Raw genomic sequence first — 57,671 nt, 5'->3', positions numbered from 1 at the left:
ATGATAGAAAACGCATTGGTCAGTGGTTTAACCGCAGTGGGATATGACGTGATTCAAATTGGTCCTATGCCCACACCTGCGATTGCTTACTTAACAGAGAGCATGCGATGTGATGCAGGAATCATGCTTTCAGCTTCTCATAATCCCTTTGATGACAATGGAATTAAATTTTTTAACAAAAACGGAGATAAGTTGGGTACAGGATGTGAAGCAGAGATAGAGAAAATCTTTTATAACGATGAACTTATTAAAAGCTCACAAGTAACTGGAAAACAAATTGGCGCTTCAAAAAGAATTGATGATGTTATAGGACGATACATCGTCTCAATTAAGAGCTCTTTTCCTAAAGATTTATCGCTTAATGGCATGAGAATTGTCCTTGATTGTGCCAATGGAGCAGCTTATAAAGTAGGACCAACGATTCTTGAAGAGCTTGGGGCTGAAGTGATTACCATTAACAATAAACCCAATGGATACAACATCAACGAAGATTGTGGTGCGCTGCATCCTAAAAATGTGGGGAAAATCGTACAAGAAGTACGTGCAGATATTGGAATTGCTTTAGATGGAGATGCCGATAGACTGGTGATTGTTGATGAAAATGGTGAAGTCGTACACGGGGATAAACTTATTGGTGCGTTGTGTGTCTATTTGCATCAAGAAAAATTGCTCAAAGGACAAACTTGCGTGGCAACGGTCATGAGTAATAAAGCATTGGAAGATTATCTGCAAAGGTATGAGCTTAAACTCAACCGTACGGATGTGGGTGATAAATATATTTTGATGGATATGAAAGATAATGACTTGAACTTTGGTGGTGAGCAAAGTGGGCACATCATTTTTGGTGATGTGGCAAAAACTGGAGATGGTCTGGCTTCAGCGCTTCAAGTATTGGCCATGCTGATTAAAAGCGGTAAAAAAGCGAGTGAAGTACTCAATGCATTTGAACTCTATCCACAACTTTTGGTGAACTTGAATGTGAGTCAAAAACTGCCACTTGATCAAATTGAAGGTTTAGAAGAAGAGCTTGAAAGCATTCGATCTCAAGGTATTCGAGACCTTATTCGATACTCAGGAACAGAGAATAAAATGCGATTGCTTTTAGAAGGTAAAGATGAAAAAGAAGTGAAAAAAGCTATGGACAAACTCGTAGCGTTTATTCAAAGTAAAATATGAAACAACGATACCTTGTTGCAATACTTCTGTTTGTAGCAATTTTAATCATTGACCAATACGTCAAGATGTTGTTTGTCAATGGTTTAGAGTATGAAGGAGAGTGTCTCTCTTTTGTTTTGGCATACAATTATGGTGTGGCATTTTCAATGTTCGCATTTTTAGCAGAGTATTTAAAATACATACAAATTGCACTTTTATTAGGTGGGGCGATTTATCTGCTGCTTAATAAATCGGTTTTAAACTACTACTTGTTACCTGTAGCACTTCTGTACGCTGGTGGTATCGGGAATATTATTGATCGATTTGTACATGGAGCGGTGGTGGATTATGTCTATTGGCATTGTGGATTTGAATTTGCTATTTTCAACTTAGCTGATGTGATTATCGACTTGGCAGTGGTATTAATCATATGGTTTCAGTTTAAATCTTCTAAAAAAGAAAAAGCAGAAAAAAACAACACGCATTTGGGCTCTTAAAAAAATTTTAGATATAATCGCTCAAAATTAATTAAAAATGAAAAATATAGGTAAACACATGGGACAAACTATTACAGAAAAAATATTCAGTGAACACGTTGGAAGAGAGGTCTACGCAGGTGAGATTGTTCGAAGTCCAATTGATATGGTTATTGGAAATGACATTACAACGCCAATCTCTATTAAAGCCTTCGAAGAGGGTGGTTTTGAAAAACTGGCCAACCCTGAAGGATTTGCTATTGTACTGGATCACTTTATTCCTGCAAAAGATATTGCATCTGCAAACCAAGCAAAAATCTCGAGAGATTTTGCAATGAAGCACGACTTAAAATACTTTTTTGATGAAAAAGATATGGGTATTGAACATGCACTTTTACCAGAGAAAGGGTTGGTATTACCAGGAGATGTCATCATTGGTGCAGATTCACACACCTGTACACATGGTGCGCTAGGAGCATTTTCTACAGGAATGGGAAGTACCGATATCTCATTTGGAATGATCACAGGTGGAAACTGGTTTAAAGTACCTGAGTCAATTAAAGTAATCTTTAAAGGAAAACCATCTGAGTTTGTTACAGGGAAAGATTTGATCTTAGAGATTATACGAATTTTAGGTGTAGATGGTGCCTTGTATAAAGCATTGGAGTTTACAGGAGATGCCATCCAATACTTAAGCATGGATGACCGATTCAGTTTATGTAATATGGCCATTGAAGCAGGAGCTAAAAACGGTATTGTGGCATACGATGAAATCACAAAAGAGTTTTTAGATTCAAGAGACTCTTTACGAGCTGAACCAAAAATTCATTACTCTGATGACGATGCAAACTACTGTCAAGTCATTGAAATTGATGTAGAAAAATTAGAGCCAGTGATTGCATACCCATTTTTACCATCTAATGGCCACTCTGTTTCTCAAGCAGTTGCGGATGAAATCAGAGTAGACCAAGTATTTATTGGAAGCTGTACCAACGGACGATTGAGTGACTTTAAAATCGCTGCAGAGATTCTAAAAGATAAAAAAGTGGCTCGACATGTACGATTGATTTTAACACCAGGGACTCAAAAAATCTTAAGAGATGCGACAAAACTGGGATACATTGATACATTAGTAGATGCAGGTGCAGTGGTTTCTAATCCTACCTGTGGAGCATGTTTAGGTGGATACATGGGGATTTTGGGAGATGATGAAGTGTGTATCTCTACTACAAACAGAAATTTTGTGGGACGAATGGGTTCACGAAGCTCTAAAATCTACTTAGCCAACTCTGCTGTGGCAGCTGCTTCAGCAATCTCAGGTTACATCACTGACCCAAGAAGCTTATAAAAGCAGTGTAAGCGATGAATAACGTCACTTCAACGCTTACGAATAACAAGAACACTCCCATCGTTATTTTGTGCGGTGGGAAGAGTTCACGAATGCAACGGGATAAATCTCTTCTGCCATTTAATGACTATACTTCGCTCATCCAATATCAATATGAACGACTCAAATCTGAGTTTACTGATGTATATATCTCTACTAAAAAGCATAAATTTGATTTCTTAGATTCAAAGCATGAGGATATTATTTATGACAAAGATGAAGAGTACTCGCCTATCGTTGCTTTACAAACTATCTTTGAAACACTCAAAAGTGAAAAAGTCTGTATTATTACGGTTGATACACCATTGATAACAACAGTAACGATTAATAAACTCATCAATGCATCTTTGGCTTCTGATATTACGATTGCAACAACATCAAATAGAGAGCATAATCTTTGTGGTGTCTTTTCTAAGAATGTTTTATCTTTTATTAAAAACATGCTTAGAAAAAATATACACAAAGTTGGTTACTTATTGAAACACTCACGTACAAACTACTTAAAGTGCGAAAATGAAGAAGAGTTTCTCAATATGAACACCCCCGATGACTACAAAGCCGCGCTGGCACGTATAAGTCTGACTAATAAGTAAATTTAAAATCTCTTTATATAAGTAATACTTATAATTAAAATAAGAATATTAAGTAATTTTTAAGTTTCATATTATTTCTTTTTTGTTACCCTACAAACAACCGAAAAATGTAAAAGGAATTCAAATGTTAAAGAAGGATCTTCAAGAGTCTTTAGAGATTATTGACAATGAATTGAAAAAACAAGGATTGTCAAGAAGGGATGCACTGAAAGTTGCTGGTATTGGTTCAGCTGCATTTTTATTAAATGGAAGCGAAGCGGAAGCTGCAACTTCTGCGCAAGCAAGTGATGCAAAAGCTAAAATTGTTATTGTTGGTGGGGGATTATCGGGTATTGCTACTGCAGCGAGATTAACCAACACGTTATCTAACCCAGATATTACGATTATTGAGCCAAACCCAAAATCAGTCTCTTACCAACCAGGTAATACATTGATTGCTTCAGGTGTGTATACAAAAGATGATATCATGTACGATACAAAAGATTTCGTACCAAGTGGTGTAACAATGATTCAAGATAAAGCCGTAGAGTTTGATCCTGAAAACAATAAGTTAACAACTGAAAAAGGTCAAGTGGTTAATTATGACTTTTTAATTGTTGCAGCAGGATTAAAACTCAACTTTGGACAAATTGCTGGATTAGAGTCAATTGGAGAAGCGTATACTTTAGGTGATGCTTCTAAAATTTTAAAGACATTTGCTAACTCAGGTGTCTCTTCAATTTATTCAACAGATGGTGCTGTGGCTACTTGGGAAAACATGCAAAAATTTGTGAACGATGCCAAAGCAGGAAAACAAGTAAAAGGTGTATTTACACACCCTAATACTTCAATTAAATGTGGTGGAGCTCCAAAGAAAATCATGTACCTAACAAATTCTAGATTGGTTGAAGCAGGTGCAAGAAAAAATGCAGAATTAACATTCTATCCAAATGGTGGAACCATGTTTGGTGTACCAGAATATCATGAAGCCATTGTTAATCAATTTAAAGCAAGAGATATGAAATGGAACTATAACCACAACTTAACAGGTGTGGATTTAGAGAAGAAGATTGCTACATTTGACCACCACTGGAAAGAAAAAGGTGAATATGATGTAGATTTAGAAGAGTACTCAATGGTTACAAAACATGAAAATGTTGAAGTGCCATTTGACTTCTTACACATCACACCTCCAATGAAAGCTCCAGATGAGATTGGTAACTCTCCTATTGGTTCAGCTAAAGGTTGGGTACCAGTAAATAAAGAGACACTGCAACACGTTAAATATGATAACATTTTCTCAATTGGAGATATTGCAGCTGTTCCTATGGGGAAAACGGGTGGAAGTGTTAGAAAACAATATAAAGTATTGGTGGATAACTTAGTTGCAGCAATGGAAGGTAAACCATTAACTTCGAAATATGAAGGGTATACTGTTTGTCCATTGATTACGGATATTGGAAAAGTTATGCTTGCAGAGTTTAACTGGACAAAAAAACCAACACCTTCATTCCCATTAGATCCAACTCAAGAGAGATATATCTGGTGGATATTAAAAGTGTATATGTTAAAACCAATGACAATGTACGGTATGCTTTCTGGAAAAGCATAATTCAAATTTTGAATAACAAAAAGCCTCAAACAGAAAAGTTTGGGGCTTTTTTATTGAGGGAAAATGAAAAGAGAGCTGATAATATTTGTAGGAATATTCCTTATTTTAACGTTGGGTATGCATCATAAGGAGTGGTTTTCACACCCCATAGAGCATCTGCAACATCTTCCAAATGCGGGAGCATATGGTATAGGAGCCATACATCCATTGGTGTTTACATTGGTTGTGTATGTGATGGGTTGGGTACCAAGAGGTATCTATAGGTTAATTAAAAGAAGCTCTAAAAATAAATAGGAATAATTTCTGGGTTTTTGTTACGAGCAATAAAAAAGGGTCATAGTCTCCTATAACCCTTTTTTTATAAGTTGCAAATTTAAAATTATTTGTTTAATGCAGCTTTTGCAGCTTCTACAACAGTAGTAAATGCAGCAGCATCATTCATTGCCATGTCTGCTAAGATTTTTCTATCTAAATCAATTCCCGCTAATTTAATACCGTTCATGAATCTTGAATAGTTGATATCATTTAATCTACAAGCCGCATTGATTCTTACAATCCAAAGCTTTCTGATATCTCTTTTTTTCTGTCTTCTGTCTCTGTAAGCGTATACTAAAGAGTGCTCTAATTGCTCTTTCGCTTTTCTAAAGTGTTTTCTTCTACCGCTAAAAAATCCTCTAGCAGCTTTTAATACTTTTTTGTGTCTTCTTCTTCGAACTACACCCGTTTTTACTCTAGGCATCTATCTTCCTTTACCGTATATTTTTCCAATAATAGGTGTCGATGTTTCCATCGAACTTGTCCACATTTTGTGGAGGGACATGCAACTATACGAAAGTATAATTACGCTTGGTTTAACATTCTTTTAACTCTTGTTGAATCAACATCAGCAATAGTTTGTGGGTTTCTAAGATTTCTTTTTCTTTTAGGTGACTTTTTAGTTAAAATGTGACTTCTAAACGCTGATCCACATTTAATAGAACCATTTTTTTTCACTTTAAATCTTTTTAAAGCTCCACTGTTAGATTTCATCTTTGGCATCTTGGATTCCTCCTTTTAAATTTGCAATTTCTTTATTTAGGGCACCTCTAAAAATTTTTCTTTCTATGAATATTATTAATTCTTAGAGGTACCCTTTATAGAAAAAGTTTGTGATTTTACTTAAAATAAGCTTTATATTTGGTTAAGTTATTTGAACATAGGAAAGATGCCTGATAAAAAATCAGACATCTGTGAGGTGGGAGTTAGTTTTTCTTCTCTTCTTTTTTAGGTAATGCCATCATATTAACGTATCGACCTTCAAGTTTTGGAGCTTTGTCCATAACTGCAATGTCTTCAACCATTGGCCATACTTTTTCAAGAACTTCCACACCAGATTCAGGGTGAGCCATCTCTCGACCTTTTAAGAAAACTCTGAATTTTACATGGTTCCCTGCTTCTAAGAACTCTCGGGCATGTTTGACTTTATAGTTGATGTCGTTGTCTGCAATTTTAACAGAGAGTTTAATCTCTTTAACCACAATCACTTTTTGCTTTTTCTTTGCCTCTTTTTTCTTTTTCTCTTGTTGGTATTTAAATTTACCATAATCCATGATTTTAGCTACTGGAGGTTGTGCATCTGGTGCAATAAGAACAAGATCTAATCCATCGTCTTCTGCCATTTTTAATGCATCTCTTGTTGGGATGATACCATAGTTGGTACCATCATCATTCATACACCTTACTTCTTTTGCAGTAATGTCCTCATTCATTATTGCATCGTCTTTTTTTGTTTGTCTACTCAAACTTCACTCCCATTTTTGATTTCTTTTAATAGTGAGATAAACTCATCTTTACTTAATTCAGATTGCTCTCGTTTTCTTCTGTCTCGCAAGGCAATTCGTTGATTTTCAACTTCTGCATCGCCAATAACAACAATCATCGGAACTCTCTGTTTCTCTGCGGTTCGAATACGTTTATTCAAACTCTCGTTTTTATTAAAGATTTTACTGTCAATCTCTAATTGTAATAACTCATTTTGAAGTTGTTGTGCATACGCATTGTGTTGCTCTGCAATTGGTATGAAAATGACTTGTGTTGGTGCAATAACAAATGGGAACTCCCCGGCATAATGCTCTGTTAAAATACCAATGAATCGTTCAAATGAACCAAGGATGGCTCGGTGAATCATCACTGGTCGCTCTTTTTCACCATTTTCATTCACATATTCAACATCAAATCGCTCTGGTAAGTTCATATCTACTTGAACCGTACCACATTGCCATTTTCGTCCAATGGCATCAAGGATTTTGATGTCAATTTTTGGACCATAAAAGGCTCCTCCACCTTCATCAATGCCATAGCTGTAACCATTTTCATCTAAAGCATCCATGATACCTTTAGTGGTTGTTTCCCAAAATGTATCATCCCCAATAGCCTTTTTAGGTTTGGTGGATACTTCCATTTCATATTTGAACTCAAATAGGTTCATTAAACTGTCAACAAAACTAAGAACATCAAAAATAACCTCTTTGATTTGAGTTGGTGTACAAAAAATATGAGCATCATCTTGAGTAAACTCTCTTACTCTGAATAATCCGTGCATTACACCTGATTTTTCATGTCTGTGAACCACTCCATACTCAAAAAACTTCAACGGTAAATCTTTATATGAAACCAGTGAGTTTTTAAAGATTTGAATGTGTCCCACACAGTTCATAGGTTTAATACCATACTCTTGACCATCAATTTCAGTGAAATACATGTTCTCTTTATAGTTGGCATAGTGACCAGATTTTACCCATTGGTTGGCTTTTAAAATCTCAGGACCACGTACGGGTTCATAACCTCTGATACGGTGTGCTTTGTATAAAAGTTGTTCGATTTTACCTCGAAGTCGTGCTCCATTTGGAAGCCAAAGTGGTAATCCTGCACCAATATCGTCATTAAAGGTAAAGAGTTCTAACTCTGTTCCCAGTTTTCTATGGTCTCGTTTTTTTGCCTCTTCAAGTTGTGTTACATACTCTTTGAGTTTTGCTTTATCAAAAAAAGCAATTCCATAGATTCGCGTGATCATCTCATTTTCTTCATCCCCGCCTACATACGCTCCAGCAATTCTTGTGAGCTTAAAGGTTCTTACCATTCTGGTATTTGGAACATGAGGTCCTCGACATAAATCTTCAAAATCACCTTGTTTATAAATTGTCAGTGAATCTGAATCGATATTTTTTAGTACAGCTTGCTTAAGTTCATCGCCTGCAAATTTTTCTTCAATTTGTGCTCGTGTATACTCTTGCCGTTCAATAGGAAATTTTTCCCCAGCTAACTCTTTCATTTTCTTTTCAATTTTAGGAAGATCTTCTTCACTGATTTTTGAATCGACTTTAAAGTCATAGTAAAACCCTTCGTTTACTACTGGACCTACGAAAAATTTAGCTTCTGGATAGAGTTCTTTAATGGCTTGAGCCATGAGATGAGCACAAGAGTGTCTTAAGATTTCTAAAGCCTCTTTTGAGTCATCGGCTTTTATCTCTTCACCTTGGATATTCAAGGCATCCGCAGTCTGAAGGTCATAAATTTGACCATCTTTTAATACACCAATTGGTTCCAATAAGTTCCTTTCTTTTCTTTTTCTTTTATCATTATAGATGATTTTTTCATAAAATAACACTATTTTAGCTTAATAAGACTTAAAAAATTGTGCTGTAATTATATTTTGGTTACAATAGTCGTTATGATTCTCAATATATCAAAAATAAAAACAGAAGCTTTACTGCTTTTTTGTAAAGACATTATTTTAACTTATCAAGATGCCGATGAATTCTCTTTTGATGTAAATGAAGAGACACATCATTACATCAATTCTATGACCCATGATATTTTACAACAACTTGAAAACCTGACGAAATCACACGAATACTATTTAACTAATCGAGACAACTCTCGTATTAAAGCGATTTTGCTTTCATATGAGCATATCAACAAATCCTTAAGTAAAGAGTTAAAGGATGGAAAACCCTTTAACCCTTCGATGCTTTACTTCTCTATGTTGGCAACATGGTTTGCGGAACTGCAAAAAGAATCTCGCAGTAAAGAGTACATCTATTTTATTATTTACCCGTATGCCAATGTGTATGATAAATTGTTAATTAATATCAAAGATAAAGAGTTTAAAGCACTCAACGTCTCCATGATCAATATTGCAGAAAAAATTATTTGGGAATTAGAACAGTATAAGTTTGTATAAAAAAGAGAGTAGAACTCCCTTTTTTATTAGAACCGGTATCGAATATTTGCTGTAAAGTTTTCAGCTTCTTCAACTGCTGTTGCAGCTTGTGGATTTCCCATTGACATTGGGGTACCATAGTCTCCAAAGAATCCATTACTTCCTGTATAATCGTAATCAATTTTTGTATATCGAAGTGTAAAACTTAACGCATCCGTTAACTTTTGGTGTCTGTAAACTTCCCACGCTGTACCACGTGCGGCAATTTTACTTCCGACCATTGTGTCTTCACCATACGTGATTGAACGCCAATATTTACTCCCTTTGTTCCACTCAACACCAATTCGTGCATCATCGGTGATGGGACAAGGCATATTAAGTCCTAAAAGGTATGAGTGACCACGCTCTGTGTTGCTTGAACCTAACATCATCTCTCCTGAGTCAGGGTCTGTTTTACTCATGGCATAAGAAGCAAAGAAAGTCGTATCATCTAAAAAGTCAGAGATACCATTTCCAATACCAAATGCTTTGAACATCACAGTGGCTAACTCAATATCACCGAAGTTATAGAATTTACCGTTTTCATCTGCCATTCCATCACCATTTCGGTCTTTGTTACCAATTAAGTTCCATGCTTTTGCATAGTTCATGTGAACAGAGTATTGACCATCGTCATAAGGGACAAAAATGATTCCCGCCATGTCTACATTTTCAGCGGTGTCATTATCTTCTAAGTAGTCTGTTCCATCAGAAGAGAATCGAAGTTTCGCATTGGTCAACCCTCGACCGGCACAAAACTTCAACCACATCCCAGGTACCCCTGTGATTTTATCTAAGTTAAATCGAGCACTTAATCCATCAAACTCTACGTTAACCGTATGAGAAAGAGCAGATTTTCTCTCTTGATCCGCTCGATAATTGATTCCTAAACCGTCTGTTGAAGGTCGTCGACCCACAGATGCAGTCCATGAAATATCATCATTACCTAAAAATGAACTGTTAGAGTATAACCAGAAAGCTTCTTTTACCTTAACTTCATTGTCATTGGTTGCCGCTTCATTGGTGATCCAGTCAAAGCTTGCATTGTTTGCAGTTCCACCTGCATTTGTAATATCCGCTCGGTTATCACCATAAAGTTTGTTATACGATAATGTACCAAAGAACGATGAATTTTCATCTGCTTGGAATTTCATGTTTAACCACAATCGGTTTGACATGATTCCATCATTGGTTCGTTTTTCACCATTGGCCAATTTGTATGATACATTGTCCACTTGAGTTCTAAAGTCAACATCCCATTTGATGTTATCCCCGGCATCATGGATTTTTACATCAGTGATGTTCTCTTTATTCTTCTTAACTTTTTTTTCAACTTTGACCAATTTTTTATCTTGGTTTTTAAGTTGATCCTCCAGTTTTTTATTTTGATTGTTCAGTTTTGCTTCCAGTTGTGCAATTTGAGCTTTTAAAGCTTCAAGTTGCTTTAATACATCTGCATCCGTAGCTGCATATGATGTTGTGCTCAGTGCTGCTACCGCACTTAAAGCAAGCAGTTGTTTTTTTATCATATAGACTCCTTTTTCCCTATAAATGATTATACGCCTCTAAATTTTAAGCATATCTTAAAATTGTATTACTTTTTCTTATATTAATTATAACTAAAAAAAGGCGACAGAACACTGCCGCCTTTATTCGCTTTAAAATATGATTAACAAGATGGAACGTTTCCAGAATCGTTTGCATACTCATATGAGAAATCATAAATATCTTCTTGCCAAGACTCTTTGATATATCCCTCTTTTACAGCTGGACAAATTTTAATGATTTCAGCTTCAAAGTTACCTGCTTCTTTGATTGCTTCCCATTCATCTTGAGAGTGTTTTGCTGCAAATTTTGCTCCTGTCATACCGCATGGTTTTTTTAATTTTTTAGAAAAAAGTTTTTGACCTTTAACTGCATCCGCTGACGCTGTTGAGGCTGCTAAACCTAATACTAATGAACTTGCCATTACAATTTTCAATAATTTTGACATCGATTATTCTCCTAGAAATATTAATTTTGCTACAATTATATCAAAGGAATATAAAATAACTCTGAAAAAATAAGAGTAAAAATATTAAAAAAACTTATATTACTTAAAATGATACTTGTCATAAGTTATGACTATAAAACTCTTAAAGAAGTGGACAGATGAAATATTATGAATTAAAAGAGATTGTAAAATATTTAAAAGAAAATGCAAAAACAATTAAAAGAATGAAACGTTTGGATAACAATCTTTTAAGTGTGGAATTTAACGATAAAAATATACTCTATTTTGATATGACCAAAGGAAATGCACTCATTTATAAAAAAGAGGGACATGTTAATTCAAAAAGAGAGTTTAATGCTCCTTTTGATGTGGTGCTTCAAAAACGATTTATGAATGTAAAAGTAGAGGACATAGTGTTAGTCAATGAGGATAAAGTGTTACGGTTTGATGTGGTATCACAATCCTCGTATAAAGCACTCAAAGGCTCCATGCAGTTTGAGTTTACGGGGAAAAATACCAACGGTATTATTTTAGATGAAAATGAAATTGTATTAGAAGCACTGCGACACATTGATGAGTTTTCCTCTTCTCGTATTGTGAAAGTCGGACAAAAGTTAGAGGCGGTTCCAAAGCCAAATTTTGATTTTAAACATGAAAAAATAGATGATATTGAGGCTTTTTTGTATGCCAACTATGAACAAAAAGAGGCACAACTGTTACAGCAGCTAAAAAAGCAAAAGGTGCAACAACTTTTTAAACAACTCTCAAAAATCAAAAAACTCTTAACATCGCTCTCGTCTGAAGAGTCACTGTATGAACAAGCCAATACTTTGTACGAAAAAGCCAATTTGATTTTAAGTAATCTTCATAATATCAAAGCGTATGAAAGCAAAGTGGTGTTAACGGATTTTTCAGGCAATGAAATAGAAGTGGTGTTGGATACCAATTATCCCACGCCTTCAAGTTATGCCAACCATCTCTTTTCTAAAGCAAAAAAAGCAAAACAACGAGCGAAATATATTCACATTGAAAGAGACAATCTTGAACAAAAACAAGCCTTTTTAGAGCGTATGATTGAACAAATCAATGCATCTTCAAACAGCGATGAACTTGAGTTCTTAATGCCTAAAAAGCAGAAAAATCAGACCAAAACAAAAAAACAAGAGTTGTGTGAAAGTTTCTTTTATAAAGGGTATAAAATTCTTTTGGGTAAGAGTGAGCGAGAGAATGTCTATGTACTGCAAAACAGTAAAGCAAGTGATTTTTGGTTCCATTTAAAAGACCGAACTTCGTGTCATGTGATTGTGCAAAACACAAAAAAAGAGTTGCCACAAGAAGTCATTGAACAAGCAGCAAAACTGTGTGCACAATTTTCAGTGGATTATGCGGGGAAATATTTGGTCGATTTTACCCAAAGACGTAATGTAAAAATTCAAAGTGGAGCAAATGTATTGTACAACCCTTATCAAACACTTTCAGTAAGTTTACAATAGTGACGAATTTATAATTATAAAATAAACTCAAGTGTTATTTAAAGAAGTTGTAACTTCAGCATTGCTACAATCTTACACTTAAGCTACTTAAGGAGGGAAATGTGAAAAAAATCTTAAGCTTAACGGCATTAGTGACGTTAGTTGTACTTATTGCTACAGGTTGCGGTGGAGCATTGGTTCAAAATATTGACAACAGTGGTTATATCAGTGATAAAAAACTGAGTCTGTCAAAAGTGGAAGCAACCATCAAAAAAGGTGCAATGAGACGAGGGTGGATCAGTAAACGAATTAAACCAGGATTACTCGAAGTAAGAAACAACGTTCGTGGAAGATATTTGGTTGTATTGAATATCTCTTTTGATACAAGAGGATATAAAATCATGTATAAAGAGAGTCAAAACTTAAAATATGATCCACAAACCAATAAAATCCATCCAAACTACAACAAATGGGTTGCAAACTTAGAGAGAGACATCAACTACGAGTTATCTAAAATTGGTGTAATGGGAAATGAATCAGCCAGAAATGTAACAACAATTTCGTCAAGCAGTAGTACTACTGCTTCGACGTCACTGAATACCAGCAATTACTCTAAAAGCAGTGCAAGCATTAATACCAATGGAAAAACCATCTATATGAAAAGCATTATCCCGTACGCTAAAGGGAATCGAATTGCCCCAAATATCAAACAAGAGTGTCAAATTGATAAACAGTTAGCCGAGTTTATTCAACAATATGCAATGCAACAAGGGCTAACAGTGAAATTTAAAAACAATATTGGAAGTAATGATTTATATTTAAAAGTTCAAATTGATGATGCCATCAGTCAAGGTGGAGCATTCAGAGGACACAATAAATACACAGCTATTTCAGGTGTTTTAGTACAAGGAAAAAAGAGTTTTGGATCATTTAAAGCAGCAAGAATCTCTGGTGGAGGTTTTTGGGGTGCGTATAAAGGGTCGTGTTCAGTTTTAGTCCGAACAGTGGATACTTTAGGAAAAGATGTCGCAGGTTGGCTCTTTAGCCCAATGGACAATGCAATGCTTGGTGATGCAAGCCGAATCCGATATTAATAATACGTTTGGTATAATATAATATTTTTTAATAACATGAGAGAAAACATTGAATAAAAAAATATTAGTTATATCCTATTCTCAAACGGGTCAACTCGATGAATTGACTCATAATATTATTTTACCATTAGAGAAAACAGAAGGCATAGAGGTGACGGTTAAGAAAATTGAACCCGTGACCCCTTACCCTTTTCCTTGGGATTTTATGACCTTTATGGATGCTTTCCCAGAGTCTGTCTATTTAGACCCACCTGAAATAAAACCGATTGAAGAGGATGACAATGAGTATGACTTGGTCATCTTACCTTATCAAGTATGGTTTTTATCACCCTCTTTGCCCATTACGGCATTTTTAAAAAGTGAGTATGCGAAAAAGAAACTCAAAGGTAAACCTGTCATTACAGTGATTGGTTGCCGAAACATGTGGGTTATGGCGCAAGAGAAGGTGAAAATGCTTTTAGAGAAACTAGAAGCAACGCTCATTGACAATATTGTTCTCATTGACCAAGGAAACTCTTTGGCCACATTTGTAACAACGCCTCGATGGATGCTCACAGGTAAAAAAAACAGATTGTGGGGAGTCTTTCCAAAAGCGGGGATTGCCAAAGAGGATTTAAGAAAATCAGTGCGTTTTGGTGAAGCCATTAAACAAGCACTTCAAAACGATAAAGAAAAAAAGCTCGCTCCTTTATGTCAAGGTCTTCAAGCTGTGGATGTGGATGTGAAACTCATTAAAAGTGAACAAATTGCAACCAAAAGTTTTAAGATATGGGGAAAACTCATACGAAAAATGGGACCATTTGGAAGCAAAAAACGACGTCCTGTTGTGATGTTGTATGTTGTTTTTTTATTGTTGATTATTTTGACAATTGTGCCTTTAAATATGATTATACAAACCATTTTACGAAAAATTAATAAACAAAAAGTAATAAAACAAAAAGAATTTTATGAATTACCTTCGGGTAATGGCGATGAAAGAATGAAGGAATTTTTAACAAATGAATAGGGTATTTATTAATAATATACAGAAATTTATGCCAAATGAACCCGTAAGTAATGCGGAGATGGAGGAGTATCTGGGATATATTGGTGGCAAAAAATCAAAAGCCAAAAGTATTGTTTTAAGAAGCAATGGAATCAAACGACGATTCTATGTGATGGAAAAAGGGACACAAAACCCTCTTTTTTCAAATGCAGAAATTACAGCCAATGCAGTAAAACAGCTTGAGAATGAAGATTTTAAACTCTCACAGTTACAAACGCTTTCATGTGGTACAACAACACCCGACCAACTTATGCCCAACCACACTTTGATGGTTCAAGGGGAGTTGGGTATCTCTGAAATTGAGACCATCAGTGCTTCAGGGATTTGTTTAAGTGGAATCAATGCATTAAAATACATCTACTATGGAATTAAAGCAGGTGAGCTTGAAAATGGAATCTCAACAGGGTCTGAAGTCTCATCCATGGTGTTAAGTGCACGAAACTTTAAAGAGGAGTCTGACCATAAAGAGTTAGAGAAAAATCCTGGAATAGAGTTTGAAAAAGACTTTTTACGTTGGATGCTTTCAGATGGTGCAGGAGCAATGTTGCTTCAAAACAGACCAAACAGTTCAGGACTCTCACTGGAAGTGAAGTGGATTGATATTTACTCTTATGCAGGTGAAATGCCAATTTGCATGTACAGTGGATGTCATGTGGACGAAAATGACAAAGCAACTTCATGGAGAGCATACGAGCAAAAAGAGGTGATGCAAAAATCCTTGTTGGGTATCAAACAAAACGTCAAATTACTCAATGAAAATATCATTGAGTACACTGTGACCAAACCCATGAAAAAGATTATTGAAAAACGTGGTTTGAAAATCGATGATGTTGATTACTTCTTGCCTCACTACTCTTCAACTTTTTTCAGAGAAAAAGTCTATGAAGGGATGAAAAAGGCCGACTTTGAAATACCTTTTGAGCAATGGTTCACCAACTTAGTCGAGTTTGGGAATACTGGAAGTGCATCGATGTATATCATGCTTGAAGAGCTTTTCAACAGCAGGAAACTCAAAAAAGGGGAGAAACTGCTTTGTTATATCCCTGAAAGTGGACGTTTCTCTACAGCCTTTATGTATTTAGAAGTGGTGTAATGGAAAAAATAGAGATACCACAAGAAGAGAATAAAATTCTTGAAGGTCAACGTAAAGTGATGTATGTCACCGATGAGAGTGGTCACTTTGAACGTCAAAAATATGGAAGCAGTGCGGAAGAGTTTGCGACACAAGTTGCAGTAGAAGAGTTTGAACAACTCTGTAAAGAGAGTTTGGAAAGAATTAAAAACAATGAAAGCTCTCCGATTGAGTTTTTTATGTATAAAAATCGAATGGATTTACCCACGCTTTGCTCCGTAGTGGGTATGTTTGCCTTTCGAGTAAAACGACACTTGAAAATGAAGCATTTTAAAAAACTCAATGACAAAATCTTGCAACGCTATTGTGAAGCATTTGATATAAGACTTCAAGAGCTAAAGGAATTTAAAGCATGAGCAGAACATTTGAACACTCACAGTTTGCACATTGTGAAAGTGGAGTGATTTCAACCCTATTGACCAGTTATGGACTTAAAATCAGTGAGCCTATGGCATTTGGAATCACCAGTTCTCTCTCTTTTGTCTATTTGCCTGTGGTAAAAATCAGCAACATGCCTTTGATTGCTTACAGAAACTTGCCTAAAAATATCATTCGAAATATCTCAAAAGTTTTGGGTATAACCATGGTAAAAAAGCACTATAAAAATCCATTGGAAGCCAACGCTGATTTAACCAAATTTGTTGAAGAGAATCAACTCGTTGGTCTTCAAACATCGGTTTTTTATCTGCCATATTTCCCTAAAGATATGCGGTTTCACTTTAATGCACATAACCTTTTAGTTGTAGGTAAAGAGGGAAGTGATTACACCATTTCAGACCCCGTGTTTGAAGATTTGGTGACGTGTGATGAAAAAGAGCTTACCAAAGCTCGATTTGCACGAGGAATATTTGCTCCAAAAGGGTTCTTATACTATCCCCAACACATACCTGAAAACATCGATTTAGGTAAGGTGATTAAAAAAGCCATCATTAAAAATGCCAAGACTCTTTTAACGCCTTTTCCTTATGCGGGAGTAAAAGGGATGCGCACCTTAGCTAAAAAGATTGCCAAACTCAAACTTGATAACAATGAAAGATATGTAAAAAACTTTTTAACGCACATTGTTCGTATGCAAGAGGAGATAGGAACCGGTGGGGGAGGTTTTAGATTTTTGTACGCTGCATTTTTACAAGAGGCTAAGGGGTATGGATTAGATGAAAGCAAACTTCAAGAAGCATCAGAACTTTTTGTAAAATCTGGAAATGCGTTAAGAGAGTTTGCTCTTTTATGTGTAGAATCAAGTAAAAAAACGCAGAAGTTTAGCCCACAAGCCATCTCAGAAAAATTGATTGAAGCATCAATGTTTGAAGAGAAGGCGTGTAAGATTCTTAAAACACTCTGAGTGTAATAACTATGAGTTTACCGTGTTTATCTTGAGCAATATGGTAAACTTCTCCTTTATATTCAAGAAGTTCAAAAAAAGTAACTGCCCCATCACAACCAAAAAACGCTTTAGGTGTTAAAACTGTTTGTGCAGCCTTTTTTAACGCTTCATTGCATGCTGCAAATTGATTGCATGAAACAGTGGTGCCATTTAGATTAACCTCTTTTAAGAAGCATTCAACATTTTCATACTCTTTGATACAAACTATTTGTGCTACGGCATGCTCTTTTTTTAAGTTACCGTATAGCCAGAAACTGCCATCACAACTTGGTTGTTTAAGTACATCTGAAGTGTATTGTGCATAATGAGGGATTTGTTCTAAAGATTCATCGACTGCGCCAACAAGAACATCTTGTACATCCTTTGTTTCCAAATCAAAGAGCGCAAGCTGTAAAGCTTTTTCAAAGGAGACCTCTTCGCTGGTTAAAACCATGTTTTTACCAAAAGCGTCCAATGCTTTTGAGACATAAAAACTGACGTTGTTACTGTTGATGTTTAAAAAGTCAAAAGGCATGATAATAGAGTCATCCATATTCACCGTATTTAAAACATTATGCACATCCATAATGGGACCATACTCAGTAGCCACATAAACTCCAAATTGTTGTGAACTTTTCACCTCATTCATGCACAGCAAAGCACCGTAAACAGCCAGAATATTAAACTTGCTTGAACGTCTTAAGTTGATGTTTGTAAGAGGCTTTAATAAAGTTCGATACGCTTTGATGTCTAAAAGAGGATTTAAAACATGTGAAGTGGCATGTAAATACATCACTTACCTTCTTTATTCGTTAAAATAATGGCACTGTTGTTTCCACCAAAGGCAACATAGTTAAAAAGCAACGTAGCTTTGTGATCACACGAGGTGTGTTGTTGTAATGGTGTAAATACCACATCTTCTGCTGGGGTTTCAAAGCCGAAAGTAGCAGGCAGAAAGCCCGACTCTACACAATAGAGCATCAAGACAATTTCATTGGTACCACATGCACCCAAAGTGTGCCCTAGAAGAGGTTTGAGTGAAGTCACTGATGTTTGTTGTTGATGTTTCTCAAACAGTTGGTGTAATGCTCTGGCTTCTGAGAGATTATTGTTTTCACTGCCTGTTGCATGGGCTTTAATACAGGTGACATCTTGTAATGAGAGATTGGCTTTTTCTAAACAGCTTTGCATGGTTTTAAAGATTGGTACTCCTGAAGGGTCACTGGTGGTCTCAGAGTAGTTATCACACACATTCGTAAAACCACAATATCTAAAATCAGTATCTCTTTTTGGGTTTGCTTCAACCACAACAGCGGAACACCCTTCTCCTAAAATGATACCATCACTGTTTTTATCAAAAGGTCGGTAAATTTGACTTTGCGAAAGCAACATTAAAGAGGAAAAGCCACCCAAAGTGGATTGGTTAAAAAGCTCTAAGCCAATTACAATGGCACGTTTGATTTTTCCTGACTCAATCATCCTTGAAGCATATGACAAAGCATTGACACTGGAGGTACAAGCCGTTGTAAAAAGCAGAGCTTTATACTTTGAACCAATGAGTTGCTCCACATACTCTCCAATAGAACCATTTCCAATATCTTTAAAAAGAGGTTGGGTGGTATCATTTATACTGTGTGAACGTACCTCTTCATTGCTTCCCATCTCCATTGAAGTTGAACCAATAAAGATATGCAACTCCTTTTGCTCTTTTTGAGTAATCTTCGCATCTTTTAAGGCATCAAAGACCACTTTGTCTAAAATAGCGTGGTAACGCTCTACATTGGAGTGGTTATCAAATGATTTAATGGGATAAAAAAGACGCTCTTGAAACATCGATTGCAGATGAGATAAGTAGTTCTCTTGTTTGAGGTTTTGCACCGAAGAGATGATAGATTGTTTGTCATCTCCTAAAGTACAAACTAAAGATTTTCCAGTAATGTATGCGTTCATCTATTTGGGTTGGATGTAGTCTGCTAAAGTATTAATGGATTCCATAATTTTTCGTAATACTTTACTGTCGTTGGTATTGATACCATACTTTTTGTGTAAAGCCATTGAGATTTGTAATGCATCCATTGAGTCTAATTCAAGTTGGGAATCACTTCCAAACAAAACTTCATCATCGGTTATTTGTTGAGGTTCTATATCTTTATCGCACTCTTCTATAATTAATTGTTTTAACTCTAATTTTAATTGATCGTCTTGTGAACCTATCAACCTAACTCCTCTTTTGTAATAAAATATATGCCAATATTAAACAGATTATAGCAAAAAATACCATGTTATAAACATAATGGGAAATATCACTGAACGACCCACCACGAACAAACACTTCTAAGAAGCTCTCTAGTCCCCATGACATGGGTGAGAAATCTGTGGCATCTTGCATGAATTTTGGCATGACAAATTTGGGTACCATGATACCCCCAAGGGCTGCTAAAATAATATTGGATATACCGCCGTAAGTCGTCGCTTCTTCGGTGGTTTTAGCAATATTTGCAATTAAAAGTGCAAATGAAATTGAGCCCAAACTCACTACACTCGATACTAAAAATATCATACCATAGTTACCTGAAATCTCTAAAGTATCGCCTCCCAACAGTGGCACAATGTACATCCCCACAAGTATCATACATACCACTTGGATTTGATTGATGATAAAATAAGGAAAAATTTTACTGATTAAAATGGGTAAAAGTGATACATTAATGCTTCGTATTCGACTGATGGTTCCAAAATTTTTCTCATTGATAAAGGTATTGGAAATAGGAATAAGAATAAAAAACATTGAAAAAACCAACCACGCAGGTACACTTTGTTGTACGGAAGTGGGTGTGATGTTAAAGTTTTCATCTTTTGCAAGTGTGGTCACTGTGATATTAGAAGAGAGTGAATCAAGCTTATCATTGCTGATATTTTGCATGCTCAAAAGTTCATCTAAAATGGTTTTTGTACTGTATGAAGCAATCAAACTTTTAAGCACAGCACTCTTTTGTTGTTGCATATCTGGCGTGGTGAAAATCTCAATGTTAAAATCTTCTTTTTGCTCTTTGATTTCAGAGATAAAGGCTTCAGGCACATTCAGTACAAAATCGTAGTGGTCTCTGTAAAGCCTCTCTTTGGCTTCATTTTGTTGCACAAAACGAGCGTCAAAAAAGCTGTTTTGATTGATGCTTTCTATGAGTTTGGTGACGACTTGGGTTTGAGTGCTACTTTGTACCGCTACTTTGAGTTTTACATCAATGGTATTGGAGTAGCTGTTTTTAAGTGCCAGTGACATGATAAGTATAAAGAGTGTGGGCATAATAAAAAGCACTAAAAGTGCATGAATGTCTCTCAGTATTAGGGTAAACTCTTTTTTTAATAGGTAGCTAAACATCAGTCTCTTAAATCCTGTTTTGTCAATGATAAAAACATCGCTTCTAAATTTTTATGTCCAAACTCAATGTGCTTGATGTTTTGATTATGCAATTTCAGTTCACTGCAGTAATCCACAAGGGCATTAAACCCATTTTGAGTCTCTATGGATCTCTTTTCACCCGTTTCAAGCTCAATGTGTATTTGTGCACTTTGTTGTATCAGTTGCTCTTTTTTTTCATGCAATATAATCTCTCCATGGTCTAAAATAGCGATATCATCACACAAAAATTCCACCTCTTCCATGTAGTGCGAGGTATAAATAATCGTTGTGTTTTTCTCTTTGTTGATGTTTTTAATCACATTTAAAATATAGTTTCGAGATTGTGGGTCAATACCAACAGTGGGTTCGTCCAAATATAAAACTTTGGGGTCATTTAAAAGTCCAATGGCAATATTAAGACGACGTTTCAGTCCTCCTGAATACGTATGTGCTTGTTTGTTCACATAGTTTTGTAAAGAGGTGGCTTCGATGCACTCATCAATTTTATCTTTTAAGGCTTGGTTTTTTAAACCATACAAGGCACCAAAAAACTCAAGGTTTTCATACGTGGTAAGCTTGGGATAAAAGGCATAAGTTTGTGGTACATAACTGCAAATTTGTTTAATCTCTTTGGCATGATGGTCCAAATCGTAACCACAAACAGAAATCTGTCCACTGTTTTTAGGAATCAGAAAATTTAAAATAGAGACCAAGGTGGTTTTTCCTGCACCATTGGGACCTAAAAGACCAAATACAGAACCCTCTTCAATAGTGAGGCTCAGATTGTTTAAAATGGTTTGTTGGTCATAAGACTTCTTCAAGTTCTCTATTTTTATGGACATTTTCTCTCTTTAAATTTTTGAAAGTATATCAAAACTTAGGTTATTTTCAATTTTTTACCCACACTTGAAGTGGGGATATGCTCTACAAGTGTGAGTTTTATGGAAAACTTCAAATTCGATAGATTGTGTTGCAAAATTTGTTTAATCTGTTTGGTTGTATAAGGCGTTTTTGTCTCTAAGGTGATATCCAAAATTTCATCTTTTAAGGCATCATCCACATGCTCTACAAAAACCAAGGCTTTGGCAATATCCTCTTGCTCTTCTAAAATGTGCTCTATTTGTATGGTGGAGTAACGTTTACCTGCAATCTTTAAAATCTGAGAACTGCGACCAATGAGTTTGAACTGGTTATGCGCATTGAGTTCGACATAGTCAAAACTTTGAACCACACCATTGATGGTTTTAAAACCATTTTCATACAACTCATCTGATACAAATGCAGACGCAATTTGAAGTTCACTTTGCTCATTCGTGGATACCTTTACACTCTCTAAAGGCGTCCAAAGTGTTTCATCGTTTGTTTTATAGGCAATTCCACCTGTTTCCGTTGAACCAAATATTTGGATGACATCGGTGTTAAACTTTTGAGAAAAGGTCACTGCACTTTGTGCATCCAATGGCCCAGTGGAGCTCACAAATGTACTGTTTGAAAGATCTTTGTGCTCCCCAATTTTATTTAGTGCTTTGATGTATAAAGGTGTTGTTACCACAAGTGAGTGTTCATCAATTAAGTGAAGTAAATCATGCGGTAAAAAATGCTCTTTTAAAATAATATCCAAACCATTTAACAAAGGATACAAAAGACCAAACAACGTACCGTAAATATGAATAAATGGAACGGTGACCACCACACGTTTGATTTTTTTACTGCTAAAGAGTTGCGTTAAGACTTTGATCTCTTCTAAAAGATGCTGTTTGGTTTTGAGTGCGCCCACAGACTCTCCTGTACTTCCACTTGTAAAGTACATCATTGAAAAATCTTTCTCATCAAAAATAGTGGGTGTAGGAGTCTTTGAACCAAAAGGTTGTATACCCAGTGTTTGTAGTTTTTGTGAGATGACTTTATTGGTATGGTCAAACAAGATGGCTTTGCCATCATTGTAAAAACTTTCAAAAAATTGCAAGGCATTGTTCTCTTTTTTATCTGAACCGATATATCCTACTTTGTTTTGAATGGAAGGATTATGAAAGTGCTCTTTTTCTAAAGCGTGTTTGGTTACAGATAAGTCATCGTGATAAACGATCAGATTCATTGAGAAAACCTTTTTGAAAAAATTAAGAGTATAAAAAGTGAGAGTACCGCAATGGTTGCAATACTTCCAATAGATTGCAGGGCATTTATGTGACTGAAGACCAGTACCCCAAATCCTGCAAAGGTACTTAAAAGTGAGTATATTATAGCTTTTTTTGTTTGAGTATCCAGACTCTTTGCGGTATAAATCGCATAATCAATACATAATGCCATAATAATAAAAAGCATAAACAAGTGCAGTACATTAAACGGTGTCGTAAGACTAAAGAGCATGATCATACTTAATGGAAAGAGTAAAAAGTTTACTGCTTTAAAAAACGATTTACGAGTAATCAGGGCTAAAAGTATAAAAATAATCATCACAGTAATGGCCCCTAAGAATATGAGTTGCTGTTGAATTGCTTTTAATGCCTCTTCAAACATCAGTCGCAAACTCAATGGTTTTGCAAACTCTAGTGTGGATTTTTGTGCAAACTCTTTTTGTGAGACGGTGACCAATGTGGCAAGTTGGTCATTGACTTGTAATATATCAAAGCCCATACTTTGAAGTTTTTCAAGTGACCAGTGAGGCACTTTGGTTGTGCTTTGATAACTTGCTTTAAAAAATTCAGGATTAAATCCATAAGTTACGGCATTTTTTTGAATATCTTCTTTTAGTATTTGAAAGGCTTTGCTTTGAAGCAGTGCATTGGTTTGTTTAAATTGTTGGGCGGTCACAACCATAGCCAGTTTAGATTGCACCGTTGTATAGTGCTTTTGAAGTTGAGCAAAATTTTCAAGCAACGCTTCAACATTATTTGCTGTAAGAATTAAAGGAAGAGAGGGTTGTTGTTCAAAGAGATGTTTGAAAAACTGTTCTTGTGCTTTAAGTGTCTTATTATCATAATCCAGATTTTTTAAGTTGGTATCTAAACGTATAAAAAACGTACCTACCATAATCCCTACAACAGAAAAAAGAAGAATATATTTTGAAGGCAGTGAGTAGTTGACAAAGGCAAATGGCAGACACTTGGGTGCTTTAAACTTGATGATAGGAAAAAGAAATGCGAATTGAATATAAGAGATACAAAGCGCAACCAACGTAAAAAGTGAAATCTGTTTGATCAAATCAAAAGAGATAAAACTGACCACAAAAAAAGCAATAAAGGTGGTCATAAAACCATAAAAGACCTCTTGGTTAAAACCTTTATTTGAAGTGTAGTAGTCATGCATGTAGTGGTGAAACATATAATCAATTGCTACAGAGCTGATGGACACCCCAAAGACAATCACAAAAACAGAGACCTCTTCATAAACAACAGTAATAAAAAGCATGGCCACTACGGTTGAAGTAAGAAGGGCAGTTAACGTATGAAAAAGCAGTTGAATGTTGCGTACAATGATGACATACAAAATAATCAGCACAAGCAAAGCTAACGTGATGATGATATTCACATCGCTTTTGATGGCGTGTTCATTTTCAACATAATAAAAAAGTGTACTGAACATTTTAATATTTTCATTGGGAGGTACGAGTTCATGTAAAGTTTTATAAAGTGATTGATATGCTTTGAGTGTATTGACATTTGAATCAATATTAAAAACAGCCACATAACCATAGTTGGAAACACTTAATTGATTGTTTCGAATTTGAAGTGAGTTTGCAGTGGTACTGTTTTTAAAAAGACCAAAAGGGTCCCGAGTATTTATGTGTGGCGCAAAAAAACTTTGAGTCAGTTGCGTGTAGAGTTGTTGAAGTTCTTGTTGGGTATTGAGGGTTTGAAACTTCTCTTGGTTAAATGTCTGGTAATAAAGTGCATACTCTTTTTTATACGCTTCAAAAGCTTCATTGGGTTCAACCGTCTGAAGGGTGAGCTCTTTTAAAGACAGCAGTTTTTCTTGTAGCGTTTGAAAAGCTTTAAATGAAGCCTCATCCAATCCTTTATACGCAACCAACAGCGTTTTACTGTTTTGAAACTGGTCATAGTGTTTAAGCAACTCTTTGTTTTCCCCTTTAGGTAAAATAGAGAGAACAGAGTTGCTGATGTGATGATGGTACCCTTGCGTGAAAAAAAGAGTTGCACAAATGAGTAAGACAATAAGGTTAAGACGTTTAATAAAGAGGTTCAATGACAATCCTATCGCTGTTTTTTAAAATGACACGAAGTTGTTGTAACTGGTGCTCTTTTTTCTCATACTCTATTTTATCAATAGAGTTTCTGATTTGCTCTTTTGGAATAAGTAGATGGATCTTTTCTTTTTTATCAAGTGTAAAGTAGTACTTTAAAGTCGTTGAGTCCTCATTAAAAAGAGCTTGTAAAATGGTAAAATAGATAATGGATGCTTGATTTTTGATGATGGTATTGGTTGACGTTTCAATCAGTTGATTGTTCTTAAATATAAAAATTTGTGGTGAGTTATCGTATTGAAGTTGTATGCTCTTTTTTTCAAAGGTGATGACGCCTGTTTTATACACAGAGTTATTCAAAGCTTGAAAAAAACGCTCCTCTTTAAATGCAATCGTTTGTGCATAGAGTGCTTGAAGTAAGAAAATATATATCAACAGTGCTTTAAACATTTATCGTGCCTTTTTGAGATATTTGGCTTTAAAAGAACACAAGCCAAATTTGAGCAATCGCATAAGATGCGTTGGATATCTCAATATCATTTTAACATAGTGATGCGCAATTTGAGGACGTTGGTAAAAACCTTCTAAAATATTTCGATACTCAAAGTGCAGTTTTTCCATACTCACATGTTCAGGTTCATAGATGAAGTTCATCCCGTTCATTCTGTCCCAATCCTCATCTCTCATAGAGGTACCATAGAGTTTGATATAAATAGGGGAGCCTGGATAAGGTGTGAATTTTGAGAGATTCATGGTTGTCAATGGCAACTCTTTAACAAAGGCTTTGGTCTGTGCAATAGTGCTTTCATCTTCACCTGGATACCCCAACATTAAAAGTCCTTTGCATCGAATACCCGCGTCATGTGTCCATTGCACCGCATTACGTGCTTGCTCTGTTTTGGTGGCTTTTCGCATATTTTTAAGCATGGCATCACTTCCTGATTCCAAACCGTAGCTGATTTCCCAACATCCCGCTTTTTTCATTTGATGAAGAATTTCAGGGTTAATGCTGTCAACACGTGCCGTACAACTCCATGTCATTTTAAAATTGCTTTCAATGATGAGTTCGCACAGTTTTAAAATACGTTTTTTACTGGCCACAAACAAATCATCCACAAATTGCAGATGCGTGATGCCATAAGTGTTTTGAAGATACTGCATGATTTCAAACACTTTTTGTGGCGAGTAGTACCGAATCTTTGCTCCAAATGTAGAGGTATCACAAAACTCGCATTTAAATGGACAGCCTCTTGAAGCAGAAAAAGTAGCCACGGGTCCTTTGGGATAATCAAAAACTGTTAAAGGATACCCTTTTGGAAAGTTAGGCAACAAATGCCAAGAAGGCAGAGGCAGGTCATCCAGTTCTATTTGTATTGTTCTGTTGGTTGTTTGAACAAGTTGATTTTGGTCTCTGTAAATGATGTCTTCTACATTAGAGATGTCTTGGTTGTTTTTAAGTGCGGGTAAGAGTTTAGAAAGAGTGATTTCTCCTTCATTCATCACCGCAATATCAAAACTTTGAAAACGCTCCATGGTTTCCATTCCCATCGATGAGATGTGAGGACCCCCAACTAAGATGGTGATATGAGGTGCTTTTTCTTTCAAAGCTTTGGCAATCAAGTTGGCATTGTGTACTCCCACTGTAAAAAGTGTGATGCCCACAAATTTTGGATTGTGTTCTAAGATTTTCTCAACGGTTTCTTCAATACTGAGTCTTTCAATCGCACACTCAATGATAGAGCAAGAAAAACCATCTTCAATCACTTGTGCTGCTAAATGTAAAAGCCCTAAAGAGGGTGATTGGTTTGAGATATGTCGTACACAATCAAACCCTTTGGCAATCTGTTCATACGGGGGATTTACAAATATAATATCCATCAGCCATTCACTCTTTTATCAAAAATAAATGTTTTATGTAAAAACTGAAACAGTCCAGCTAATAAAAGCAGGGCATAACCTCCAATGGAGCTGTAAAATACCCAAAAGTTGATATCAACACTCAGATATGCGTATAAATGAAGCCCAAGATTAAGAAGCGATACCATCACCCAAAAAAGAGTGGAACGCTCTATATAGACCTCTTGTTGTTCATTGAACTCTTTTTTTGAGAAACGTTTGACAAAGTGCAAAATAATGGACTCTTTTTTAATGTATGAAAGCGTAATAACAGCTGTAATAAATGCAGTGATAAGTAAAGGTAAGATTTTTAGAACCATAAAATCATCTAAAAGAAAAGTCATTAATCCTACGATGAGGTACAAAAGAGGGTATAAAATTGCTTTGAATCCTTTTTTGATTAAAGCAAGTGTCCAAAGTAAACTGGCAATCATGATGGCCACTGAGACCATTTTGATATCAAAGGTTTTTAAGGCATAAAAAACCAATGGTGCATAAACAATTGCCAGTAGGGTATTCATGCGTTAACGCACCATTGCCCCACTGATATTCAGAACCTCTCCACTGACATAGGTTGCACTGTTTCCTATAAAGTAAGCACATTGTGCTACTTCTTGTGCTTGTCCAAATCGTCCTAAAGGAATTCCTTTTTTTAACTCTTTGGTGTTTGGAATGTTCTCAATCATTTCTGATTCAATGATACCTGGGGCGAGTGCATTCACTCGAATGTTGTATCGTCCAAGTTCAATTGAAAGCGTTTTTGTAAAGGCAATCACGCCTCCTTTGCTTGCACTGTAGTTGGCTTGCCCTGCATTGCCTCCCAGACCTGAAATCGAAGCCACATTAACAATGCTTCCACTCTTTTGCATCATCATGTTTTTTGAAATCATCTTCGTAACGTAGTACATTCCTGTAAGGTTGGTGTTAATCACATCTTCCCACTCATCATCACTCATAAAGAAAAAGAGGTTGTCTTTTATAATACCTGCATTATTGATTAACACATCCACGGTGATATCTTCTAAAGCAGATTTAATCGAAGCCTTATCTTGCATGTTAAACGTAATAAGTTCACCCACATTATCAATGCTTTCAAGCAGTGCTTGTGCTTTTTCTTGATTGCTGTTGTAGTGGATGATAACAAAGTAACCATTTTGGGCATACTCTTTAACGATGGCTTCCCCAATACTTCCTGTTGCTCCTGTGACTAATACTCTTTTTCTTTCCATGACAACCTCTTTTATTTGAATGTTCCAGCTTCTAAAAGTTTGTACATCTCTACAATATCAATGTCCATTCTTCTGTCTTCATATAAAGGTTTAACAATCTCTCGCGTTGCATTGTAGATATTTTTAAGGTGTGGAGATACTTGGTCATTTCCTCGAATATCCACGGCTTGTGCCATACCAATAAATGCTATGGAGAGCATGTTATAAAGTTCTGGAATCATTTTAGCAAAATCATTCGCCGCAGTGGTACCCATTGAGACTTTATCTTGGTTCAATGACTCGGTTGGTCGTGAGTGAATGGAAGCAGCCGTTGTATTTTTAATCACATCAGCACTTAAAGAACTTAAGCTGATTTGCATTGCTTTAAATCCATGGTAAAATGGTTCATGAGAGAGTTTTAAGTTCTCCCCTAATCCTCGGTTAAACTTGTGGTCAACTAACAGAGCAAACTCTTTATCCAATAAGTCTGCTAAATTAGCTGCACAAATTTTAAGGGTATCCATTGCGTGTGCAACATATCCACCATAGAAGTTTCCAGAAGTATAGATTTTTTCATTCTCTCCATCAATAAGCGGGTTATCATTGACGGAATTAATCTCTGTTTCCACCCATTTTTTAGAGATGTCTAAATTATCTCGAACCACACCTAAAACTTGTGGTGCACAACGCATTGAGTAGTTGTCTTGGATATTTAAATCATTATCTGCAAAGAATTTATCGTATCGGTCATCTCTTCCGTGAGTGAGTTTAGACCCAGCAATTTTGTTTTGGATGTTTTTTGCCGTGGCAATTTGACCACTGAATGGTTTTGAGTCATGTACAAAGTCTGCAACAGGCGTATCATCTCCTAAAAGCACTTCAAACATCCCTGCAACATATGATTCCATTGAGTCTAAAATGACTTCAAACTCTTCAATGGCTGCTAAAGCAATGGCACTCATGATGGTTGTACCATTCATGATGGCTAACGCTTCTTTAGGTTTAAACTCATAGGGAGTTATGCCTAAACTCTCATACACTTCAATGGCAGGTTTAATCTCACCTTGATAGTATACTTCTCGCTCACCTGCAATAACAGCTGCAATATATGAAAGCGGCGTTAAATCACCACTTGCTCCCACTGAACCCTGAGATGGAATTACTGGGATAATATCTTTTTGTACCAGCATTTCAAGTCGGTGAAGCAGTTCAACGCTCACTCCCGAACGTGCTTTACTCAATGAGATGGTTCTCATGATTACTGCATATCGGCATACTTTATGAGAAAGGTTTTTCCCAATACCACAACCATGAAATCTGAAAAGATTTTTTTGTAAGGTTTTACTGTCTTCAAACGTAACGTAGTTTTTACCGCTGGCACCATATCCTGTTGTAATTCCATAAATAGGCTTACCATCACGAATTTGATTCATCAAAAAGTCGTGTGTTTTGTTGATATAGTCTAAAAATACTTGGTCAGTTGAGATATTTACTTGCGATGCTTGGATAATCTCATCTAAAGTGATGTATCTCTTGTCAATTGATAGGTTCATTTTTTCTCCCAAAATTTATAAAAATTAAACCATTGGTCTGGGTGTTGTTTCAGCATGTCACTTAAGATGTGCACGTACTGTTCGACTCCTTTATTGATGGCCTCATTTTCACGTAAAGTATAATCAAGTTCAATTTTTTCAAATACCATTTCATAGGTTCTGATTTTTTTATAGACCACAAAAATGACCATGATGGGTTTTTGTGTTTTATAAGCAATTAAAAAAGGGTTTTTATTAAAATTTGCTGGTTCATTAAAAAAGTTTACAGAGTGTTCATATTTTTCATTTAAAGCTCTATCCCCCATAAAAGCAACAGATTCATTGTTTAACAGTGCATTTCCAATCGCAATAGAAGTAGCGATGTTTCCTTTGGATAAATCAATAATTTGTACGCACGCTTCATTTTTTTTGCTGATCATGGATTCAAACTCTTTGGCATTTTGAATCATCGCTTCATTCATCACGACATTGACTTTGACATTTGAAGCATTGAAATAGTTGCTTGCAACGGCCCACCCTCCAAAGTGATTGGAAAGTAAGATGGCACCGTTTTGTATCTCACTTAAAAGCAGTTCTCTGTTTTGGTTAATAAAATCATAGTGCTCAGGATGTGCTTTTGAAATGAAACGGTCACTTGTGGCAATGGCATAGTTAAATAGGTGTTTAAAAAAGTTTTTATTACTAAAGGCAACGCCCAAATGTTTGTAGTAATCTTTCAGCGCAATTCGCACATTTTTCGCAAATAAAAAGTAGTACAATACGACCAAATAAAGTGAGTAGTAGACACTGTGGTATCCAAAGAGTTTATAGAGTCTGTAAAGGGTCTTTACAACTGGACCACCCACACGTTGTTTGGCTGACATTTTAAAAAATCCCTTTAAGTAAAAAAACACGTTGCATGAAAAGTCTCAGATGTAACAGGGTAATAGAGACCGTATCTGTACAGTTATCAAAGTGGCTTACTCTCTCTTCAGGAGTTGGGTAGTAACACTCGATGGTAATATCTTTCATGTTTTTATGTTTCCAAAAGTGTTTAACTAAAACTTCAGCTTCAAAGTTAAAGCGTTTACTTTGCAGGTTTAAATCTAAAATACTCACAGGATAGAGTCTGAAACCTGTCAAAGAATCGGTAATATCATACCCACTGTTGAGTTTTATCCAAAAGTTATGAAAAGCTCGACCCACTTTTGATTTGGTTGGGACATTCTTGATTTCAAAGTTTCGTGACCCCACAATGAGTTGGTGGTGTGAATCAATGGCGTCACTTAGTTTATGAATTTCAGAAGCCAAATGTTGACCGTCTCCATCCATGCTGACAAAATACTCATAACCAAACTCTTTGGCTTGTTGTGCACCTGTTAAGATGGCTTGCCCTTTACCCAAATTGGTCTCATGACGCAGGATAGTGAGTTGGTTATTTTTTTCAACCAGCTCGCTTACTTTTTGTGTGGAACCATCATCCACAATGATAAGTTCATAGCCACTGTCTAAAACATCTTGAGCGACTTTTGCAATGGTTTTGGGATTATTATAAGTTGGAATAACAACAATTATTTTTCTATTCTGTGACAAAAGTAAACTCGCTGCATTTTTTATTATCTTTTTTTGTGGTGACCAAATAGCTTGACTCTTTTTTCTTAATGATAAACTGAATGGTATCTTGAGGTAAAATGGGTTGGATGAATTTCGCTTTGGGAATTTCAAGGATGGTTGTACCTAAAAGTTCAGCGGCAACATCAATGTGTAAAAAGCCAGGCAAAAGGCTGTTGCTTGGAAAGTGTGCTTGAAAGATAGGATGTTTTTCATCTGCAAATTGGATATCAAACTCCATTAAATCTTCAGAGACTCTTTTATCGAGAGTCAAGTACAAATTGTCCAATGAAAAATACTCCTAAATATTACTAAAATTAATTTTTGATATTTTATCAAAAGTTAACTAAGTATATAATAATGCCATCAATTCCAAGGAGAAGTAGTGGAAAAATGTGACGTTTTAATTATTGGTGGGGGACCAAGTGGTTCTGTTGCGGCGTGTAAGCTGTTAAATGCGGGATTCAGTGTAACGATTTTAGAAAAATTAGACTTCCCTCGATTTGTTATTGGGGAATCACTGTTACCAAGATGTAATCAGATTTTAGATGAAAATGATCTTATAAATACCATTGAATCTCAAAATTATATGGTCAAAGGTGGAGCCATTTTTATCAATGAAGAGAAAAAAGAGCAATATATTGATTTTAGAAATAACTTGGGACAAAAATGGGGTACCAGTTTTCAAGTCAAACGAGAAGAGTTTGATAACGTACTTTTAGAAAGTGCAAAAAAATTGGGTGCAGATGTACGACATGGCTATGAAGTAATGGCATATGATAATGACAAGAACCAAATCACTGCAAAAGACAGAGAGGGAAATATCCAAGAGTTTGAAGCTCGATTTGTATTGGATGCTTCTGGATATGGACGAGTTTTACCAAAATTGATGGATTTGGATATTCCTTCAGATTTAAAACTAAGAAATGCAATTTTTACTCGTGTGAAAGGGGAGTTCAGACGAGATGGAGATGCAGAAGGGTTTATTGATATTGTGATTCATGATGACAACCAAGCATGGCTTTGGGTCATACCTTTCAGTGATGGAACAACCTCTTTTGGTGTGGTATGTGAAGAGGAGTATTTCACAAAAACAGGATTAAGTAAAGAGGCATTTTTTGATAAAGTTATCAGTGACCATAAGTACCTTAAAGAGAAATTTGAAAAAGCGGAAAAGATTGCACCAGTGGGTATCATCAATGGTTACTCAGCAGCCATTAAAAAAATGTATGGAAAAGGGTTTGCTTTAAGTGGCAATGCAACAGAGTTTTTAGACCCAGTTTTCTCTTCTGGAGTAACATTGGCATTGGAGTCTTCAAATAAAGTTGCAGAACTCATTATCAAAGAGTTAAAGGGTGAAAAAGTTGACTGGCAAAAAGATTATGAAGATTATATGATGATTGGAATTAACGTGTTCAGAGAGTTTGTATATGCTTGGTATGAAGGCAAACTGAGAAAAATTTTCTTCAGTGCACACAAATCTGAAAAAATACAACAATCCATCAGTTCAATTCTTTCAGGATATGTGTGGGATGAGAACAATTATTTTGTGAAAGATACTCGACAAAAAATTGATGCACTCGTGAGCATGATTGAGTAAACAATGGTTTACTTTTTTACCTTAAAAAGCACTAAGAGATTTAAAAGTACTTAAAGGGTATAATCTGCACTAAATATTATTGAAGGAATGGGATAAAATGGCGATTGGAAGCGATGAGTTTAAACAGGTTTTAATCGATGGATTAAAGCTTGAAGACATCACAGTGGATGAGATTGGTGACACTGATGCACTTTTTGGTGATGAGGGATTGGGACTGGATTCAGTTGACTCAATTGAATTGGTTTTAATCATTGAAAAAGAGTATGGTGTAAAGATTCAAAATCCGGAACTGTACAATGAAATTTTTGCTTCAGTTGAGAATTTATTAAAATATATCAATGAAAACAAATAAAGCATACATCAACTGTTTTGACTCGATTTGCTGTGCGGGTCAAAGCAGTGAAGAGCTCTTTACAACTATCTGCGAAAAAAAAGAGACCATCACTTTAAACAATCATTATGTCAAAGACAACATTGTGGCCATAGGGCAAATCAATACTCAAGTTCCATTTGAAGGCCTGCTTGTAAATACTTGTCAAAATGTATTGGAAAACTCTAACTTGAAAGATTTTTCTAATACACTGCTTGTAATAGGTTCCTCAGTAGGTGGAATGGCGCAAACGGAAAAGATATTTTTTCAAGATAAATCGTATAAAAACATTGATTATAAACATCACCCTATTGATGCCATTGCGCATAAACTCAAAAAATATTTTAAGTTTTATGATGACATCTCGTTTTCAACAGCGTGTACTTCCAGTGCAAATGCGTTGGGTTATGCCAAAGAGGTAATCAACAAAGGCATTTATGAGAATGTCTTGGTTGTAGGAGTAGATTCTTTATCCTACACTACGGTGTGTGGTTTTCATGCATTGAGTGTGCTTTCAAGCAAACCGTGTACGCCGTTTGAAAAAAACAGAGAAGGCATGAATGTCTCTGAAGGTATTGCAGTGTTGTTGGTGCAAAATAAGAAAAGCAAACACTCTGTAGAGATTTGTGGTGTGGGATACAGCTCAGATGCACACCATATGACCCAACCTCACCCGCAAGGTTTGGGTGCAAAACAAGCCATGGAAAATGCCATCAATGATGCACAAGTGGATAAAAACCTCATAGGTTATATCAATGCGCACGGTACAGGAACCATGGCCAATGATACTTCAGAGCTCAATGCGATTGAGGCTTTATTTATCCAAAACAAACCCTATGTGAGTTCAACCAAATCCTTTACAGGACATACGCTGGGAGCTGCAGGTGCTATTGAAGCGATCATTGCATGTTTGGCCATTGCTAAAAATATCATCCCTCCAAGTAAAGATATTGTAAATATTGAAAATGAGAATGTGGCATACAGCAATGAACCCATTTCAAAAGAGTTGAACTATGTATTAAGCAACTCATTTGCTTTTGGTGGGAATAACACAAGTCTGCTTTTTGGACGTTGCAATGAAAATTAATTTAGAGATAACCAATGCCGCATATATGATGGACAAAGAGTGCATTGAAGAACTTCGTACCAAAGAGTTGGTACCTAAAATGGTCTTTAGACGACGTCTGACTAAAGCCGCGAAGTTTGTAGTAGAATTAATTGATAAAGTGAAATTTGAGCAAGGGCGTATTATGTATGCCAGTGCTTTTGGAGAACTGCCTGCAACGGCGAATATCTTGCATGCCATTTTACATCAAGAGGGTATTTCTCCTACAGATTTTCAAAACTCTGTTTATAATACGCCTGTTTCATATGCTTCAATTTTACAAAATAACAAACATGAAATTTTGACCATCTCGTGTGGGGACAACAGTTCAGATAGGTTGTTAAAACTCGGTGCCATCAAAGCTTTAGATGGGGATGAAATTTTGCTTTTAGCAACGGAGACTTTGAATATTGTTAAAATTGAAGAGGTCAATGAGTGCATTGATTTTTTAGAGTGTGCTGTGGTTTTAAAAGTGAAAGTAACACAAGATGAAGCGACACATGTAATTAAAAAATGCAAAGAAAAAGTACCCGCTTCACTTGAGTTGTTGATAGGAATTGCACAAACATTCGATCCAAATCAACGACACATCATAGAGGTTAAACTGTGAAATTGCCTCATTTAGATCCTGTACGTTTTGCTCAAAGTATTATTGCATGTGAGCAAAGCCATGCGACAGTAAAATGTGAGTTTCCCTCCATACCTACATTGAGCATGTTTTTTGAAGCTGCGGCTCAAAGCAGTGCAGCCTTTGCACAAGATGGTGAAGCTAAGATTGGTTTTGTCATCTCTTTAAAAGCGATTCAACTGTTGAATAAAATGCGAGAGCAAACGGCAGTACTTGAAGTTAAAAAAGAGGTTGAATTGGGTGCAGTGTGTGAATTTTCATTTATGGCATATGATGCATCCATGCAGACGAAGTTGGCGCAAGGTTCATTTACTGTGATGCTTTCACAATAAGGATTGATAAAAAAGGAGCAAACCATGCAAAGAGTATTGATCATCTTATTATGCTGTTACTCCTTTGTGTGTGCTCAAGTTCACTATATCAAAGAACCTACTTTTAATCAAGTCACGTTTGTCAAAACTTATGGAAACCCCGAAAATGAAGCGATTGTGTTTGTGCATGGTTTAGGCGATGAAGGCGCACAACTTTGGGAAGAGAGTGCGCTTGCTTTAGAAGACGATTACTTTATTTTGATGTTTGACTTGCCGGGCTTTGGACGTTCAGATAAGGCCAATAAACTCTACTCTCCTAAAAATTATGCCTATTTTATCAATTATTTAGCACAACACTTTATACAAAAGCCGTTTCATTTAGTGGGACATTCTATGGGTGCAGCTATCAGTTTAAAATATGCTTCGATGTTTGCGGATATAAAAAGTTTGATGCTCATTGATGCAGCAGGCATATTAAATAAAATTGCGTACAGCCAATTTATTTTAAAAGAGAAGACAGAAAAAATGACAGAGAATGAAGGTATTATTGATTTTGTCAAAGGTTTACCTAAAGCCTTGAACTCCATCTTGCCTCTGGATTTATCACCTGCTTTGCAAAATAATACGTCACGAAAACTGCTTTTTCGTTCAAACCCTTCCACTATTGCTGCAACCGCTTTAGTGGAAACAGACTATTCTAATGTACCACAAAATATTGATGTGAATACACTTATTATGTGGGGAGAAAAAGATAAAGTGGCACCCATTCGAACAGGCTATGTGTTGCATAAACTCATACCCCATTCAAAGTTTATGAGTGTACAAAATGCAGGACATGTTCCCATTAAGGATGCACCACAACTCTTTTTAAAAACCCTGCAAGAGCATCTGTTGCATGATGCTTATACAAAACAACTGCCGGTATACGACGTGATCGAAAAAGAACGAGTGGTTGAGGGGGAAAATGGTGTTACGCTTACAGGAAGAATAGGACACTTGGTTATAAAAAACAGTACGAATATACGTATCCAAGATGCCAAGATTGAAGATTTGATTATTGAGAATTCCAGTGTGGATATTGTAAACTCACAACTGCTTTTAAAAAATAAAACAGAGATTTTAAACTCTACATTAACGGTAACAGCGACAGATTTAGAGACTACAGGAATAGAGATACTCAACAGTAATATAGATTTTGCAGGTGTAATTATTACAACACCCACGTATTTGTTTCAAAACCTAAGTACTCAAAAAGCACAAAACGTGCTTTTCTCTTTATGCACTTTAAATGAGAATACTCTACATGAACTGGTGAGCATAAATAAAGGAGAAACCTTTTAGTTATTTATACTCAGGTTCCTCTATATCTTTAATATTGGGATTAAGTTCATCAATAATGGTAGGCTCTTCTCCTGTGTCTTTTTCTAAAATCCAAGGTTCACGGACACTGATAGACTCATTTCCTGAACGAACAGGCGTTTGCTCTAAACTCAGACTTTTTACTAATCCAAACATCATGATGATAATCACCACCGAAAAAGGAAGGGCTGCTGCAATGACGGCTGCTTGAAGTGTCTCTAAACCTCCAGCTACAATCAATACCCCTGTTAAAAGTGTTAAAATCAGACCCCATAAGATACGATGAGCCGTAGGTGGAGTCGTGGAACCTGAAGCTAAGATGGTCGTAATCACCAAGGTACCTGCATTGGCTGAAGTGATCAAATACGTGGCAATAAGAACAATCATCATAAATGAGATAAAACTGCCCAACATTCCCATATCCAAACTTTCAATCATGATAAAAAGTGCCGCAGAGATGTCTTGGTTGACGGCACCAATAATGTCTTTGTTCATAAAAAGTTGTTCGTACAAGGCTGTTCCACCAAACAGACCAATCCAGATAATGGTAATGAGCGTTGGCGTTAAAAGTACACCTAAAACAAACTCCCCAAAGGTCCGTCCACGTGAAATTCTGGCAATAAACATTCCCACAAACGGTGACCATGCAATCCACCAACCCCAAAAAAAGACAGTCCAAACAGCTTGCCAATTGGTGTCATGAGTTACATTGGTATGAAAGGTCAGACGTAAAATATTTTGAATATAGTGTCCTGTGGATTCAATGGTTACTCCAATAAGATACTGTGTGGGTCCAAAAAACAGCAAGAATAACAGCACCAAAATACTTAACCAAAAGTTTGCTTCAGAGAGCAGTTTGACTCCTTTACTCACACCCGAAACAACAGAAAAAGTTGCAATAAGCATGATGATGCTCATCACAAGGAGTTGCAGTGTTTGAGAAGGTTGAATGTGCAACACTTCCTTTAGTCCGGCATTCATTTGTTCTACTCCTAAGCCTAAGGTTGTTGCAATGCCAAAGACTGTACCAAATACTGCAAGTACATCAACAAAGCGACCTGCAAATCCATCGACCAGTTTTTCTAAAATAGGGTATAAAGAAGAGCGAATGGTTAAAGGGTAGTCGTGTCTATATGAGAAGTAAGCCATAGTTATAGCAATAAAGGAGAAAATGGCCCAGCCATTTAACCCCCAGTGAAAGTAGGTCAGACTCATTCCTACAATGGCCGACTCGGGGGACATATCGTTTTGTGTAAAAGGGTTGTTTTGGAACTGGATAATGGGTTGAGCCACCGACCAAAAAAGTATCCCCACTCCTGTACCAGCAGCAAAGAGCATCGAAATCCAAGAGAAAAAGGTGAATTCTGGTTGCTCTAGATCGCCACCCAGTCTTACATTGCGGTACCGTCCCATGCCCAACCAAATCATAAAAAAGAGTAAAAAAGCGACCAATAAAACATAATACCACTCTAAAAAAGGGGTAAGATATTCACGTAAAGCGACTAAAAATTGACTGCTTTTTTCAGGAAAGTAACCCGTCAGACTCACACTGACTAAAATAACAAACAATGAGAAAATGGACATAGTTTTGTTCATGCCTTTGAATATTCCAGTAGTTGCAATCTCCATGTCTCTCCTTTAAATGTTTTGGTAAAGTTACTTTAACAAACTAAGCTTAAATCGATGTTAGCCATCCTTATAAAGCTACAAGCCTTAAAATGGTAAAATCAATGATTAAATTTGATTAGGATGATGTATGTCAGGAATTATCTCGTCAAGTGCAACTCGAATAAAAACAGGGGTTGTGCTTTTAATTGCAATTATAGCAATTGGTTATATTGATCTTTACTGGGTAATGTGGCTTTTTTTTGGAGCGTTATTAGCTGGAGCCATTCATGAAGCCATGAAACTGTTTGATATGAAAAGCACGTTTGTCTATTACAGTGTGGCTGTTTTATGGATGGTGGCTTATTTTTATCCCACGCCAGAAGATTTGATTTTTGTAGTGGGTGTGGTCTATGCATCCATTTTAGCCTATACGAAAAACTTAGATAAAAAGCTCTTCTTAGTGTTGATGTATCCCACGGCTTCATTTCTGTTCTTATTTGCTTTATACACCGAGTTTGGTATGCAAGCCTTGTTGTGGTTACTGGTTGTAGTAGCTGGAGCTGATGTGGGGGCTTACTTTGTGGGTAAAAGTATAGGAAAAACAAAATTTTGTGAAACCAGCCCCAATAAGACCATTGAAGGGGTTGTGGGTGGTGTATTGGTTGCAACCATTTTGGGATACTTTTTTGCTTTTTCAGAACTTTCATTTTTGGCTGCTTTAGGTGTTTCAATTTTTGTTGCCATTGCCTCTGTGTTTGGAGATTTGTTTGAGAGTTATTTAAAACGGGAAGCCGATGTCAAAGACAGTGGAAACTTACTTCCAGGTCATGGTGGGATTTTAGACCGAACAGATGGGTACTTATTTGGTGCGATTATTATGTTGGTTCTTTTAAGGTCGCTTCTTTGATACTGCTTGGTAGTACGGGTTCTATAGGGGTCAATACTTTAGAAGTTGCTAAAAAATTCAACTTAAATGTTGAAGTATTGGTTGCAGGCAGTAATATTGAACTTTTAAACCAACAAATCAAAGCCGTCAATCCTGTTAAAGTAGTGGTTGCACAACAAGAGGATGTTTCAAAAGTGCATCACCGTAATGTTAGTTTTGGTGAAGCAGGTATTTTAGAAGCCATTGAGACATCCACCACACAAACAGTGGTCAATGCATTGGTCGGATTTTTAGGTCTTCGACCAACGCTTAAAGCCATTGAGTGTGGTAAAAAAATTGCTTTGGCCAATAAAGAGTCATTGGTTGTTGCAGGGGCATTTATTGACCAAGCAAAATTGATGCCCATCGACAGTGAACACTTTGGATTGTGGTATTTATTGCAAGACAGAGCTGTGGCTTCTATGACGATAACAGCAAGTGGGGGTTCTTTTAGGGACTACCCTTTAAAGAGCTTAAAAAGTGTCACCGTTAAAGAAGCACTCAATCACCCTAACTGGTCTATGGGCAATAAAATCACCATTGACAGTGCCACTATGACCAATAAACTTTTTGAACTGCTTGAAGCCAAATGGCTTTTTGATACGACGAATTTAGATGCCATCATTGAAACCAAATCACTCATTCATGCTTTGATTAATTTTAAAGATGGAAGTACCACGGCACACATTGCCAATGCATCCATGCAATTGCCTATTGCCTATGCCATCAAAAAAGAGGTCAATGAAGAGGTGCTCAAACCTGTGGATTTAATCAAAGTGGGAAGTTTAGAGTTTCGAGAAATAAAGACGGATCGTTATCCCATTTGGGAAGTGAAAGATTATATGCTTCAAAACCCACATTTAGGGGTGGTACTAAATGCAGCCAATGAAGTCGCCGTGGCAAAATTTTTAAAAAATGAGTGTGCTTTTTTAGATATTTCAACTTTAACACTGAAAGCGTTAGAGAAGTTCGATCATGTAAAACTTCAAAATCTGGATGATATCTTTGCCATTGATAAAGAAGTAAGGGTGTATTGTGGAACTTGATTTACTTCTTCCTCTAGGTATTTTGGTCGCCATTGTGGTTTACTTAATCTACTCTCGTAATCAGTTTGAAAAAAAGATGCTGGAGTTGTATGAACATAAATATGAACAGTGGAAAGAGCATCATCCTACAAGTAACAAAAAAGAGGAAACAAAAACTTTTGTTGGACTTATCTTTAAAGAAAATGGTAAACTTTTCATAGAGTTACACGAAAAGAGTCAACAACGAAATTTAGAGCAAGGAAAGTTTGACATAAAGGAGTCGTGATGAAAGCCTTTTTACTCATGCTTATATGTATTGCTTCGCTTTATGCTGCTTCAGTCAGTAGAGATAATGGCAATGAAGTAGTCATGGACTATGATAATAATTTAATGTGGATGGATAATAAAGATACTGTGACTAAAAGGTTTACGCATAAAGAGGCAAAACCCTATTGTGAAACATTACTTTATGCGGGGTATGCTAATTGGCGGTTGCCAACCATTGAAGAGTTTCAAACAATTGTTGATAAACGAAATACAAAAAACTATATACATCGTGCATTTCGTTACAACCAAGCCAAAGGGTATTGGGCATTGAAAGCACACTTTAGAACTTTTTGGTTTTATGCAGATTTTATGAACTTTGTAAGTGGTACAGCTTATTTTGATAACAGAAATGTATATAAATTTGTACGATGTGTACGAACGATGAGGTAAATATGAATAAAAAAGTATTGATATTGCATGGATGGGGCGGAAGTGATTTTCCTCACTGGCAAGCACATTTAGCCAGTGATTTAATAAAAGAGAATTACACCGTTTCATTTCCCGAATTGCCCAATAAAGATCTGCCCACACTAAAAGAGTGGAAAGCGTTTATAAAAAAAGAGGTGGAACACTTTCAACCAGATATGGTAGTGTGCCACTCTTTAGGAAACATTGTATGGTTCCATTTGCTTGATGAGCTTGATATAGCTTTAGAGAAGTTGATGCTCGTAGCTCCTGTTCGTGAAACGTGTGATATAGAAGAGATTAAAGAGTTCTTTCCCTATCCTATTCCAATAGATTTAAAGAGCCGTGAAGTGATTATTGCAGCTTCTGATAATGACCCTTACATGAGTTTAGAAGAGGCCATTAAACTGCAACAACAACTCAATGTGGGTATGAAAATCATGAACAATGCAGGGCATATCAACGCTGATTCAGGGTTTGGAAAATTGGATTGTGCATTGGATTGGTTAAAAAGAGAAGTGGAATGATTCTATCCATCGAAAGCAGTTGTGATGACAGCTCGATAGCCATTACAGATATTCAAACCAAAGAGCTGGTTTATCACAAAAAAATCTCACAAGAACTGCAACACAGTGTCTATGGAGGAGTGGTACCTGAACTGGCTGCACGATTACATGTGGAAGCATTGCCTAAAATATTGCAAGAGTGTGAAAGCTACTTTTCTCAACTTAAAGCCATAGCCGTTACAACAGCACCGGGACTTGCAGTGACACTCATGGAAGGGGTCATCATGGCGAAAGCTTTGAGTGTGAGTTTGAACCTTCCATTGATTTCAGTGAACCACTTAAAAGGGCATATATATTCACTCTTTATTGAAAAAGAGCAACAGCTACCTATGCTTGTACTTTTGGTCTCAGGTGGTCACACTCAAGTCATACAAGCTCAAAGCCTAAACAGCATGGATATTGTTGCAACCACAATGGATGACAGCTTTGGTGAGAGTTTTGACAAAGTAGCAAAAATGCTTGACTTGGGTTATCCGGGTGGTCCCATTGTTCAAGAGTATGCTTTAAAAGGTGATGAAAATGCGTATGATTTTCCTGTACCTTTAAGTCAAAGTCCAAAGATTGCCTTTTCATATTCAGGATTAAAAAATGCCGTACGAATGGCCATAGAAGCAGAAAAAAATCTGAGTGAAGAAATTAAAGCCAATATCTGTGCTTCGTTTCAAAAAGCAGCCGTTACACATATCATGCAAAAGATGAAAAAACTTTTCAAACAACATGCCCCAAAACGTTTTGCCATTGTGGGAGGTGCGAGTGCCAATATCTTTTTGCGACAAGCCATAGAGAAACTGTGTAAAGAGTACAAAACAGAACTTTTTTTAAGTGAACTGAAATTTTGCAGTGATAATGCCGCAATGATTGGACGAGTTGCGGTTGAACAGTATGAAAAACAAGAGTTCACTCCTGTGCATGAGTTGGATATACAGTCTAGAGTTAAGACATTTTAAAAGGATGAACAATGATTTTTGAAATGGGTGCAAAATTGAATGGTGACCAGTTTGATACTGCCAAAGAGGACAAAAAGAAAAAAACATCACAAGAGGTAAAACCTAAAAAAGAGCACCAACTGGTGTTTACTTTTGAAAAAAGAAAAGGTAAACCCGTGACGTTAGTGGGGCGATTTTATTGTGAAGAGAAAGAGAAAAAAGAGGTCTTAAAACTTTTAAAGACAAAACTTGCGTGTGGAGGTGCACTCAAAGAGGAGTGGATTGAACTGCAAGGGGATGTAAAAGAACGAGTGAAAACAGTTCTGCAAAGCAGTGGTTGGAAGTTCAAATAAACAGATAAGTTTTTTAAGGAGGCAACATGCAAAAGCTCTTTGAAGAGGTGAACACTTTAGACAGACGGTGTTACGAACAGTATGGATTAAGTGAAGATATTTTAATGGAGCATGCCGCAAACAGCATGGCTGTTTATATTCAAAAAAATGTGGAACCTCATAAATCACTCTTGATTGTATGTGGTATGGGCAACAACGGAGCCGATGGTATTGCTTTGGCTCGACTTTTATATCCACAATATCGAGTCTCTCTTTTTATTCCATTTGGTGTGAAATCACCCATGGCACAACTGCAACTTCAACGTGCTCAAAAGATTGGCATACACCCCGTTGAACAACTTATGCCTTGCGATGTGATTGTGGATTGTCTTTTTGGTTCAGGCTTGAATCGAAGTTTGGATGAACTCAGTATCAAACTCATCCAAAAACTCAACTCTATAAGAGCTTTTAAAATTGCGTGTGATATTCCTTCTGGTATCAATCAACAAGGGCAGATTACTTCAATAGCTTTTAAAGCCAATACAACCATCACCATGGGTGCCCTTAAAACAGCACTTTACAGTGATGAAGTCAAAGATTATGTAGGAAAAATCAAGGTCGCTTCACTGGGAGTAGATAGAACACTGTATGAGAATGAGAGTAACCTTTTTTTACTGGAACCTTTGGATATCCAACTGCCTCTTCGCATGAGTCAATCAACCAATAAAGGGCATTTTGGTCATCTTGCTGTGGTCGTTGGCATGAAAAAAGGGGCAGGCGTGTTGGCGTGTGAAGCAGCGTTTGCTTTTGGGTGTTCTTTAGTAAGTGCAATTACACATGAGAACATTGATTTACCGTATCATATCATGCAAAGCCATAAACTGCCATGTAAAACAAGTGCACTTGCCTTGGGGATGGGATTGGGCAATTGTGAAGCCAATGAGATAGAGAGTCTGCTTTTAAGTGACTTACCAAAAGTGATTGATGCAGATATTTTTTATCATGAAAACATTAAAAGCTATTTAAAACAAGGGGTGGTGGTAACCCCACATCCTAAAGAGTTTTGCTCGTTATTAAAGCTGTGTGATATTGCCGATATTGAAGTGGATGAATTGCAAAAGAATCGCTTTAAATATGCCTTGATGTTCAGTGCAAAGTTTCCTGAGGTGGTGTTGTATTTAAAAGGGGCAAACTCTATTATTGCGTATGATATGAAGTTGTATGTCAATGCTTTAGGAAGTGCTGTATTGAGTAAAGGAGGAAGTGGCGATGTTCTGTCTGGACTCATTGGTTCGTTACTTGCGCAAGGGTATGACCCATTGAATGCCACAATCAGTGCTTCTATTGCACATACCTTGGCTGCAAACAGCTTTGAGGGCAATAACTATGCACTCACTCCACAAGACATCATTCAAAAGGTGAAAACATTATGACAGCCATTATTATACAAACCACCTGTGGGTGCAAAAAAGAGGCCAAAAAGATTGCCAAACTTTTAGTCAAAGAGAAGTTGGCTGCGTGTGTACAGTTTCAAAAAATCAAGTCAGTTTATGAGTGGAAAAATGAGTTGTGTGTAGATAAAGAAGTATTACTCAGTATTAAAACTAAAAAAGAAAACTTTGAGATAATTCAAAGGAAAATTAAAGATAATCATAGTTATGATTTGCCAGAAATAGTTGCAATAGACATTTCAAATGCAAGCAATGAATACTTACAATTTATAGAAGGAAATACAAAATGAGTGAAGTATTAAAAATAGGAAAATATGAGTTTAACAGCCGTTTAATCGTAGGAAGCGGTAAATATAAAGATTTTCAAACGACACGTGAAGCGACACTTGCAAGTGGAAGTGAGTTGATTACTGTAGCCATTCGACGTGTGAATATCATGAACCCAAATGAAGAGAATTTATTAGATTATTTTAAAGACACTAATGTCAAACTTTTACCCAACTCAGCTGGGTGTTTTACAGCAGATGAAGCCATCACTACGTTCAGATTGATGAGAGAAGCAACAGGGATTGATATTATCAAACTTGAAGTGATTGGGGATGCACAAAAAACATTGTACCCAGATGTGATTGAGACCATTAAAGCATGCGATGTTCTTAAAAAAGAGGGCTTTACAATTATGGCGTATACCAATGATGACCCAATCATTGCCAAACGATTAGAGGATGCGGGGGCTGATGCTATTATGCCATTAGCTGCACCCATTGGTTCAGGACTTGGAATTCAAAATCGATACAATGTTGCGTTTATAAAAGATGCAGTGAGTGTACCCGTTATTGTAGATGCAGGTGTTGGATGTGCCAGTGATGCAGCGATTGCAATGGAGCTTGGAGCAGAAGCTGTTTTAACAAATACAGCAATTGCTGGAGCACAAGATCCAATTGCAATGGCAGAAGCGATGAAACACGCTGTAATTGCTGGTAGAATGGGCTATAAAGCGGGAAGAATTCCTAAAAAACCATATGCTACTGCGAGCTCTCCCGTGGATGGATTAATCCAGTTTTAGAGTAAATTCAGGGGTTTTTGAAAATTTCTTCAAAATTCCCTTGACATTTGCGCGAAAAAATATTATAATTCCGTCCACTTTTTGAAAGAAAAGTAAATGATTCGGGGCGTAGCGCAGTCTGGTTAGCGCACCTGGTTTGGGACCAGGGGGCCGGAGGTTCGAATCCTCTCGCCCCGACCATTTGAAAATGGTAGGTATAGCTCAGTTGGTTAGAGCATCGGGTTGTGGTTCCGAGGGCCGTGGGTTCGAATCCCATTACTTACCCCATTACTTTTATAAGCGTTCTTAGCTCAGCTGGATAGAGCAACGCCCTTCTAAGGCGTAGGTCAAAGGTTCGAATCCTTTAGAGCGTACCACTTTAAAGATTTAAGTTGTTTGCAACTGAATCTTTTTTTTTCTCTTTTTTAAAGAGTCTTTTTGTGCGGATGTGGTGAAATTGGTAGACACGCCAGACTTAGGATCTGGTGCCTCACGGTGTGGAGGTTCGAGTCCTCTCATCCGCACCATTTATTTAGTTTTGCGGGAGTAGCTCAGTTGGCTAGAGCCTCTGCCTTCCAAGCAGATTGTCGCGAGTTCGAGTCTCGTCTCCCGCTCCACTTTTAAACACTTAATCCTTTACATTTTAAAATTAAATTAAAACTCTCAAAGTAAACTATCACCTTAAATATGTTATATTATTGCCCTTAAATTATGAAGAATTAAATCGTTAGGTAGCAAATGAGTCAAATAAAAAAATATAAAATAGCCATAGCAGGTACGGGTTATGTTGGACTTTCAAATGGAGTCTTACTTTCACAACACAATGAAGTGGTGGCTTTGGACATTATCCCAGAAAAAGTTGAGATGCTGAAAAAACGAATCTCTCCGATTGAAGACAAAGAGATTGAAGAGTATCTTAAAAAAGAGGAGCTGAACTTTACAGCTACTTTAGATAAAAAAGAGGCGTATGAAAATGCTGATTTTATCATCATTGCTACGCCAACAGACTACGACCCAGAAACAAACTATTTTAACACCAAATCTATTGAGTATGTGATTGCAGATGTTCTACAAATCAATCCAACTGCAACAATGGTCATAAAATCAACGATTCCTGTAGGGTACACTAAAGCCATCAGTGAGCAGTTTAATACAAACAATATTATCTTCTCTCCTGAGTTTTTACGAGAAGGTTTGGCACTATATGATAACCTTTACCCAAGTCGAATTATTGTGGGAGAGCAAAGTGAACGAGCAAAAATATTTGCCAATCTTTTAGCACAAGGGGCTTTGAAAAAAGATATTGATATGCTTTTCACGAATAGTACCGAAGCAGAAGCGGTGAAGCTTTTCTCAAATACATACTTAGCAATGAGAGTAGCATACTTTAATGAACTTGATTCTTATGCAGAAGCACACGGTTTAGATACACGACAAATCATTGAAGGTGTAGGATTAGACCCAAGAATAGGAACACATTACAACAATCCAAGCTTTGGGTATGGCGGGTATTGTTTACCAAAAGATACGAAACAGTTATTGGCGAATTATAAAGATGTGCCTTCAAATATCATTGAAGCCATTGTAAATGCCAACTCAACACGAAAAGATTTTGTGGCAGACAGTATCATTAAAAAGCTTGAACTTACTGCTCAAAACCCTGATAATATTCACACACAAAAAGTGGTAGGGATTTACAGACTTGTGATGAAAAGTGGAAGTGATAACTTTAGAAGCAGTGCAATTCAAGGCATCATGAAACGTATTAAGGCCAAAGGGATTCCTGTAGTGATTTATGAACCAAATTTAGAGGATGAAGAATTCTTTAACTCAAAAGTGATTAAGAGTTTGGATGAGTTTAAAAAAGTAAGCAGCGTGATTGTGGCTAATCGATTGAGCAGTGACATTGAAGATGTTCAAGCAAAAGTCTATACTAGAGACTTGTTTAATAGTGATAGTTAAGGTAGTGAGAAGATGAAGGATAACCATATAATCCAAGAAGAGGAAATTGATTTAAAAAAGGTTTTTTCACTGCTTTGGGCGAAGAAAATATTTATAGTGGTAGTAACTTTGCTTTTTACGTTTGGTGGAGTGGCTTATGTGAGTTTTAAAAAAGTGATACCTCTTTATGAGGGAAAAGTTTTAGTTGAGATTGGAGAAATACAGAGCGAAGTATTTGGAACGCAAGTTTTAGATTATCCTGAAAATTTAATTCCAGTTTTAATGCAGCAAGGTTTTAAAGCCACGTCTCCAGTAAGAAGCAATAAAATAGTAGTAATATCTAAAATTGATAAAGACAAAAAAAACATTCAGCTTAAACTTGAGAATATAATTCAATATATATTAGAACGACATCAAGAAAAAGCAAAATTTTATAAGAATGTACTTAAGACACAACAAATTGGTGAAATAAAAGTTTTAAATACTCCTATTAACGAGGTAGATAAAAAGTCGGTTATAATATTTTCTTTTATCGGAGGAGTTGTTTTGGCTATTTTATTTGTATTTTTGAATCAATTTATTCAAAAAATAAAAGAGTAAAATGAAAATATTAATTACTGGTACGGCTGGGTTTATTGGGTTTCATCTAACTAAAAAGTTGCTCGAACGTGGAGATGAAGTCATTGGATTAGATAATATAAATGATTATTATGATGTGAATTTAAAATATGCACGTTTGAATGAATTGGGTATTAAAAAAGAAAACATAGAAAATAATAAATTTACGTTATCTGAAAGTTTTTCTAAACACAAGTTTATAAAAGCAGATTTAGAAAATCAAAATATTATTAATCAAATTTTTCAAGAAGAAAAATTTGATGCAGTGTGTAACTTGGCAGCTCAAGCTGGAGTTCGTTACTCTATTGAAAATCCAGAAGTCTATATTCAAAGTAATGTTGTGGGATTTTTAAATATTTTAGAAGCATGTAGGAACTTTGATGTAAAAAACTTAGCCTATGCAAGTTCGAGTTCAGTGTATGGATTAAACAGTTCACAACCATTTAAAACAAGTGATCATACAGACCATCCAGTAAGCCTTTATGCTGCAACGAAAAAATCAAATGAGCTCATGGCTCACACCTATGCACATTTGTATGGAATTCATACAACAGGTTTACGTTTTTTTACCGTATATGGTCCTTGGGGACGTCCTGATATGGCACCCATGCTTTTTGCTGATGCTATAACAAATAACAGAGAAATAAAAGTATTTAATCATGGTAATATGAGTAGAGATTTTACCTATGTAGAAGATATTGTGGATGGGGTTATAAAAGTGATTGATAATCCTGCACAAGCTTCAGAAAAGTTTGATGCAAATAAACCAAATCCATCTTTATCATCAGCTTCATATCGTGTATATAATATTGGTAATAATGCTCCTGTACAACTTTTAGACTTTATTGAATGTTTAGAAAATTCAATTGGCAAAAAGGCAAAAAAGAATTTCATGGATATACAACCAGGTGATGTCGTTTCAACTTATGCTGATACCGAAGAGTTAATGAATGACTTTCACTATAAGCCAAACACACAATTGAGTGAAGGTATTGATAAATTTATAGAGTGGTATAAAATATTTTATAAAATAAATAAGTATAAATTGTAATCAAAGTTTAGAGTTAGACTATTTACTTACATGATCTGCATCATGTCAAGAGTATTTTACAATATAGAGTGCAATATTAATTATTTATACTCATTGATATAATATCATTTTAGATCTTTTTAATTCACTACAAAGTGATAATTTAGTATCATAGTCAACTTTATTATCAGAGGAAATTTTCAATAATGACAAAAATATGTGTAATTGGATTAGGATATGTAGGGTTACCACTTGCCCATGCATTTAGTGAAAAATATCGAGTAGTAGGTTTTGATATTAATGAGATTAGAATAAATGAATTAAATTCAGGATTTGATAGAACACTCGAGTTATCAGAAATCCAACTAAAAGAAGCGCTTAACAATGGCATAACATTTTCATTAGATATCAAAGATATTGAAGATTGTAATGTTTATATCGTAACTGTACCCACACCAATTGATAGTTCTAATAGACCAGACTTAACACCTCTTGTAAAGTCATCACAAATGTTAGGTAAGGTTCTTAAAAAAAATGATATTGTTATCTATGAATCTACAGTTTATCCTGGAGTTACGGAAGAAGTATGTGTACCAGAACTTGAACGTGAATCTGGAATGAAATTTAATACAGACTTTTTTTGTGGTTATTCTCCTGAAAGAATTAATCCAGGAGATAAAGAGCATACAGTTACTAAAATACTTAAAGTAACTTCAGGCTCAACACCTGAAATAGCAACTGTTGTTGATGATTTATATTCCTCTGTTATTACAGCTGGTACTTTTAAAGCAACATCAATCAAAGTTGCAGAAGCTGCAAAAGTTATTGAAAATACCCAAAGAGATGTAAATATTGCACTTATTAATGAATTAGCACTTATTTTTGATAGTATTGGTATCGATACTAATGAGGTAATTGATGCAGCGGCTACTAAATGGAATTTTATAAAATTAAAACCAGGGTTAGTAGGTGGACATTGTATTGGAGTTGATCCTTACTATTTGACTTTTAAAGCTGAAGAATTAGGGTATAAACCAAACCTAATCCTTGGAGCAAGACAAATTAATAATGGTATGGGAAAATACATTGCTGAACAAACTGTAAAACAAATGATCAAGAATGATAAGAAAATAAAAGACTCCAATATTTTAATATTAGGAGTAACATTTAAAGAAAATTGTCCAGATTTAAGAAATACAAAAGTTACAGATATTGTAGATGAACTTAGGGAATATGGTGCAAATGTAGATATTTATGATCCATGGGTTGATTTAGAAGAAACCAAACATCATTTTCATCATGAACTTTTGGATAAGAACCCATTTGAATCAGATAAAAAATATGATTCTATAATTATTGCTGTTGCACATAATGAGTTTGTATCTTTAAGAGAAGAAGACTTTAAAAATATTAGTAGTGGAAAAGAAATATTAATTGATATAAAAGGGATTGTACAAAATCCTACATGGAGGTTGTAATAAATGCCAAATAAAAAAAGATTTGCCCTTATTGGAGCGAGTGGATATATCGCACCCCGACATATGAAAGCAATTACAGATACAGGAAATGAGCTTATTGCAGCGCTTGACCCATATGATGGGATAGGAATTATGGATTCTCATTTTCCTCAAGCAAGTTTTTTTACTGAGTTTGAAAGATTTGATAGGTTTATTGATAAGTATCATAGAGAAAATGAGAAGAAAATAGACTATATAGGAATCACTACACCAAATTACTTACATGATGCACATATAAGATTTGCATTAAAAAGTGGTTGTGATGCAATTTGTGAGAAACCTTTAGTATTAAATCCTCACAATATTGATCAGTTAAAAATAATAGAACAAGAGACAGGTAAAAAAGTTAATAATATTTTACAACTAAGACTTCATCCTTCTATTATTACTTTAAAAGAGAAAGTTCAAAAAGAGTTAGAACAAAATCCAAATAAGATTTATGATATTGATTTAACTTACCTTACAAGTCGAGGAAAGTGGTATTTTGTATCATGGAAAGGCGATGAAGCAAAATCTGGAGGAATTGCATCTAATATTGGTGTACACTTTTATGATATGCTAGCTTGGATTTTTGGAGAAGTAAAAGAGAATATTGTTCACTTAAAACAACCAGATGCAAATGCAGGATTATTAAGACTTAAAAATGCAAATGTAAGATGGTTCTTATCTGTAAATTATGATTACATTCCAGAAGAAGTAAAGGCTCAAGGGCAAACAACATTTAGGTCAATCACTGTTGAAGGTGAAGAGATAGAATTCTCTGGTGGATTTAAAGATTTACATACAAGATCTTATGAAGAGATTTTAGCTGGTAATGGATTTGGATTAGATGAAGCCTATGGGTCGATAGATATTGTTTCTCAAATTAGAAAAATGACACCTATTGGATTAAAAGATGATTATCATCCTTTTTGTAAAAAGATTATCTAATGTCTAATTATTTTGCCCATGAATCAGCATATGTAGATGATAATGTAAAAATAGGTGAAAATACTAAAATTTGGCATTTTTCACATGTATTAAGTGGTACAACAATTGGAAATAATTGTTCTTTTGGACAAAACTGTGTTATTGGGCCAAAAGTAAATATTGGAAATGGTGTTAAAGTTCAAAATAATATCTCTATATATGAAGGTGTTGAAGTAGAAGATGATGTTTTTTTAGGACCTTCAATGGTTTTTACAAATGTTATTAACCCAAGATCTTTTATAGTACGAAAAGAAGAGTTTAAAATAACACTTCTTAAAAAAGGTTGTTCTATTGGTGCAAATGCAACTGTTGTTTGTGGTAATACAATAGGTAAATACGCACTAATTGGTGCAGGAAGCGTTGTAAATAAAGATATAAAAGATTTTGCACTTATGGTTGGTATTCCTGCAAGACAAATTGGTTGGGTTTCTGTTGCTGGAAATAGATTAAACTTTGACGAAAATAACATTGCAGTAGATACTTTTGATAATACAAAATATAAATTAGAAAATAATGAAGTTTCATTACTAGAGCAATAAGGAAAACTAGTGATAAGTATTAAAATACAATGCAAGCGAGGCACTAAATGATGAGTAGTAAAATAGATTTTGCAAAATTACAAGATCAATACCAATTATACAAAACAGAAATAGATGAAGCTATTCATACTGTTTTAAATAAATCAAACTATATTATGGGAGAAGAAATAACTCAACTAGAAGGATCTCTTCAAGAGTTTACTGGTGCAAAATATGCAATCTCATGTAGTTCTGGTACAGATGCTTTACTTCTTGCTATGATGGCTCTTGATATTAAACCTGGTGATGAAGTAATTACTACACCTTTTACTTTTATTGCAACTGCTGAAACAATTGCATTTCTAGGAGCAACTCCTGTTTTTGTAGATATTGATGAAAAGACTTATAATTTAGATGCTTCTTTAATTGAAGAGAAAATTACTTCTAAAACTAAAGCAATAATCCCTGTATCTATTTATGGACAACCAGCAGATATGCAAAAAATTCAAGATATCGCAAATAAGCATAATCTAAAAGTGATAATTGATGGAGCACAAAGTTTTGGTTCTACTTTTAATAATATTACAGATTCTGCTTTGGGGGATATTTCAACTACATCTTTTTTTCCTGCTAAACCACTAGGGTGTTTTGGTGATGGAGGAGCAGTTTTTACTGATAATGAAGAACTAGCAGAAAAAATGAAATCATTAAGAGTTCATGGACAAAGCAAAAGATATCATCACAAATATATTGGTATGGGTGGAAGACTTGATACTATCCAAGCTGCAATATTAAATGTAAAATTAAAATATTATGAAAAAGATTTAGCTCTAAGACAAGAAGTTGCAAGTAAATATACAAAATCTTTAGCTGGAAAAGATTTAGTTTTACCATGTGTTGATGAAAAGGCAACCTCTGCTTGGGCACAATATTCTGTAAGAGTAAAAAATAGAGATAAGGTACAAGAACAATTAAAAGAAGCAGGAATCCCAACTGCGGTACATTATCCTAAACCTTTACATCTTCAAGAGTGTTTTGAATATTTAGGATATAAAAAAAGTGATTTCTCTGTCTCTGAAATAGTTTCAGAAGAGATTATGAGTCTACCAATGAATCCTTATTTAACAGATGAAGAGATAGAGTATATATCAGATCAAGTATTAAGATGTCACCATTAAAGATAAATTATAGTAGTAATCTAGGAATCATATAGTTGATAACTAAATTTAAACCTAAATCGGATTTTAGTCGAAATGTTTTAACTTTAATGACAGGCACAACTATAGCACAAGCAATACCAGTTGTGTTTAGTCCGATTTTAACTCGAATATATAATCCTGAAGATTTTGGTGTATTTGCTTTATTTGTAGCTATAACATCCATTTTTTCAAGCATTGCTACAGGTCGATATGAACTAGCAATAATGTTACCTAAAAAAGACGAAGATGCAATAAATATATTGGCATTAGGAATAATTATAAATTTATTGATATTTTTATTTCTTTATATAGGTATTTATTGTTTTATTACAGATATTGTTTTACTATTAAACAATAAAGAAATAAAATTTTGGTTGTATTTTGTTCCTATTTCAGTTTTATTTATTGGATTTTTTAATTTGTTAAACTATTATAATAATAGAAAAAAGTTTTATAAAGATATTTCACATACAACAATTATTAAATCAATAGTATTGACATCCTGCCAACTGATTATAGGTTTTTTTAAAAATGGAGAAGCTGGTTTGATTATTGGAGAATTGATGTCTCGAATATTTGCAAATATCAAGCTGTTAAAAAATATATTAAAAGACGATAAATTAATGAAAGCTATTTCCTATAAAAAAGTTTTGGTATTAGGGAAAAAATATAATAATTTTCCAAAGTTTTCAGTTCCTGCAATATTGGCAAATGTTTTATCTGGTAATCTTATCAATATCTTTATAGCAACTATTTTTAATGTTACAAGTCTAGGTTTTTATTCTTTAGCAGAAAGGATTTTAGGTGTTCCAACCTCTTTGATTGGAAAATCTGTTAGTCAAGTATACTATCAAGAAGCATGTGTTGAATATAAAAAAAATAAGAGTTTTTATAAACTTTTTTTAAAAACAGTTTTTAAATTGGTTATTATAGGTTTGTTATTATTTGGATTTTTATATTTTGCAATTGTTGATATTTTTATTTATGTTTTTGGAAAGAATTGGGAGATAGCTGGAGAATATGGGAAAATACTATTGTTTTTATACTTTTGTAGATTCATTGTTTCTCCTTTGACTATAACTCCGATGGTTTTAAATAAGGTAAAAATAGACTTATATTTTCAATTTTTCATGTTGCTTCTTATTATAAGTATTTTTATTGTAGTACACTTTTTAAAATATAATATTGTAGATTTCTTAATAATATTTTCTATAGTTTATGGTTTATATTATTTAGGCTATTTACTTTTTTTAACAATAAACTTAAGAAAGTAATATATATGAAAATTTCCTATACTTTGGTTTTATTAAGTATTCTAAAAATTTTAATTGAAGTGTCATATCTCTTTTTTGTACATAAACATTTTGAATATAATGGTTTTATTTTAGAATTTTCTTTAGTAAAATATATATTTAGTTGGATTGTATTTTTTGTTGGCTATAAAGTATTATATTTAAAAAGAAAACAACTCTTATATGAAATGTATTTGACTTTTTTTATCCTTTACTTCCTTCCAACTGTAGTTTTTTTCTCTTTCTCAAATCAAAATGTATTGTTTTTATTAATACTAACATCTCCTTATTTAGCAATTGTATATTTTACTGTAGATTGGAAAATGTACAATCATCAGAATATTATTTATGGAAAAATTATTGTATTGATAAGTGCTTTTATTCTAACTTTTTTTGTATTGGCCAATTATTATCTTTCTACTGATGGGAATATGGTTTTTAATTTATATGAGGTATATGACTTTCGAGAAAAATATGGTAATGTAAGTTCAATTGGTATATTTGGTTATTTAAACTCTTGGGTTACAAAGATATTTATTGTTATTTTATTAGCTTGGTCAATTCATAGAAGAAAAATAATCTTAACTTGTTTGTTCATTGTAGGTATCTTATTCTTATTCTTATTATCAGGACATAAATCAGTTTTTCAAAGTTTAATAATAGTTTTAGGATTTCATGTTTTTTTCAAATTTAAAAAACCCCACTTAGTATTACTTATATCTTTTATCAGTTTAATTGTTACCACCTTGTTGGTATCTTTCGTTATAAATATGCCAATAGTTTCATCTATGATTTTAAGAAGATTATTATTTGTTCCTACACATTTAAACTATACATACTTAGAATTCTTTTCTATACATGAATACATATATTGGTCAAATGGAATTTTAAAAAATATAATAGAGTATCCGTATGAAATAAAACCTGTGTTTCTTATTGGAGAATATTTAGGTAAAGATAAAATGGCTGCAAATACTGGTTTTATTGGAAATGGTTTTATGCATGCTGGAATCTTAGGGGTATTTGTTTATACAATAATTGCTATAATATTATTTAATATTATTAATTTATTAGGAAGTTGTTTCAATAAATTCTTTTTATATTCTATTGTCTTTATGCCAATCTTTACATTAATAATAAGTTCAGATTTATTGACAACATTATTAACACACGGATTGTTTATATCAATTTTAGTATTATTCTTGTTTGAAGCAAAAACATATATATTAAAGTATAATAAAATAAAATATAAATTATAAGGAAAAATGTGAAGAAAGAAAAAAAAGTTATACATATTTTAATGACAGATTATCAAATTGATTCAAGAGTTAGAAATGAAACCAATTCGTTGTATAAAAATGGGTATGATGTTGATGTATATTGTTTGAAATCTTATAAAATAAAAAAAAGTGAAGATAGAGAAAATATTAATTTAATACGTTTTGGATTAGTTGGTAATAAATTATTAAACTTTTTAAGTGCTTATATTTTTATGTTTGTTTACTCTTTAAATAAAAAGATAGATTTAGTACATGCTCATGATGCAAATGCATTACCAATAGCTTATTTAATCTCATGTATTAAAAGAGTGCCATTTATTTATGATAGTCATGAACTATGGAGTGAATCTCATCACTCTATTTCTTCCAAATTTATATTAAAGTCAATTGCTTATGTGGAAAAAAAATTTGCAAAAAAAGCACAATATATAATAACTGTATCAGATAGCATCAAAGAATTTTTACAAAAATATTTTAAAACAGAAGACATCACCGTAATAAGAAATATTCCTTCATATACACATGAAGGAACATATAATATTTTAAGAGAAGAATTTAAATTAAGTGAATCCTCAAAAGTTTGCTTATATCAAGGAGTGATTAGTCAATCAAGAGGTGTAGAGTTGATTTTAACTGCTGCAATTAATGTTTGTAGTAGAGAGCAGAACGTATATTTCTTTTTTTTAGGAGAAGGTCCTTATTTAAATGAATTGAAAAAAAGTATAAAAGATTTAGGTTTAAGTAATAGAATAATTACCCTAGGAAGAGTAGAACAGAGTAGTTTATTAAAATATACAAAAAGTGCAGATATAGGTATTCATGCTATTACAAATAGTTGTTTGAATCATGACTATTGTTTGCCTAATAAAATATTTGAATATATACATTCAGGAGTAGTTCCTGTGGTAACAAACTTGTATGAACTCAATCGATATGTAATTGGTAATGATATAGGGTTGTCTTTTGAAGATAATAATGCAAAAAGTTTAGAGAATCAAATAATGGGACTTTTAGAGAATGAAAAACAATTTCTTAGATTTAAGAGCAACGTAGGGAAACTTGCAAAATTTGACACATGGGATAATGAGTCAAAGAAATTAGTAGAAGTTTATCAAAAGGTATTAAGTTGAAATACTATTCTTTATCAAAAGAATTAGACTTTAAAAAATTTAACTCTCTAGTATTATCAGGCTTTTCTTATCGAACTGAAACTGAACGATTAGGGTTAAATCAGTTAATGATAAATGTTTGTTGGTTTAAGTTAACTGATAATGAACATTTTTTGATAATTTCTATGGACTTGTTATATATACCTAAAAGAATAGCTTCTCAAATTTATGATTTTTTATTCAAAGAATTTAATTTGTCTAAAAATAAAATATTTTTCAATGCTTCTCATACTCATTCAGCACCAGGAGTTGAGGAGAAATTTGATAAAAATATCAATAATGAAATAGTGGAGTATATAGTAAATGAAATAAAAACTCTTTTTTGTAATGTTCAGTTTATTGAGTGTGATATACAACTTATAACTTTACAGACAAGTCAATTACATTGGATTTCAAGGAGAAAAATAGGTAGAAACATAAGAAAGTTATTTGTAACTAAAGAAACAATCATGTTACCTAATGCTAATAAAGCAATAGATGATAAAATTCGATTGATTCTTATATATGACACTGCCAATACAATTAAAGAGATGATTATAAACTTTTCATGTCATCCTGTGTTTAATGTCAATAATGAAATATCTTCAGATTTTATAGGTGTAATAACGAACAATATTGAAAAAGAATTGAATATTAAATGTACATATTTACAAGGATTTTCAGGAGATATTAGACCAAATATTACGGTTAAAAGTTATAAAAATCTAACATTTATAGATAAATTAAAGCTTTTTTTTAATAAAGAAATTTTTAAAAAATCTGATAG

Annotated in this window: 62 protein-coding genes and 5 tRNA genes (1 of these 67 running past the window's edge); 45 read left to right on the top strand and 22 right to left on the bottom strand. The window is 34.8% G+C overall.

Annotated elements, in window-relative coordinates:
- The 6 genes from glmM to CRV04_RS05145 all read left to right on the top strand — a co-directional run.
- Positions 1 to 1,176 carry the 3' portion of a phosphoglucosamine mutase gene (glmM, locus tag CRV04_RS05170; RefSeq protein ID WP_128995761.1) on the top strand. It extends 159 nt beyond the left edge of the window, so 1,176 of the gene's 1,335 nt are visible here — the last part of the coding sequence; the start codon falls outside the window, past its left edge; it ends in the stop codon at positions 1,174 to 1,176.
- Positions 1,173 to 1,652 carry a signal peptidase II gene (lspA, locus tag CRV04_RS05165; protein WP_128995760.1) on the top strand — a complete coding sequence of 160 codons (480 nt, stop codon included), beginning with the start codon at positions 1,173 to 1,175 and terminating at the stop codon, positions 1,650 to 1,652. Before glmM ends, lspA begins: the two co-directional genes overlap by 4 nt.
- A 58-nt stretch (positions 1,653 to 1,710) precedes the next feature.
- The gene (gene leuC / locus CRV04_RS05160) at positions 1,711 to 2,979 is read left to right on the top strand and encodes a 3-isopropylmalate dehydratase large subunit (RefSeq protein WP_128995759.1); all 1,269 of its coding nucleotides are present in this window, start codon (positions 1,711 to 1,713) and stop codon (positions 2,977 to 2,979) included.
- A 14-nt stretch (positions 2,980 to 2,993) separates the two neighbouring features.
- Positions 2,994 to 3,611, top strand: coding sequence for a molybdenum cofactor guanylyltransferase MobA (gene mobA / locus CRV04_RS05155; protein ID WP_128995758.1), 618 nt, complete (start codon positions 2,994 to 2,996; stop codon positions 3,609 to 3,611).
- A 124-nt stretch (positions 3,612 to 3,735) separates the two neighbouring features.
- A complete protein-coding gene (locus CRV04_RS05150) occupies positions 3,736 to 5,202 on the top strand; it encodes an NAD(P)/FAD-dependent oxidoreductase (RefSeq protein ID WP_128995757.1) in 1,467 nt (488 codons plus the stop codon).
- Between the two features lie 63 nt (positions 5,203 to 5,265).
- Positions 5,266 to 5,496 (top strand): hypothetical protein, encoded by a 231-nt coding sequence (locus CRV04_RS05145; protein WP_128995756.1) that lies wholly within the window; start codon positions 5,266 to 5,268, stop codon positions 5,494 to 5,496.
- Between the two features lie 85 nt (positions 5,497 to 5,581).
- Here the strand turns inward: CRV04_RS05145 and rplT are convergent, their stop codons facing one another.
- The 4 genes from rplT to thrS form a co-directional block, all read right to left on the bottom strand.
- Positions 5,582 to 5,941, bottom strand: coding sequence for a 50S ribosomal protein L20 (rplT, locus tag CRV04_RS05140; protein ID WP_128995755.1), 360 nt, complete (start codon positions 5,939 to 5,941; stop codon positions 5,582 to 5,584).
- Positions 5,942 to 6,042: 101 nt separating this feature from the next.
- Positions 6,043 to 6,240 carry a 50S ribosomal protein L35 gene (gene rpmI, locus CRV04_RS05135; RefSeq protein WP_128995754.1) on the bottom strand — a complete coding sequence of 66 codons (198 nt, stop codon included), beginning with the start codon at positions 6,238 to 6,240 and terminating at the stop codon, positions 6,043 to 6,045.
- Between the two features lie 203 nt (positions 6,241 to 6,443).
- Positions 6,444 to 6,950, bottom strand: a complete 507-nt coding sequence (gene infC / locus CRV04_RS05130; RefSeq protein WP_228126498.1) for a translation initiation factor IF-3 — start codon at positions 6,948 to 6,950, stop codon at positions 6,444 to 6,446.
- A gap of 29 nt (positions 6,951 to 6,979) precedes the next feature.
- On the bottom strand, positions 6,980 to 8,788 hold the full coding sequence (gene thrS, locus CRV04_RS05125) for a threonine--tRNA ligase (RefSeq protein WP_128995752.1): 1,809 nt from the start codon (positions 8,786 to 8,788) through the stop codon (positions 6,980 to 6,982).
- 123 nt (positions 8,789 to 8,911) lie between these two features.
- On the opposite strand from thrS, the gene CRV04_RS05120 reads away from it, so the two are divergent.
- The gene (locus tag CRV04_RS05120; protein ID WP_128995751.1) at positions 8,912 to 9,424 is read left to right on the top strand and encodes a hypothetical protein; all 513 of its coding nucleotides are present in this window, start codon (positions 8,912 to 8,914) and stop codon (positions 9,422 to 9,424) included.
- A gap of 26 nt (positions 9,425 to 9,450) precedes the next feature.
- Here CRV04_RS05120 and CRV04_RS05115 read toward each other — a convergent pair whose 3' ends face one another.
- Positions 9,451 to 10,971, bottom strand: a complete 1,521-nt coding sequence (locus tag CRV04_RS05115; RefSeq protein ID WP_228126482.1) for a DUF3373 family protein — start codon at positions 10,969 to 10,971, stop codon at positions 9,451 to 9,453.
- Positions 10,972 to 11,111: 140 nt separating this feature from the next.
- Positions 11,112 to 11,435, bottom strand: coding sequence for a cytochrome C (locus tag CRV04_RS05110; protein ID WP_128995750.1), 324 nt, complete (start codon positions 11,433 to 11,435; stop codon positions 11,112 to 11,114).
- Positions 11,436 to 11,593: 158 nt separating this feature from the next.
- Here CRV04_RS05110 and CRV04_RS05105 point away from each other — a divergent pair, with 158 nt between their 5' ends.
- The 6 genes from CRV04_RS05105 (at position 11,594) to darH (ending at position 17,520) form a co-directional block, all read left to right on the top strand.
- Positions 11,594 to 12,928, top strand: a complete 1,335-nt coding sequence (locus tag CRV04_RS05105; RefSeq protein ID WP_128995749.1) for an NFACT RNA binding domain-containing protein — start codon at positions 11,594 to 11,596, stop codon at positions 12,926 to 12,928.
- Positions 12,929 to 13,029: 101 nt separating this feature from the next.
- The gene (locus tag CRV04_RS05100; RefSeq protein ID WP_128995748.1) at positions 13,030 to 14,001 is read left to right on the top strand and encodes a hypothetical protein; all 972 of its coding nucleotides are present in this window, start codon (positions 13,030 to 13,032) and stop codon (positions 13,999 to 14,001) included.
- Between the two features lie 49 nt (positions 14,002 to 14,050).
- Positions 14,051 to 15,007 carry a dialkylrecorsinol condensing enzyme gene (locus CRV04_RS05095; RefSeq protein ID WP_128995747.1) on the top strand — a complete coding sequence of 319 codons (957 nt, stop codon included), beginning with the start codon at positions 14,051 to 14,053 and terminating at the stop codon, positions 15,005 to 15,007.
- A complete protein-coding gene (locus tag CRV04_RS05090; protein WP_128995746.1) occupies positions 15,000 to 16,139 on the top strand; it encodes a beta-ketoacyl-ACP synthase III in 1,140 nt (379 codons plus the stop codon). Before CRV04_RS05095 ends, CRV04_RS05090 begins: the two co-directional genes overlap by 8 nt.
- Positions 16,139 to 16,534: a DarG family dialkylresorcinol biosynthesis protein gene (locus tag CRV04_RS05085; RefSeq protein WP_128995745.1), complete on the top strand. Its 396-nt coding sequence runs from the start codon at positions 16,139 to 16,141 to the stop codon at positions 16,532 to 16,534. The genes CRV04_RS05090 and CRV04_RS05085 overlap by 1 nt, the downstream gene beginning before the upstream one ends.
- Positions 16,531 to 17,520: a BtrH-related acyltransferase DarH gene (gene darH, locus CRV04_RS05080; RefSeq protein WP_128995744.1), complete on the top strand. Its 990-nt coding sequence runs from the start codon at positions 16,531 to 16,533 to the stop codon at positions 17,518 to 17,520. The genes CRV04_RS05085 and darH overlap by 4 nt, the downstream gene beginning before the upstream one ends.
- On the opposite strand, the gene CRV04_RS05075 is transcribed toward darH, so the two are convergent.
- Genes CRV04_RS05075 through CRV04_RS05005 form a run of 15 tightly spaced genes read right to left on the bottom strand, consistent with a single transcriptional unit; the run spans position 17,507 to position 31,678 of the window.
- Positions 17,507 to 18,337, bottom strand: coding sequence for a hypothetical protein (locus CRV04_RS05075; protein WP_128995743.1), 831 nt, complete (start codon positions 18,335 to 18,337; stop codon positions 17,507 to 17,509). The genes darH and CRV04_RS05075 overlap by 14 nt on opposite strands.
- Positions 18,334 to 19,491: a beta-ketoacyl synthase N-terminal-like domain-containing protein gene (locus tag CRV04_RS05070; protein ID WP_128995742.1), complete on the bottom strand. Its 1,158-nt coding sequence runs from the start codon at positions 19,489 to 19,491 to the stop codon at positions 18,334 to 18,336. Before CRV04_RS05070 ends, CRV04_RS05075 begins: the two co-directional genes overlap by 4 nt.
- Positions 19,492 to 19,758 carry a phosphopantetheine-binding protein gene (locus CRV04_RS05065; protein WP_128995741.1) on the bottom strand — a complete coding sequence of 89 codons (267 nt, stop codon included), beginning with the start codon at positions 19,756 to 19,758 and terminating at the stop codon, positions 19,492 to 19,494. It lies immediately after the preceding gene.
- A gap of 1 nt (position 19,759) precedes the next feature.
- Positions 19,760 to 20,920 carry an ABC transporter permease gene (locus CRV04_RS05060; protein WP_128995740.1) on the bottom strand — a complete coding sequence of 387 codons (1,161 nt, stop codon included), beginning with the start codon at positions 20,918 to 20,920 and terminating at the stop codon, positions 19,760 to 19,762.
- Entirely contained in the window at positions 20,920 to 21,783 is an 864-nt protein-coding gene (locus CRV04_RS05055) for an ABC transporter ATP-binding protein (protein ID WP_128995739.1), read from the bottom strand. Before CRV04_RS05055 ends, CRV04_RS05060 begins: the two co-directional genes overlap by 1 nt.
- Positions 21,784 to 21,818: 35 nt before the next feature.
- Positions 21,819 to 23,036 (bottom strand): AMP-binding protein, encoded by a 1,218-nt coding sequence (locus CRV04_RS05050; RefSeq protein WP_128995738.1) that lies wholly within the window; start codon positions 23,034 to 23,036, stop codon positions 21,819 to 21,821.
- On the bottom strand, positions 23,033 to 25,144 hold the full coding sequence (locus CRV04_RS05045; protein ID WP_128995737.1) for an MMPL family transporter: 2,112 nt from the start codon (positions 25,142 to 25,144) through the stop codon (positions 23,033 to 23,035). Before CRV04_RS05045 ends, CRV04_RS05050 begins: the two co-directional genes overlap by 4 nt.
- Entirely contained in the window at positions 25,128 to 25,592 is a 465-nt protein-coding gene (locus tag CRV04_RS05040) for a hypothetical protein (RefSeq protein WP_128995736.1), read from the bottom strand. Before CRV04_RS05040 ends, CRV04_RS05045 begins: the two co-directional genes overlap by 17 nt.
- Entirely contained in the window at positions 25,593 to 27,020 is a 1,428-nt protein-coding gene (locus CRV04_RS05035) for a B12-binding domain-containing radical SAM protein (protein ID WP_228126481.1), read from the bottom strand.
- Positions 27,020 to 27,559, bottom strand: a complete 540-nt coding sequence (locus CRV04_RS05030; protein WP_128995734.1) for a hypothetical protein — start codon at positions 27,557 to 27,559, stop codon at positions 27,020 to 27,022. The genes CRV04_RS05035 and CRV04_RS05030 overlap by 1 nt, the downstream gene beginning before the upstream one ends.
- A 3-nt stretch (positions 27,560 to 27,562) precedes the next feature.
- Positions 27,563 to 28,267: an SDR family NAD(P)-dependent oxidoreductase gene (locus CRV04_RS05025; RefSeq protein ID WP_128995733.1), complete on the bottom strand. Its 705-nt coding sequence runs from the start codon at positions 28,265 to 28,267 to the stop codon at positions 27,563 to 27,565.
- A gap of 11 nt (positions 28,268 to 28,278) precedes the next feature.
- Positions 28,279 to 29,799: an HAL/PAL/TAL family ammonia-lyase gene (locus CRV04_RS05020; RefSeq protein ID WP_128995732.1), complete on the bottom strand. Its 1,521-nt coding sequence runs from the start codon at positions 29,797 to 29,799 to the stop codon at positions 28,279 to 28,281.
- On the bottom strand, positions 29,796 to 30,662 hold the full coding sequence (locus CRV04_RS05015) for a lysophospholipid acyltransferase family protein (protein WP_128995731.1): 867 nt from the start codon (positions 30,660 to 30,662) through the stop codon (positions 29,796 to 29,798). Before CRV04_RS05015 ends, CRV04_RS05020 begins: the two co-directional genes overlap by 4 nt.
- Before the next feature lies 1 nt (position 30,663).
- A complete protein-coding gene (locus CRV04_RS05010) occupies positions 30,664 to 31,371 on the bottom strand; it encodes a glycosyltransferase family 2 protein (RefSeq protein ID WP_228126480.1) in 708 nt (235 codons plus the stop codon).
- Positions 31,358 to 31,678: an ApeI family dehydratase gene (locus CRV04_RS05005; protein ID WP_128995730.1), complete on the bottom strand. Its 321-nt coding sequence runs from the start codon at positions 31,676 to 31,678 to the stop codon at positions 31,358 to 31,360. Before CRV04_RS05005 ends, CRV04_RS05010 begins: the two co-directional genes overlap by 14 nt.
- 96 nt (positions 31,679 to 31,774) lie before the next feature.
- Here CRV04_RS05005 and CRV04_RS05000 point away from each other — a divergent pair, with 96 nt between their 5' ends.
- The 6 genes from CRV04_RS05000 to CRV04_RS04975 all read left to right on the top strand — a co-directional run bounded on the left by CRV04_RS05000 (position 31,775) and on the right by CRV04_RS04975 (position 36,744).
- Positions 31,775 to 32,989 (top strand): NAD(P)/FAD-dependent oxidoreductase, encoded by a 1,215-nt coding sequence (locus CRV04_RS05000; RefSeq protein WP_128995729.1) that lies wholly within the window; start codon positions 31,775 to 31,777, stop codon positions 32,987 to 32,989.
- Between the two features lie 97 nt (positions 32,990 to 33,086).
- Positions 33,087 to 33,341 carry a phosphopantetheine-binding protein gene (locus CRV04_RS04995; protein WP_128995728.1) on the top strand — a complete coding sequence of 85 codons (255 nt, stop codon included), beginning with the start codon at positions 33,087 to 33,089 and terminating at the stop codon, positions 33,339 to 33,341.
- Positions 33,328 to 34,446 carry a beta-ketoacyl synthase N-terminal-like domain-containing protein gene (locus tag CRV04_RS04990; protein WP_128995727.1) on the top strand — a complete coding sequence of 373 codons (1,119 nt, stop codon included), beginning with the start codon at positions 33,328 to 33,330 and terminating at the stop codon, positions 34,444 to 34,446. Before CRV04_RS04995 ends, CRV04_RS04990 begins: the two co-directional genes overlap by 14 nt.
- Positions 34,436 to 35,074, top strand: a complete 639-nt coding sequence (locus tag CRV04_RS04985; protein WP_128995726.1) for a beta-ketoacyl synthase chain length factor — start codon at positions 34,436 to 34,438, stop codon at positions 35,072 to 35,074. The genes CRV04_RS04990 and CRV04_RS04985 overlap by 11 nt, the downstream gene beginning before the upstream one ends.
- A gap of 2 nt (positions 35,075 to 35,076) precedes the next feature.
- A complete protein-coding gene (locus CRV04_RS04980; RefSeq protein WP_128995725.1) occupies positions 35,077 to 35,424 on the top strand; it encodes a hypothetical protein in 348 nt (115 codons plus the stop codon).
- A 24-nt stretch (positions 35,425 to 35,448) separates the two neighbouring features.
- Positions 35,449 to 36,744, top strand: coding sequence for an alpha/beta fold hydrolase (locus CRV04_RS04975; protein ID WP_128995724.1), 1,296 nt, complete (start codon positions 35,449 to 35,451; stop codon positions 36,742 to 36,744).
- Here CRV04_RS04975 and CRV04_RS04970 read toward each other — a convergent pair whose 3' ends face one another.
- Complete coding sequence (locus CRV04_RS04970; RefSeq protein WP_128995723.1) at positions 36,745 to 38,391, bottom strand: BCCT family transporter; 1,647 nt, start codon at positions 38,389 to 38,391, stop codon at positions 36,745 to 36,747.
- 127 nt (positions 38,392 to 38,518) lie between these two features.
- On the opposite strand from CRV04_RS04970, the gene CRV04_RS04965 reads away from it, so the two are divergent.
- The 26 genes from CRV04_RS04965 to CRV04_RS04840 all read left to right on the top strand — a co-directional run.
- Complete coding sequence (locus tag CRV04_RS04965; RefSeq protein WP_128995722.1) at positions 38,519 to 39,277, top strand: phosphatidate cytidylyltransferase; 759 nt, start codon at positions 38,519 to 38,521, stop codon at positions 39,275 to 39,277.
- A complete protein-coding gene (gene dxr, locus CRV04_RS04960; protein WP_128995721.1) occupies positions 39,274 to 40,341 on the top strand; it encodes a 1-deoxy-D-xylulose-5-phosphate reductoisomerase in 1,068 nt (355 codons plus the stop codon). Before CRV04_RS04965 ends, dxr begins: the two co-directional genes overlap by 4 nt.
- The gene (locus tag CRV04_RS04955) at positions 40,331 to 40,606 is read left to right on the top strand and encodes a hypothetical protein (protein WP_128995720.1); all 276 of its coding nucleotides are present in this window, start codon (positions 40,331 to 40,333) and stop codon (positions 40,604 to 40,606) included. Before dxr ends, CRV04_RS04955 begins: the two co-directional genes overlap by 11 nt.
- Positions 40,606 to 41,037: an Lcl C-terminal domain-containing protein gene (locus CRV04_RS04950; RefSeq protein WP_128995719.1), complete on the top strand. Its 432-nt coding sequence runs from the start codon at positions 40,606 to 40,608 to the stop codon at positions 41,035 to 41,037. Before CRV04_RS04955 ends, CRV04_RS04950 begins: the two co-directional genes overlap by 1 nt.
- Positions 41,038 to 41,039: 2 nt before the next feature.
- The gene (locus CRV04_RS04945) at positions 41,040 to 41,579 is read left to right on the top strand and encodes an RBBP9/YdeN family alpha/beta hydrolase (protein WP_128995718.1); all 540 of its coding nucleotides are present in this window, start codon (positions 41,040 to 41,042) and stop codon (positions 41,577 to 41,579) included.
- Positions 41,576 to 42,565 carry a tRNA (adenosine(37)-N6)-threonylcarbamoyltransferase complex transferase subunit TsaD gene (gene tsaD / locus CRV04_RS04940; protein ID WP_128995717.1) on the top strand — a complete coding sequence of 330 codons (990 nt, stop codon included), beginning with the start codon at positions 41,576 to 41,578 and terminating at the stop codon, positions 42,563 to 42,565. Before CRV04_RS04945 ends, tsaD begins: the two co-directional genes overlap by 4 nt.
- Before the next feature lie 11 nt (positions 42,566 to 42,576).
- Positions 42,577 to 42,897 (top strand): SUI1 family translation initiation factor, encoded by a 321-nt coding sequence (locus CRV04_RS04935; protein WP_128995716.1) that lies wholly within the window; start codon positions 42,577 to 42,579, stop codon positions 42,895 to 42,897.
- 26 nt (positions 42,898 to 42,923) lie between these two features.
- Entirely contained in the window at positions 42,924 to 44,309 is a 1,386-nt protein-coding gene (locus tag CRV04_RS04930; RefSeq protein WP_128995715.1) for an NAD(P)H-hydrate dehydratase, read from the top strand.
- Entirely contained in the window at positions 44,306 to 44,617 is a 312-nt protein-coding gene (cutA, locus tag CRV04_RS04925; protein ID WP_128995714.1) for a divalent-cation tolerance protein CutA, read from the top strand. Before CRV04_RS04930 ends, cutA begins: the two co-directional genes overlap by 4 nt.
- Positions 44,614 to 45,393, top strand: a complete 780-nt coding sequence (locus CRV04_RS04920; RefSeq protein ID WP_128995713.1) for a thiazole synthase — start codon at positions 44,614 to 44,616, stop codon at positions 45,391 to 45,393. Before cutA ends, CRV04_RS04920 begins: the two co-directional genes overlap by 4 nt.
- A gap of 102 nt (positions 45,394 to 45,495) precedes the next feature.
- A tRNA-Pro gene (locus CRV04_RS04915) sits at positions 45,496 to 45,573 on the top strand.
- A 10-nt stretch (positions 45,574 to 45,583) separates the two neighbouring features.
- A tRNA-His gene (locus CRV04_RS04910) sits at positions 45,584 to 45,660 on the top strand.
- A gap of 12 nt (positions 45,661 to 45,672) precedes the next feature.
- Positions 45,673 to 45,749, top strand: a tRNA-Arg gene (locus CRV04_RS04905).
- Positions 45,750 to 45,814: 65 nt separating this feature from the next.
- A tRNA-Leu gene (locus CRV04_RS04900) sits at positions 45,815 to 45,899 on the top strand.
- Positions 45,900 to 45,912: 13 nt separating this feature from the next.
- Positions 45,913 to 45,989, top strand: a tRNA-Gly gene (locus CRV04_RS04895).
- Between the two features lie 121 nt (positions 45,990 to 46,110).
- Complete coding sequence (locus tag CRV04_RS04890) at positions 46,111 to 47,334, top strand: nucleotide sugar dehydrogenase (RefSeq protein WP_128995712.1); 1,224 nt, start codon at positions 46,111 to 46,113, stop codon at positions 47,332 to 47,334.
- 12 nt (positions 47,335 to 47,346) lie between these two features.
- Positions 47,347 to 47,913, top strand: coding sequence for a Wzz/FepE/Etk N-terminal domain-containing protein (locus tag CRV04_RS04885; RefSeq protein WP_128995711.1), 567 nt, complete (start codon positions 47,347 to 47,349; stop codon positions 47,911 to 47,913).
- Position 47,914: 1 nt separating this feature from the next.
- Positions 47,915 to 48,982 carry an NAD-dependent epimerase gene (locus CRV04_RS04880; protein ID WP_128995710.1) on the top strand — a complete coding sequence of 356 codons (1,068 nt, stop codon included), beginning with the start codon at positions 47,915 to 47,917 and terminating at the stop codon, positions 48,980 to 48,982.
- 185 nt (positions 48,983 to 49,167) lie between these two features.
- A complete protein-coding gene (locus CRV04_RS04875) occupies positions 49,168 to 50,439 on the top strand; it encodes a nucleotide sugar dehydrogenase (RefSeq protein WP_128995709.1) in 1,272 nt (423 codons plus the stop codon).
- Positions 50,440 to 50,442: 3 nt separating this feature from the next.
- On the top strand, positions 50,443 to 51,408 hold the full coding sequence (locus tag CRV04_RS04870; RefSeq protein ID WP_128995708.1) for a Gfo/Idh/MocA family protein: 966 nt from the start codon (positions 50,443 to 50,445) through the stop codon (positions 51,406 to 51,408).
- The gene (locus CRV04_RS04865; protein ID WP_128995707.1) at positions 51,408 to 51,986 is read left to right on the top strand and encodes an acyltransferase; all 579 of its coding nucleotides are present in this window, start codon (positions 51,408 to 51,410) and stop codon (positions 51,984 to 51,986) included. Before CRV04_RS04870 ends, CRV04_RS04865 begins: the two co-directional genes overlap by 1 nt.
- A 47-nt stretch (positions 51,987 to 52,033) precedes the next feature.
- Complete coding sequence (locus tag CRV04_RS04860; RefSeq protein WP_272868267.1) at positions 52,034 to 53,143, top strand: DegT/DnrJ/EryC1/StrS family aminotransferase; 1,110 nt, start codon at positions 52,034 to 52,036, stop codon at positions 53,141 to 53,143.
- Between the two features lie 35 nt (positions 53,144 to 53,178).
- The gene (locus tag CRV04_RS04855) at positions 53,179 to 54,438 is read left to right on the top strand and encodes a lipopolysaccharide biosynthesis protein (protein ID WP_128995706.1); all 1,260 of its coding nucleotides are present in this window, start codon (positions 53,179 to 53,181) and stop codon (positions 54,436 to 54,438) included.
- 5 nt (positions 54,439 to 54,443) lie between these two features.
- Positions 54,444 to 55,715: a hypothetical protein gene (locus CRV04_RS04850; protein ID WP_128995705.1), complete on the top strand. Its 1,272-nt coding sequence runs from the start codon at positions 54,444 to 54,446 to the stop codon at positions 55,713 to 55,715.
- 8 nt (positions 55,716 to 55,723) lie between these two features.
- The gene (locus CRV04_RS04845; protein ID WP_128995704.1) at positions 55,724 to 56,866 is read left to right on the top strand and encodes a glycosyltransferase family 4 protein; all 1,143 of its coding nucleotides are present in this window, start codon (positions 55,724 to 55,726) and stop codon (positions 56,864 to 56,866) included.
- A partial coding sequence (locus CRV04_RS04840; protein ID WP_164969126.1) for a hypothetical protein occupies positions 56,863 to 57,671 on the top strand: 809 nt, incomplete at its 3' end. The genes CRV04_RS04845 and CRV04_RS04840, both read left to right, overlap by 4 nt.

The sequence above is a fragment of the Candidatus Marinarcus aquaticus genome (assembly GCF_004116335.1).
Taxonomy (GTDB): Bacteria; Campylobacterota; Campylobacteria; order Campylobacterales; family Arcobacteraceae; genus Marinarcus; species Marinarcus aquaticus.
Note: the sequence above shows the minus strand (reverse complement) of the source record. Positions and strands in the feature narration are given on the sequence as shown.

What these genes read in the sequence shown, in the direction of transcription:
- lspA (WP_128995760.1), top strand. Translation starts at nt 1,173, where the DNA reads ATGAAACAACGATACCTTGTTGCAATACTTCTGTTTGTAGCAATTTTA.
- leuC (WP_128995759.1), top strand. Translation starts at nt 1,711, where the DNA reads ATGGGACAAACTATTACAGAAAAAATATTCAGTGAACACGTTGGAAGA.
- mobA (WP_128995758.1), top strand. Translation starts at nt 2,994, where the DNA reads ATGAATAACGTCACTTCAACGCTTACGAATAACAAGAACACTCCCATC.
- CRV04_RS05150 (WP_128995757.1), top strand. Translation starts at nt 3,736, where the DNA reads ATGTTAAAGAAGGATCTTCAAGAGTCTTTAGAGATTATTGACAATGAA.
- CRV04_RS05145 (WP_128995756.1), top strand. Translation starts at nt 5,266, where the DNA reads ATGAAAAGAGAGCTGATAATATTTGTAGGAATATTCCTTATTTTAACG.
- rplT (WP_128995755.1), bottom strand. Translation starts at nt 5,941, where the DNA reads ATGCCTAGAGTAAAAACGGGTGTAGTTCGAAGAAGAAGACACAAAAAA.
- rpmI (WP_128995754.1), bottom strand. Translation starts at nt 6,240, where the DNA reads ATGCCAAAGATGAAATCTAACAGTGGAGCTTTAAAAAGATTTAAAGTG.
- infC (WP_228126498.1), bottom strand. Translation starts at nt 6,950, where the DNA reads ATGAATGAGGACATTACTGCAAAAGAAGTAAGGTGTATGAATGATGAT.
- CRV04_RS05120 (WP_128995751.1), top strand. Translation starts at nt 8,912, where the DNA reads ATGATTCTCAATATATCAAAAATAAAAACAGAAGCTTTACTGCTTTTT.
- CRV04_RS05115 (WP_228126482.1), bottom strand. Translation starts at nt 10,971, where the DNA reads ATGATAAAAAAACAACTGCTTGCTTTAAGTGCGGTAGCAGCACTGAGC.
- CRV04_RS05110 (WP_128995750.1), bottom strand. Translation starts at nt 11,435, where the DNA reads ATGTCAAAATTATTGAAAATTGTAATGGCAAGTTCATTAGTATTAGGT.
- CRV04_RS05105 (WP_128995749.1), top strand. Translation starts at nt 11,594, where the DNA reads ATGAAATATTATGAATTAAAAGAGATTGTAAAATATTTAAAAGAAAAT.
- CRV04_RS05090 (WP_128995746.1), top strand. Translation starts at nt 15,000, where the DNA reads ATGAATAGGGTATTTATTAATAATATACAGAAATTTATGCCAAATGAA.
- CRV04_RS05085 (WP_128995745.1), top strand. Translation starts at nt 16,139, where the DNA reads ATGGAAAAAATAGAGATACCACAAGAAGAGAATAAAATTCTTGAAGGT.
- darH (WP_128995744.1), top strand. Translation starts at nt 16,531, where the DNA reads ATGAGCAGAACATTTGAACACTCACAGTTTGCACATTGTGAAAGTGGA.
- CRV04_RS05070 (WP_128995742.1), bottom strand. Translation starts at nt 19,491, where the DNA reads ATGAACGCATACATTACTGGAAAATCTTTAGTTTGTACTTTAGGAGAT.
- CRV04_RS05060 (WP_128995740.1), bottom strand. Translation starts at nt 20,920, where the DNA reads ATGTTTAGCTACCTATTAAAAAAAGAGTTTACCCTAATACTGAGAGAC.
- CRV04_RS05055 (WP_128995739.1), bottom strand. Translation starts at nt 21,783, where the DNA reads ATGTCCATAAAAATAGAGAACTTGAAGAAGTCTTATGACCAACAAACC.
- CRV04_RS05050 (WP_128995738.1), bottom strand. Translation starts at nt 23,036, where the DNA reads ATGAATCTGATCGTTTATCACGATGACTTATCTGTAACCAAACACGCT.
- CRV04_RS05040 (WP_128995736.1), bottom strand. Translation starts at nt 25,592, where the DNA reads ATGTTTAAAGCACTGTTGATATATATTTTCTTACTTCAAGCACTCTAT.
- CRV04_RS05035 (WP_228126481.1), bottom strand. Translation starts at nt 27,020, where the DNA reads ATGGATATTATATTTGTAAATCCCCCGTATGAACAGATTGCCAAAGGG.
- CRV04_RS05030 (WP_128995734.1), bottom strand. Translation starts at nt 27,559, where the DNA reads ATGAATACCCTACTGGCAATTGTTTATGCACCATTGGTTTTTTATGCC.
- CRV04_RS05025 (WP_128995733.1), bottom strand. Translation starts at nt 28,267, where the DNA reads ATGGAAAGAAAAAGAGTATTAGTCACAGGAGCAACAGGAAGTATTGGG.
- CRV04_RS05020 (WP_128995732.1), bottom strand. Translation starts at nt 29,799, where the DNA reads ATGAACCTATCAATTGACAAGAGATACATCACTTTAGATGAGATTATC.
- CRV04_RS05015 (WP_128995731.1), bottom strand. Translation starts at nt 30,662, where the DNA reads ATGTCAGCCAAACAACGTGTGGGTGGTCCAGTTGTAAAGACCCTTTAC.
- CRV04_RS04995 (WP_128995728.1), top strand. Translation starts at nt 33,087, where the DNA reads ATGGCGATTGGAAGCGATGAGTTTAAACAGGTTTTAATCGATGGATTA.
- CRV04_RS04990 (WP_128995727.1), top strand. Translation starts at nt 33,328, where the DNA reads ATGAAAACAAATAAAGCATACATCAACTGTTTTGACTCGATTTGCTGT.
- CRV04_RS04985 (WP_128995726.1), top strand. Translation starts at nt 34,436, where the DNA reads ATGAAAATTAATTTAGAGATAACCAATGCCGCATATATGATGGACAAA.
- CRV04_RS04975 (WP_128995724.1), top strand. Translation starts at nt 35,449, where the DNA reads ATGCAAAGAGTATTGATCATCTTATTATGCTGTTACTCCTTTGTGTGT.
- CRV04_RS04970 (WP_128995723.1), bottom strand. Translation starts at nt 38,391, where the DNA reads ATGGAGATTGCAACTACTGGAATATTCAAAGGCATGAACAAAACTATG.
- CRV04_RS04965 (WP_128995722.1), top strand. Translation starts at nt 38,519, where the DNA reads ATGTCAGGAATTATCTCGTCAAGTGCAACTCGAATAAAAACAGGGGTT.
- CRV04_RS04950 (WP_128995719.1), top strand. Translation starts at nt 40,606, where the DNA reads ATGAAAGCCTTTTTACTCATGCTTATATGTATTGCTTCGCTTTATGCT.
- CRV04_RS04945 (WP_128995718.1), top strand. Translation starts at nt 41,040, where the DNA reads ATGAATAAAAAAGTATTGATATTGCATGGATGGGGCGGAAGTGATTTT.
- tsaD (WP_128995717.1), top strand. Translation starts at nt 41,576, where the DNA reads ATGATTCTATCCATCGAAAGCAGTTGTGATGACAGCTCGATAGCCATT.
- CRV04_RS04935 (WP_128995716.1), top strand. Translation starts at nt 42,577, where the DNA reads ATGATTTTTGAAATGGGTGCAAAATTGAATGGTGACCAGTTTGATACT.
- CRV04_RS04930 (WP_128995715.1), top strand. Translation starts at nt 42,924, where the DNA reads ATGCAAAAGCTCTTTGAAGAGGTGAACACTTTAGACAGACGGTGTTAC.
- cutA (WP_128995714.1), top strand. Translation starts at nt 44,306, where the DNA reads ATGACAGCCATTATTATACAAACCACCTGTGGGTGCAAAAAAGAGGCC.
- CRV04_RS04920 (WP_128995713.1), top strand. Translation starts at nt 44,614, where the DNA reads ATGAGTGAAGTATTAAAAATAGGAAAATATGAGTTTAACAGCCGTTTA.
- CRV04_RS04890 (WP_128995712.1), top strand. Translation starts at nt 46,111, where the DNA reads ATGAGTCAAATAAAAAAATATAAAATAGCCATAGCAGGTACGGGTTAT.
- CRV04_RS04885 (WP_128995711.1), top strand. Translation starts at nt 47,347, where the DNA reads ATGAAGGATAACCATATAATCCAAGAAGAGGAAATTGATTTAAAAAAG.
- CRV04_RS04880 (WP_128995710.1), top strand. Translation starts at nt 47,915, where the DNA reads ATGAAAATATTAATTACTGGTACGGCTGGGTTTATTGGGTTTCATCTA.
- CRV04_RS04875 (WP_128995709.1), top strand. Translation starts at nt 49,168, where the DNA reads ATGACAAAAATATGTGTAATTGGATTAGGATATGTAGGGTTACCACTT.
- CRV04_RS04870 (WP_128995708.1), top strand. Translation starts at nt 50,443, where the DNA reads ATGCCAAATAAAAAAAGATTTGCCCTTATTGGAGCGAGTGGATATATC.
- CRV04_RS04865 (WP_128995707.1), top strand. Translation starts at nt 51,408, where the DNA reads ATGTCTAATTATTTTGCCCATGAATCAGCATATGTAGATGATAATGTA.
- CRV04_RS04860 (WP_272868267.1), top strand. Translation starts at nt 52,034, where the DNA reads ATGATGAGTAGTAAAATAGATTTTGCAAAATTACAAGATCAATACCAA.
- CRV04_RS04850 (WP_128995705.1), top strand. Translation starts at nt 54,444, where the DNA reads ATGAAAATTTCCTATACTTTGGTTTTATTAAGTATTCTAAAAATTTTA.